This is a genomic window from Bradyrhizobium sp. AUGA SZCCT0105 (assembly GCF_018129565.1).
Classification (GTDB): Bacteria; Pseudomonadota; Alphaproteobacteria; order Rhizobiales; family Xanthobacteraceae; genus Bradyrhizobium.
The window spans coordinates 1,344,210-1,401,880 of the sequence record NZ_JAFCMK010000002.1 but is presented as its reverse complement, the minus strand read 5'-3'; the positions used below and the strand labels follow the sequence as shown (position 1 = coordinate 1,401,880).

General features: G+C 64.7%; 45 protein-coding genes (2 of these 45 cut by a window edge). 21 read left to right on the top strand and 24 right to left on the bottom strand.

Translation table 11 applies throughout. The features are described from left to right. The 5 genes in view from treZ to JQ573_RS15655 are tightly spaced (at most 10 nt apart) and all read right to left on the bottom strand, a layout consistent with a single transcriptional unit that may run on beyond the window. Positions 1-1,275: the 5' portion of a malto-oligosyltrehalose trehalohydrolase gene (treZ, locus tag JQ573_RS15675; RefSeq protein ID WP_212310693.1), read on the bottom strand. 480 nt of this gene lie to the left of the window's left edge; the window shows 1,275 of its 1,755 coding nt (coding positions 1-1,275); it begins with the start codon at positions 1,273-1,275; its stop codon lies beyond the left edge, outside the window. Next, complete coding sequence (glgX, locus tag JQ573_RS15670; protein ID WP_212310692.1) at positions 1,272-3,344, bottom strand: glycogen debranching protein GlgX; 2,073 nt, start codon at positions 3,342-3,344, stop codon at positions 1,272-1,274. Before glgX ends, treZ begins: the two co-directional genes overlap by 4 nt. Before the next feature lie 3 nt (positions 3,345-3,347). After that, entirely contained in the window at positions 3,348-5,495 is a 2,148-nt protein-coding gene (gene glgB, locus JQ573_RS15665) for a 1,4-alpha-glucan branching protein GlgB (protein ID WP_212310691.1), read from the bottom strand. Continuing rightward, positions 5,492-8,797: a maltose alpha-D-glucosyltransferase gene (gene treS / locus JQ573_RS15660; RefSeq protein ID WP_212310690.1), complete on the bottom strand. Its 3,306-nt coding sequence runs from the start codon at positions 8,795-8,797 to the stop codon at positions 5,492-5,494. The genes glgB and treS overlap by 4 nt, the downstream gene beginning before the upstream one ends. A 10-nt stretch (positions 8,798-8,807) precedes the next feature. Further along, a complete protein-coding gene (locus tag JQ573_RS15655; RefSeq protein WP_212310689.1) occupies positions 8,808-10,757 on the bottom strand; it encodes an alpha-1,4-glucan--maltose-1-phosphate maltosyltransferase in 1,950 nt (649 codons plus the stop codon). A gap of 203 nt (positions 10,758-10,960) precedes the next feature. On the opposite strand from JQ573_RS15655, the gene malQ reads away from it, so the two are divergent. Next, positions 10,961-12,907: a 4-alpha-glucanotransferase gene (gene malQ / locus JQ573_RS15650; protein WP_212310688.1), complete on the top strand. Its 1,947-nt coding sequence runs from the start codon at positions 10,961-10,963 to the stop codon at positions 12,905-12,907. A 17-nt stretch (positions 12,908-12,924) separates the two neighbouring features. Then, on the top strand, positions 12,925-14,733 hold the full coding sequence (locus JQ573_RS15645; protein WP_212310687.1) for a glycoside hydrolase family 15 protein: 1,809 nt from the start codon (positions 12,925-12,927) through the stop codon (positions 14,731-14,733). Between the two features lie 7 nt (positions 14,734-14,740). Here JQ573_RS15645 and JQ573_RS15640 read toward each other — a convergent pair whose 3' ends face one another. The 8 genes from JQ573_RS15640 to JQ573_RS15605 form a co-directional block, all read right to left on the bottom strand. Continuing rightward, positions 14,741-15,547 (bottom strand): Cof-type HAD-IIB family hydrolase, encoded by an 807-nt coding sequence (locus tag JQ573_RS15640; RefSeq protein WP_212310686.1) that lies wholly within the window; start codon positions 15,545-15,547, stop codon positions 14,741-14,743. After that, a complete protein-coding gene (locus tag JQ573_RS15635; protein ID WP_212310805.1) occupies positions 15,544-16,032 on the bottom strand; it encodes a gluconokinase in 489 nt (162 codons plus the stop codon). Before JQ573_RS15635 ends, JQ573_RS15640 begins: the two co-directional genes overlap by 4 nt. A gap of 54 nt (positions 16,033-16,086) precedes the next feature. Further along, entirely contained in the window at positions 16,087-16,839 is a 753-nt protein-coding gene (pgl, locus tag JQ573_RS15630) for a 6-phosphogluconolactonase (protein ID WP_212310685.1), read from the bottom strand. A 2-nt stretch (positions 16,840-16,841) separates the two neighbouring features. Then, on the bottom strand, positions 16,842-18,335 hold the full coding sequence (gene zwf / locus JQ573_RS15625) for a glucose-6-phosphate dehydrogenase (RefSeq protein ID WP_212310684.1): 1,494 nt from the start codon (positions 18,333-18,335) through the stop codon (positions 16,842-16,844). A 20-nt stretch (positions 18,336-18,355) separates the two neighbouring features. Further along, on the bottom strand, positions 18,356-19,339 hold the full coding sequence (gnd, locus tag JQ573_RS15620) for a phosphogluconate dehydrogenase (NAD(+)-dependent, decarboxylating) (protein ID WP_212310683.1): 984 nt from the start codon (positions 19,337-19,339) through the stop codon (positions 18,356-18,358). Between the two features lie 11 nt (positions 19,340-19,350). Next, positions 19,351-22,197, bottom strand: coding sequence for a bifunctional transaldolase/phosoglucose isomerase (locus tag JQ573_RS15615; protein ID WP_212310682.1), 2,847 nt, complete (start codon positions 22,195-22,197; stop codon positions 19,351-19,353). A gap of 218 nt (positions 22,198-22,415) precedes the next feature. Then, positions 22,416-22,865 carry a DsrE family protein gene (locus JQ573_RS15610; protein ID WP_212310681.1) on the bottom strand — a complete coding sequence of 150 codons (450 nt, stop codon included), beginning with the start codon at positions 22,863-22,865 and terminating at the stop codon, positions 22,416-22,418. Positions 22,866-22,906: 41 nt separating this feature from the next. Then, positions 22,907-23,515: a hypothetical protein gene (locus JQ573_RS15605; protein WP_212310680.1), complete on the bottom strand. Its 609-nt coding sequence runs from the start codon at positions 23,513-23,515 to the stop codon at positions 22,907-22,909. Positions 23,516-24,013: 498 nt separating this feature from the next. On the opposite strand from JQ573_RS15605, the gene JQ573_RS15600 reads away from it, so the two are divergent. The 4 genes from JQ573_RS15600 (at position 24,014) to JQ573_RS15585 (ending at position 30,335) form a co-directional block, all read left to right on the top strand. Beyond that, on the top strand, positions 24,014-25,957 hold the full coding sequence (locus JQ573_RS15600) for a PrkA family serine protein kinase (protein WP_212310679.1): 1,944 nt from the start codon (positions 24,014-24,016) through the stop codon (positions 25,955-25,957). 111 nt (positions 25,958-26,068) lie between these two features. After that, the gene (locus JQ573_RS15595) at positions 26,069-27,337 is read left to right on the top strand and encodes a YeaH/YhbH family protein (protein ID WP_212310804.1); all 1,269 of its coding nucleotides are present in this window, start codon (positions 26,069-26,071) and stop codon (positions 27,335-27,337) included. Between the two features lie 4 nt (positions 27,338-27,341). Continuing rightward, a complete protein-coding gene (locus JQ573_RS15590) occupies positions 27,342-28,886 on the top strand; it encodes a SpoVR family protein (protein WP_212310678.1) in 1,545 nt (514 codons plus the stop codon). Between the two features lie 258 nt (positions 28,887-29,144). Further along, positions 29,145-30,335 (top strand): ABC transporter substrate-binding protein, encoded by a 1,191-nt coding sequence (locus JQ573_RS15585; RefSeq protein WP_212310677.1) that lies wholly within the window; start codon positions 29,145-29,147, stop codon positions 30,333-30,335. 114 nt (positions 30,336-30,449) lie between these two features. Here JQ573_RS15585 and JQ573_RS15580 read toward each other — a convergent pair whose 3' ends face one another. The 4 genes from JQ573_RS15580 to JQ573_RS15565 all read right to left on the bottom strand — a co-directional run bounded on the left by JQ573_RS15580 (position 30,450) and on the right by JQ573_RS15565 (position 36,205). Then, complete coding sequence (locus JQ573_RS15580) at positions 30,450-31,505, bottom strand: 2-oxoacid:ferredoxin oxidoreductase subunit beta (protein ID WP_212310676.1); 1,056 nt, start codon at positions 31,503-31,505, stop codon at positions 30,450-30,452. Positions 31,506-31,635: 130 nt separating this feature from the next. Next, entirely contained in the window at positions 31,636-33,483 is a 1,848-nt protein-coding gene (locus JQ573_RS15575; protein ID WP_212310675.1) for a 2-oxoacid:acceptor oxidoreductase subunit alpha, read from the bottom strand. Beyond that, the gene (locus JQ573_RS15570; RefSeq protein ID WP_212310674.1) at positions 33,453-35,252 is read right to left on the bottom strand and encodes an FAD-dependent oxidoreductase; all 1,800 of its coding nucleotides are present in this window, start codon (positions 35,250-35,252) and stop codon (positions 33,453-33,455) included. The genes JQ573_RS15575 and JQ573_RS15570 overlap by 31 nt, the downstream gene beginning before the upstream one ends. A 281-nt stretch (positions 35,253-35,533) precedes the next feature. Further along, entirely contained in the window at positions 35,534-36,205 is a 672-nt protein-coding gene (locus JQ573_RS15565) for a DUF4286 family protein (protein ID WP_212310673.1), read from the bottom strand. A gap of 195 nt (positions 36,206-36,400) precedes the next feature. Here JQ573_RS15565 and JQ573_RS15560 point away from each other — a divergent pair, with 195 nt between their 5' ends. The 7 genes from JQ573_RS15560 to JQ573_RS15530 all read left to right on the top strand — a co-directional run bounded on the left by JQ573_RS15560 (position 36,401) and on the right by JQ573_RS15530 (position 44,438). Beyond that, positions 36,401-38,725 carry a caspase domain-containing protein gene (locus JQ573_RS15560; protein WP_212310672.1) on the top strand — a complete coding sequence of 775 codons (2,325 nt, stop codon included), beginning with the start codon at positions 36,401-36,403 and terminating at the stop codon, positions 38,723-38,725. A gap of 35 nt (positions 38,726-38,760) precedes the next feature. Further along, on the top strand, positions 38,761-40,305 hold the full coding sequence (locus JQ573_RS15555) for a DUF1800 domain-containing protein (protein ID WP_212310671.1): 1,545 nt from the start codon (positions 38,761-38,763) through the stop codon (positions 40,303-40,305). A 15-nt stretch (positions 40,306-40,320) separates the two neighbouring features. Beyond that, positions 40,321-41,514, top strand: coding sequence for a DUF1501 domain-containing protein (locus tag JQ573_RS15550; RefSeq protein ID WP_097675253.1), 1,194 nt, complete (start codon positions 40,321-40,323; stop codon positions 41,512-41,514). A gap of 335 nt (positions 41,515-41,849) precedes the next feature. Next, on the top strand, positions 41,850-42,731 hold the full coding sequence (locus JQ573_RS15545; protein ID WP_212310670.1) for an NmrA family NAD(P)-binding protein: 882 nt from the start codon (positions 41,850-41,852) through the stop codon (positions 42,729-42,731). 30 nt (positions 42,732-42,761) lie between these two features. After that, complete coding sequence (locus JQ573_RS15540; RefSeq protein WP_212310669.1) at positions 42,762-43,136, top strand: hypothetical protein; 375 nt, start codon at positions 42,762-42,764, stop codon at positions 43,134-43,136. 56 nt (positions 43,137-43,192) lie between these two features. Continuing rightward, positions 43,193-43,906 carry an SDR family oxidoreductase gene (locus JQ573_RS15535; protein WP_212310668.1) on the top strand — a complete coding sequence of 238 codons (714 nt, stop codon included), beginning with the start codon at positions 43,193-43,195 and terminating at the stop codon, positions 43,904-43,906. Positions 43,907-43,955: 49 nt separating this feature from the next. After that, positions 43,956-44,438, top strand: a complete 483-nt coding sequence (locus JQ573_RS15530; protein WP_212310667.1) for a MarR family transcriptional regulator — start codon at positions 43,956-43,958, stop codon at positions 44,436-44,438. 235 nt (positions 44,439-44,673) lie between these two features. Here the strand turns inward: JQ573_RS15530 and pip are convergent, their stop codons facing one another. The 6 genes from pip to pqqA all read right to left on the bottom strand — a co-directional run bounded on the left by pip (position 44,674) and on the right by pqqA (position 49,132). Next, a complete protein-coding gene (pip, locus tag JQ573_RS15525; RefSeq protein WP_212310666.1) occupies positions 44,674-45,648 on the bottom strand; it encodes a prolyl aminopeptidase in 975 nt (324 codons plus the stop codon). Further along, the gene (gene pqqE / locus JQ573_RS15520; RefSeq protein WP_212310665.1) at positions 45,638-46,858 is read right to left on the bottom strand and encodes a pyrroloquinoline quinone biosynthesis protein PqqE; all 1,221 of its coding nucleotides are present in this window, start codon (positions 46,856-46,858) and stop codon (positions 45,638-45,640) included. The genes pip and pqqE overlap by 11 nt, the downstream gene beginning before the upstream one ends. Then, on the bottom strand, positions 46,855-47,163 hold the full coding sequence (gene pqqD / locus JQ573_RS15515) for a pyrroloquinoline quinone biosynthesis peptide chaperone PqqD (protein ID WP_212310664.1): 309 nt from the start codon (positions 47,161-47,163) through the stop codon (positions 46,855-46,857). The genes pqqE and pqqD overlap by 4 nt, the downstream gene beginning before the upstream one ends. Positions 47,164-47,172: 9 nt before the next feature. Continuing rightward, complete coding sequence (gene pqqC, locus JQ573_RS15510; protein ID WP_212310803.1) at positions 47,173-47,928, bottom strand: pyrroloquinoline-quinone synthase PqqC; 756 nt, start codon at positions 47,926-47,928, stop codon at positions 47,173-47,175. 20 nt (positions 47,929-47,948) lie between these two features. Continuing rightward, complete coding sequence (pqqB, locus tag JQ573_RS15505) at positions 47,949-48,878, bottom strand: pyrroloquinoline quinone biosynthesis protein PqqB (RefSeq protein WP_212310663.1); 930 nt, start codon at positions 48,876-48,878, stop codon at positions 47,949-47,951. Positions 48,879-49,051: 173 nt separating this feature from the next. Further along, positions 49,052-49,132, bottom strand: a complete 81-nt coding sequence (gene pqqA / locus JQ573_RS15500; protein ID WP_035635412.1) for a pyrroloquinoline quinone precursor peptide PqqA — start codon at positions 49,130-49,132, stop codon at positions 49,052-49,054. Positions 49,133-49,457: 325 nt separating this feature from the next. Here pqqA and JQ573_RS15495 point away from each other — a divergent pair, with 325 nt between their 5' ends. From JQ573_RS15495 to JQ573_RS15460, 8 genes are all read left to right on the top strand, one after another. Then, complete coding sequence (locus JQ573_RS15495) at positions 49,458-49,715, top strand: DUF6894 family protein (RefSeq protein WP_021080047.1); 258 nt, start codon at positions 49,458-49,460, stop codon at positions 49,713-49,715. Positions 49,716-49,898: 183 nt separating this feature from the next. Further along, a complete protein-coding gene (locus JQ573_RS15490) occupies positions 49,899-51,173 on the top strand; it encodes a sorbosone dehydrogenase family protein (protein ID WP_212310662.1) in 1,275 nt (424 codons plus the stop codon). Between the two features lie 123 nt (positions 51,174-51,296). Then, positions 51,297-51,866 (top strand): c-type cytochrome, encoded by a 570-nt coding sequence (locus tag JQ573_RS15485; protein WP_212310661.1) that lies wholly within the window; start codon positions 51,297-51,299, stop codon positions 51,864-51,866. A 72-nt stretch (positions 51,867-51,938) separates the two neighbouring features. Further along, positions 51,939-53,330, top strand: coding sequence for an amidase family protein (locus tag JQ573_RS15480; protein ID WP_212310660.1), 1,392 nt, complete (start codon positions 51,939-51,941; stop codon positions 53,328-53,330). A gap of 1 nt (position 53,331) precedes the next feature. Then, entirely contained in the window at positions 53,332-53,808 is a 477-nt protein-coding gene (locus JQ573_RS15475) for a glutathione peroxidase (RefSeq protein ID WP_212310659.1), read from the top strand. After that, entirely contained in the window at positions 53,805-54,059 is a 255-nt protein-coding gene (locus JQ573_RS15470) for a DUF3297 family protein (RefSeq protein WP_212310658.1), read from the top strand. Before JQ573_RS15475 ends, JQ573_RS15470 begins: the two co-directional genes overlap by 4 nt. A gap of 134 nt (positions 54,060-54,193) precedes the next feature. After that, positions 54,194-55,363 (top strand): mandelate racemase/muconate lactonizing enzyme family protein, encoded by a 1,170-nt coding sequence (locus JQ573_RS15465; protein WP_212310657.1) that lies wholly within the window; start codon positions 54,194-54,196, stop codon positions 55,361-55,363. 169 nt (positions 55,364-55,532) lie between these two features. Further along, complete coding sequence (locus JQ573_RS15460) at positions 55,533-56,594, top strand: hypothetical protein (RefSeq protein WP_212310656.1); 1,062 nt, start codon at positions 55,533-55,535, stop codon at positions 56,592-56,594. Between the two features lie 167 nt (positions 56,595-56,761). Here JQ573_RS15460 and JQ573_RS15455 read toward each other — a convergent pair whose 3' ends face one another. After that, positions 56,762-57,671: the 3' portion of a malonyl-CoA decarboxylase gene (locus JQ573_RS15455; RefSeq protein WP_212310655.1), read on the bottom strand. The gene runs 455 nt beyond the window's last position; 910 of the gene's 1,365 nt are visible here — the last part of the coding sequence; its start codon lies off the right edge, out of view — the gene reads right to left on this strand; it ends in the stop codon at positions 56,762-56,764.

Below are 57,671 nucleotides of genomic sequence, written 5' to 3'. Positions count from 1 at the left end.
CAGCATCGGCGTGGTCGGCGCGATCAATGTGACTGCGAGCGCCGCCTCGATCGCCTCCGGCTTTGCGATGCTTTCGAGCCGATCGCCCAGCGGCCGGTTGCCGATCTGGTCGTGGTTCTGCAGGAAGTTGATGAAGCAGGTCGGTGACAGCGCGCCGCTCGGCTCGCCGCGGGCCTTGCCGCCCCAGAACGCCGAGACTTCGCCCTGGTAGATGTAGCCGGACGACAGCGCGCGCGCGAGGTCCTGCTTCGGCGCGCGGTAGTCGCCATAATAACCCTGCGTCTCTCCGGTCAGCAGCACGTGCCAGGCGTGATGATAATCGTCGTTCCACTGGCCGCGGAATTTGCCGTGCGGCGGGTCTTCGGCGGCATCGAGCAGGCTCGCAATGTTGTCGCCGTTTTCGAGCACGAGGTTGATGTGCCGGCCGGTCTCCGTGGCGAGCTTGCCGGCAGCCTTGCTGAAGTCATGGAGAATGGAGATTTCGCCGGCTTCGACGATGGTGTTGACCGCGTCGAAGCGCAGCCCGTCGAAGCGATAGTCGCGCAGCCAGCTGACGACGCTGCCGATCGTAAACGCGCGCACCTCGGGTACGCGATAGTCGATCGCGCTGCCCCACGGCGTATGCGCGTCGCTGAAGAAGGAGGGCGCATAGCGGCCGAGATAATTCCCCTCGGGCCCGAAATGGTTGTAGACCACGTCGAGCATCACCATCAGCCCGCGCAGATGCGCTTCGTCGATCAGGGTCTTGAGGTCCTCGGGACGGCCGTAGGCGCTGTCGGGCGCATACCAGAGCACGCCGTCATAGCCCCAGTTGCGCTTGCCTGCGAAATCCGCCAGCGGCATCAGTTCGAGCGCGGTGATGCCGGTTGCCACCAGATGATCGAGCTTGTCGATCATGGCGCGGTAGGTCCCCTCCGGCGTGAAGGTGCCGACATGAGCCTCGAGAATGACGGCCTCATGCCAGGGACGGCTGCGCCACCCGGTCGCGCGCCATTTGAAGGCCGAGTGATCGATCACCTCGCTCGGGCCGAACACGTCGTCCGGCTGGAACGCGGAGGCCGGGTCGGGCACGTCGACGTCGTCATCGATGCGGAATTTGTAACGCGTGCCGGCGCGCGCGCCTGCGATCTCGGCGACGTACCAGCCGGCGACATCGCGCGCGAGCGCGTGCGGCTTGTCGAGCAGGAGGTCGACGCGCTTGGCTGCCGGCGCCCAGAGCCGGAAGCGCGCGCCATCAGCGGTAAGTTCGGGTCCGAAGTGCCGCGCACTGCTCATGCGGAGCCTGCGAATGCCAGCACCGAACGAGGCGGTGCCGTGGTGTCGGCGCCGGCTGCAAATAGCTCGGCCGTTTGTTCTGCCTTGGTCGTGTTCAAGATCTGCTGCCAGCTCCTGTATTCCGCCATCCGCGGCATCCTGAACACGATCTCCTGCGGCGCGGCATTGAGCACGATAAAGATCGGCGCCTGGCCTTGTTCCATCGGTCCCAGCACGTAGGCGAGGAACCGGCTTTCCGGGAATTTCCAGTCGGACTCCTTCATTTCCTCCGCTGATGGCGTCAGCCAGATCACACCATAGCTGCCGTCGGCGCGGCGGCCGTCGAGCCAGCTCTGGCAGCGGATCTGGCCGAAGCGCTGGCGGAGCGCGGTGAGGTGACCGATGAAGGCGATGGCGTCGTCGTCCGTGCCGAGATTCTCCCAGCCGATCCAGCCGGTCTCATTGTCCTGGCAATAGGCGTTGTTGTTGCCGGCTTGGGTGTTGGCGACCTCGTCGCCGGCAAGGATCAGCGGCGTGCCCTGTGCGAGCAGCAGGCAGGCCAGCGCGTTCTTCCTGAGCTGGCGGCGCAGCGCGATGATGGCAGGATCATCGGTCGGGCCTTCATGGCCGCAATTGTTGCTGTGGTTGTCGTTGGAGCCGTCGCGATTGTCCTCGCCATTGGCCTCGTTGTGCTTCTCGTTGTAGCTGAAGAGATCGGCGAGCGTGAAGCCGTCATGCACCGTGATGTGGTTGACGCTGGCGCGGGTCGCGCGGTTGTCGTGGTGAAACAGGTCCGAGGACGCGGTCATACGGCCGGATATGTCGCCGATCAGGCTGCCTTCGCCGCTCCAGTAGCGCCGCATCGCGCTGCGATAGCGGTCGTTCCACTCCGACCATTGCGACGGAAACGCGCCGACCTGGTAGCCGCCGAGACCGAGATCCCAGGGCTCGGCGATCATCTTCACGGTCGCCAGCACCGGGTCCTGGCGGATCGCCGTGAGGAAGGGATGGTTGCGATCGAACCCGTTGGGTCCGCGCGCCAGGGTCGTGGCGAGGTCGAAGCGGAAGCCGTCGACATGGCAGACTTCGACCCAGTAGCGCAGCGAGTCCATCACCATCTGCAGCACGCGCGGATGGGTGAGGTTGACCGAGCTGCCGCAGCCGGTGAAGTCGTCATAGAAGCGCGGATTCTCGCGATTCAGCCAGTAGTAGGAGGCATTGTCGATGCCGCGGAAGCTCAGCGTCGGGCCCATATGGTTGCCCTCGGCGGTGTGGTTGTAGACGACGTCGAGCAGCACCTCGATGCCGGCATCGTGCAGCCGCGCCACCGTGGTGCGGAACGAGTCCAGCGCATTGTCCTGGGCGTAGCGCACCTCCGGCGCGAAGAAGGCGATGGTGTTGTAGCCCCAGTAATTCGACAGCTTCTTCTCGACCAGGACACGGTCGTCGATCAGGCCGTGGATCGGCAACAGCTCGATGGTGGTGACGCCGAGCCGCTTGAGGTGGTCGATCATCGCCGGCGACGACAGGCCGCCATAGGTGCCGCGCAGGTTCGGCGGCACGTCCTCGCGCTTCTGGGTCAGGCCCTTGACGTGGGCCTCGTAGATGATGGTGTCTTGCCAGGGAATGTGCGGCCGGATCTCGCGGCGGCCCCAGTTGAAGGTCTCGTCGACCACCACGGCCTTCGGCATGCCGCGGGCATTGTCGCGCCGGTCGAAGGAGAGATCCTCGCGCGCGCTGCCGGTGCGATAGGCGAAATGCGCATCGCTCCACACCAGCCGGCCGGCAAGTCGCTTGGCGTAGGGATCGAGCAGCAGCTTGTTGGCATTGAAGCGGTGGCCGCGCTCCGGTGCGTAGGGCCCGTAGACGCGATAGCCGTAAAGCTGGCCCGGCGAGACGTCGTTGAGGTAGCAGTGCCAGACATCCTCGGTGCGCTCCGGCATCTCGATCCGCTCGAGCTCGCGGCGGCCCTGGCCATCGAACAGGCACAACTCCACCTTCTCCGCATTCGCCGAGAACAGCGCAAAATTGGTGCCTCTGCCGTCCCAGCTTGCACCGAGCCGTGCGGACGTACCCCCGGTCAGTCGCATCAATCAGCTTTCCGGTACGAGGAAGATCGCTGCCAGCGGCGGAATGGTGAGGCTCAGCTCGGGCGTGGCGCCCTCCGAGGCGCGGACCTCGCCGATATTGCCGACATTGGTGCCGCCGTAATGGGAGGAGTCCGAGTTGAACACCTCGTGCCACTTGCCCGCGAACGGCACCCGGACGCGATAGTTGCGATAGACGTTGGGCGAGAAGTTGAGGACCACGAGGCAGCGGGCCCGCGCATCGTTGCCCTTGCGGATCCAGCCGAACACGTTGTTGCCGGCGTCGTCGGTGATGACCCATTCGAAGCCGGCCTGGTCGCAGTCGAGCTCGTGCAGCGCCGGCAGCGCGCGATAGAGCCGGTTGAGGTCGCGGACCAGGTTCTGGATGCCGCTATGCCTCGGCTGTTGCAGCAAATGCCAATCGATCGAGTGGTCGTGATTCCATTCGCGCTCCTGGCCGAACTCGCAGCCCATGAACATCAGCTTCTTGCCGGGATGCCCGAACATGAAGCTGTAATAGGCGCGCAGATTGGCGAAGCGCTGCCAGTCGTCGCCGGGCATGCGGCCGAGGATCGAGCGCTTGCCGTGCACGACCTCGTCGTGGGACAGCGGCAGGATGAAGTTCTCCGAGAAGGCGTAGTGCAGGCCGAACAGGATGTCGCCGTGATGGAATTTGCGGTGGATGGGATCCTTGCTGATATATTTCAGCGTGTCGTGCATCCAGCCCATGTTCCACTTGTAGCCGAAGCCGAGCCCGCCATATTCGACCGGCCGCGACACCTGCGGCCACGCGGTGGATTCCTCCGCCGCCGTCATCGCCTGCGGGAAGTGCGCGTAGAGTTCGGTGTTGAAGCGGCGCAGGAAATCGATCGCCTCGATGTTCTCCCGGCCGCCATATTTGTTCGGAATCCAGCCGCCGGCGGGACGGCTGTAGTCGAGATAAAGCATCGAGGCGACGGCATCGACGCGCAGCCCGTCGATGCCGTAGCGATCGAGCCAGAACAGCGCGTTCGACACCAGGAAGTTGGTGACCTCGGTGCGCCCGTAATTGTAGATCAGCGTGCCCCAGTCGAGGTGACGGCCCTGCAACGGATTGGCGTGCTCGTAGAGCGCGGTGCCGTCGAAATTGCCGAGACCGTGCGGATCGTCGGGGAAATGCCCGGGGACCCAGTCGAGCAGCACGGCAAGCCCGGCGCCGTGGCAGGCGTCGATCAGCGCGGCGAAATCGTCGGGCGAGCCGAAACGGCTGGTCGGGGCGAACATGCCGGTCGGCTGATAGCCCCAGGAGCCGTCGAACGGATGCTCGGTGATGGGCAGGAATTCGATATGGGTAAAGCCCATATCGCTGGCATAGGCGGGAAGCTGCTCCGCCATCTCGCGATAGGTCAGCCACTCATTGCGGCCCTTGCGGCGCCACGATCCGAGATGAACCTCGTAGATCGACATCGGCGAGCTCAGGGCGTTGACGCGATCGGGCGCCGGGCGCGGATGCGGGATCTTGCGCTCGTCGATCACGATCGAGGCGGTCTTCGGACGCACCTCGGCGGCGAATGCCAGCGGATCGGACTTCAGCGGCAAATGCTGGCCGTTGCGCCCGATGATCTCGAACTTGTAGTGATCGCCGACGCGTGCGCGCGGGATGAACAGCTCCCAATAGCCCGGGCCGCGCACCCGCATCGGATGCCGCCGTCCGTCCCAGAAATTGAAGTCGCCGACGACGCTGACCCGCCGCGCATTGGGCGCCAGCACCACGAAGCCGATGCCGTCGACGCCGTCGAGCGTCATCGGATGGGCGCCGAGCGTGTCGTAGACGCGCAGATGCGTCCCCTCGCCGAGCAGATAGAGGTCGAAATCGCTCAGGATCGGCGGAAAGCGGTAGGCATCCTCCAGTTCGACGACGTTGTCGCCGAAGCGGGCGCGGAGCTGGTAGCGCGTCGAGCCGTTCGGCAAGGGACCCGCGAACAGGCCGGCGTCATGGATTTTGGCCAGCGGCGCCGCCTCGCCATGCTCGCCGATCGCCTCGACATTGGAGGCATCAGGCAGGAAGGCGCGCACGACATTGCGATCCCCCTCGGCGTGAAGTCCGAGGTAGTGGAAGGGATCGGAATGGCGGCCCTCGATGATGGCATAGGCCTCGGCGGGCAATTTATTCATGCAACCTCATGCGGCTGTTGGGCCAGGAGTCTCAACAGGCCAGTCAGTGGGACGCGGAGCCAATCCGGCCGATTGGCCAGCTCATACTCGATCTCGTAGAAGGCTTTCTCAAGCAGGAAAAAGTTGAGCAGGCGATCGGCCGCCCTGGCGTCGGCGGGCCACAGCCGCTGGCCGGCCGTGGTCTCGCGATAGGCCGCGAGCAGGGCATCCGCGGCCTGGTCGCGCCATTCGGCCAAAGCGAGGCTCAGCCTGCCGCTCTCGTCGGGGGCGACCTTGAGGGCCCGTTCCAGCGCGACGGTCGCCGCATAATCGATCGAGCGGATCAGGCCGGCGACGTCGCGCGCCGGCGGCGCTCTGCGCCGCCGCTCTGCGATGGTGCGGCCCGGTCCGCCGTCGAAATCGATGATGAAGACGTCGTCCTTGACGACCAGCAACTGGCCGAGATGCAAATCGCCATGATGGCGGATGCTGAACCCGTCGGTCTCGCGCGGCAGCAGCGCCTTCAGCCGCTCCGGCAGCATGTCGTGCTGGGCTTGCAACTGATCGGCCAGCAGCCGGTCGGCCTCTTTCAGGGAGCCGCGCCGCTGCTTCAGCGTGTCGAACACGCGTTCGGCGCGGGCCATGATCTCGTCGCTCCAGCGCTGCAGGTCTTCGGGCCTGGTCGGTTCGGGCGCGAAATCCGGCAGGTCGCGGTTGCTGGCGAGCGCGATGTGCAGCTCGGCGAGGCGCTTTCCGCTGTGCGACAGGTGGCGCAGATAAGTCGCATGATCACCGTTCTCATCGGGATTTTCGCTCGCCGCCAACAGGCGCTGCCGCTCGACGAGGCGATCGAGGTGGGCAGCGGCCACGGTCCAGAGGTCGCCCTGGTTGACCACCATGGCGTGCAGCACCGCGATCGCGCTGCGATTGTCACCCTCCACCAGTTCCGATGTGCCGAGCAATGCGGGTGTGTTGGGGAAATTGACTACTTCGGTGAGGAAGCGGCCCATCTCGATCTCCGGATTGATGCCGACCTCGAGCTTCCGGTAGATCTTGGTGACATACTCATTGTCGACCAGCGCGGTCGAATGCGGCTGATCGTTCTCGAAGACACGGATCCGCTCCGGCTGCCGCACCGGGCGGTCGGAGAAGCGGCTGGTCGGCCGGAATTCGAGCTTCAGGCCCTGCTCGCCCTCGTCGACGGTGAGATTCTCCCTGAGATTGCGCAGGAACAGGCCGGTGAAGATCTGGTCGGTTGAGACATCGAGCAGCGTGCCCTCGCGCGCGCCCTGACGGATCGCGGCAAAGGCGCGCGGGTTGTAGCGCTCGCGGTCGAAGCGCACCCATTCGATCTGCATCGGCAGCACGTAGCGGCTGGTGGCGCCGCGCTCCGTGGTTTCGAAGAAGATCAGCCAGGGCCGGTTATCGCCGATGTCGCAGAACGGGACCGCGGACACCAGCGTCGGTTGGATCGCCTTCGGGGAATGCTCCGGGTACCAGCGCGAGCGGGCGAGATGGCCGGGCAGCACGTCATGCTCGAACACGCCGCGCTCCCGCGCCAGCGACGTCCAGGTCGAACCGAGCGGCACGACCAGCGTCTCGAACTCCGGCACCGCCCGCGGCTTCACCGGCTCGGACTTGTCGCGCTCCTGCAGCTGGAACCAGTAGAAGCCGTAAGGCGCCAGCGTGATCATGTAGGGCAGCTCGCCGATCGCCGGGAAGCGCGTGCGTCCGAGCATCTCGAGCGGAATGCGGTCCTTGAAGGCGGAAAGATCGAGCTCAGTCGCCTGCGCCGAGCGCGACAGATTCGCGACGCACAGGATCGCCTCGCCCTGATACTGCCGGACATAGGCGAGCACCGAGCGGTTCTCCGGGCGGATGAAGGTCATGGTGCCGCGCCCGAAGGCGAGCGTCGACTTGCGCACCGCGATCAGCCGTTTGGTCGCCGACAGCAGCGACGAGAGGCTGCGCGACTGCGCCTCGACATTGACGGCCTCATAGCCGTAGACCGGATCCATGATCATCGGCGCGTAGAGCCGCGCCGGGTCGGCGCGCGAGAAGCCGCCGTTGCGGTCCGGCGACCACTGCATCGGCGTCCGCACGCCGTTGCGGTCGCCGAGATAGATGTTGTCGCCCATGCCGATCTCGTCGCCGTAATAGATGATCGGCGTGCCCGGGAACGACAGCAAGAGCGAGTTCATCAGCTCGATCTTGCGCCGGTCATTGTCCATCAGCGGCGCAAGGCGGCGGCGGATGCCGACATTGATGCGGGCGCGCGGGTCGTTGGCGTAGGTCGACCACAGATAGTCGCGCTCGACGTCGGTGACCATCTCCAGGGTCAGCTCGTCGTGATTGCGCAGGAACAGCGCCCACTGGGCGGCTGCCGGAATGTCGGGCGTCTGCCTGAGGATGTCGGTGATCGGAAAGCGGTCTTCCTGGGCGATCGCCATGTAGATGCGCGGCATCAGCGGGAAGTGATAGGCCATGTGGCATTCGTCGCCATGGCCGAAATATTCCTGCACGTCCTCCGGCCATTGATTGGCCTCGGCCAGCAGGATCTTGCCCTTGGCATAGGCGTCGAGCTCCTGGCGCAGCCGCTTGATGATGGCATGCGTCTCCGGCAGGTTCTCGTTGTTGGTGCCGTCGCGCTCGCAAAGATAGGGAATGGCGTCGAGCCGGAAGCCGTCGACGCCGGTGTCGAGCCAGCGCTTCATCACCTGCACGATGGCACGCACCACGCGGGGATTGTCGAAGTTCAAGTCCGGCTGGTGCGAGAAGAAGCGGTGCCAGTAGAACTGGCCGGCTTCCGGATCCCAGGTCCAGTTCGACTTTTCCGTGTCGGTGAAGATGATCCTCGTATCGAGGTATTTCTGGTCGGTGTCGCTCCAGACGTACCAGCTGCGCGCGCTCGAATTTGGCGGGCTGCGGCGCGCGCGCTTGAACCAGGCGTGCTGGTCCGAGGTGTGGTTGATGACGAGCTCGGTGATGACGCGCAAGCCGCGCTTCTTGGCCTCCTGGATGAAGCGCTTGAAGTCCTTCATCGTCCCGAAATCGGGATTGATGTCGCCATAGTCGCCGATGTCGTAGCCGTCGTCGCGGCCGGGCGAGGGATAGAACGGCAACAGCCACAGCGCGGTGACGCCGAGCTCCTGCAGATAGCCGAGTTTATCCGTCAGGCCTGCGAAGTCGCCGATGCCGTCATTGTTGCTGTCGGCGAACGCCTTGACGTGCAGCTGGTAGATGATGGCGTCCTTGTACCACAGCTGGTCCGCGGTCTCGGTCGCGACCTTCTCCTGGCTATTGACGGAGGAGAATACGTTCATGACGGCTCCTTCAGGCGACACAGCGCAACAGCAACGCGGGATCGCGCGCAGGATCCAGACGCAGGCGGATGCCTCCCCATTCGAGCGCATGACGCTCGCCGGTGACGAGGTCTTCCACGGCCGTGACGGGGCGCCGGGCATCGCCAAGGCCGACCGTGACGTCGCCGAGCGGAAGCCAGACGTCGCGGGGCTCGGACGATAACGCAATCGCGGCCGCGATCACATTGCCCTGATCGGCCGCCGCCTTGACGAAGCCGATCACGCCGCCGTCATCGACATTGATAAAGCGCAGATTGGCGAATTGTTGCAGGGCTGGATTGCCGCGCCTGATTTGGTTGAGGGCCGCGACATAGGGCTTGATGTTCCCGGCCTGATCCCAGTCGCGAACCCTGATTTCGTATTTCTCGGAGTTGAGATACTCCTCGCGGCCGGGCACCGGCGTGTGCTCGAGCAATTCGAAGCCGCTGGTGATGCCGTAGTTGCTTGAAAGCGTCGCGGCCAGCGCGAGACGCGACTTGAACATCCAGGATTCGCCGCTTTGCAGGTGGAAGGGCAGGATGTCAGGTGTGTTGACGAATAAATTCGGCCGAAAGAAGTCGCGATCGGGATAGGATATCAACTCGCCGAGATACTGTTCGAGCTCGGAACGCTGCGTGCGCCAGGTGAAGTAAGTGTAGGACTGCGTGAAGCCGAGCTTGGCGAGACCCTTCATCAGTTTCGGCCGCGCGAACGCCTCCGAAAGGAACAGCACGTCCGGATCGCTGTCCTGCACCTCGCGGATCAGCCATTCCCAGAATGCCAGCGGCTTGGTGTGCGGATTGTCGACCCGGAAGATATTCACGCCCTGTTCGACCCAGAACAGCACGACATCGCGCAGCGCGCGCCATAGCGCGGCTGCGTCCTTGGATCCGAAATCCGGATTGACGACATCGTCCCAGCGCTGCGGCGGATGTTCGGCCGTGCGCATCGATCCGTCCGGACGCCGCTTGAACCACTCCGGATGCGCCGTCAGCCAGGGATGATCGGGCGAGCATTGCACGGCGAAATCGAGCGCCACCTCGAGGCCATGGGCCTGGCATGCCGCCACGAAAGCGCGGAAGTCGTCGAGCGTGCCGAGCTCCGGATGCACGGCATCGTGGCCACCCTCGGCCGCACCGATCGCATAGGGGCTGCCGGGATCGCCTGGCTGCGCGATGGCGGCATTGTTGCGGCCCTTGCGATGGGTCCGCCCGATCGGGTGGATGGGCGCCAGCAGCACGACGTCGAAGCCCATCGCCGCGATATCGGGCAGCCGCGCGATGCATTCGTTGAAGGTCGCGTGCACGCCGGGTGTCTTGCCCTGGCTGCGCGGAAACATCTGGTACCAGGCGCCGCTGCGCGCCCGCGGCCGGTCCGCGGTGAGGGGATAGAGCTGCGATCGCACCAGGTCGCGGCGAAACTGGCTGGCGGCCATCGCCTCACGCAATTCGGGTGCGAGCAGCGCGCCGGGCTCGCCGGTTTGCAGAAAGATTTCGCACTGCCTGATGATGATTGCGGCTGCGGCCGGGCCACCGGCCTGCGCCCGGGTCAGCATGCCCGCGCCTTCGACGGCATCCAGCGTGTGGTCGCCGCCGTCCCGCTGCTTCTGCTCAAAGCGATGCCGCCAGCTGGCGAATTCGTCGGTCCAGGCCTCGATCGCGAAGCTGTAGCGGCCGGGCCGGTCGGGCACGAAGGCGCCGCCCCAGCGGTCGTCGCTGTGCGGCGTCATCGGCGCGTGTTGCCATTCGCCGTCGCCCTCATGCCGCCACACCAATGCCGCTGCGATCACATCATGTCCGTCACGATAGATGTCGGCCCACACCTCGACAGCTTCGCCCGCGATGCGCTTGACCGCAAAGCGGCCGCCATCAACCGACGGATAGACATCGGTAATATGAAAAGTGCTGTGGGCACTCTCGACAGGCCGGGCGGTTTTGTTCACGGTGATGCCGCCATTGAATAGGCAAATGAAGTCCCGGCGCCGGGAAGGAGGCACGCCAGACCCATATAGAAAGCCGCTCGCCGGGCAATGGTTCCCGGTGGGAACGCCGGATAGGGTAGAGCGTTGAACATCAACTATCCCTTTCCCGTATCTGTACAATTTAGCAACGATCCCAATACCGTTGCGAGCAAGCAGCGTGCCGAATGGACCTTTACGCCAAAGCCCAGACCCTGGGAATCCAGACCGAGTATATCGATGGTAGCGGTCACCGCCGTGTGACAACCCCCGAGGCGCTGACGGCGATCCTCGCGGCGCTGCCGCCCCAGACGCCGCGTCGGATGATCGCCGATCCCGTGGTCGTCAGAGGCGGCCATGGCGGACAGACGCAGCTCTCCGAGACGGCCCGGCTTCCGGTGCAATGGAAGCTCACCAACGGCACTGCGGTGCTCGCGCAAGGCGAGGCGCATGAGCGGAGTGTGATGTTGCCGTCGGGCCTGCCCGAGGGCGTGCACCGGTTGCAGCTCAAGGACGCATCGGGCAGCGAGGAGCTGCCGCTTCTGGTGGCGGCGGACGGCGCATTCGGCGGCGCGTTCGACCGCTGCTGGGTGATCGCGGTCCAGCTCTATGGCGTGCGGTCGGCGCGCAACTGGGGCATCGGCGACTTCACCGATCTGCAGGGCCTGCTCGAATTCGCCCATCGGCTCGGCGCCGACGGCATCGGGCTCAATCCGCTGCATGCGCTGTTCGACGATCGGCCTGGCGATTGCAGCCCATACTCGCCGAACAGCCGGCTGTTCCTCAACGCGCTCTATGTGGACGTCGCGAAGATTCCCGAATTCTGCGCCGATGCCGAAACGCAAGCCGCGCTGGCGCAGCTCCGCAGCCGTGACATGGTCGATTATGTCGGTGTCGCGGCGCTGAAATGGCCCGCGCTGCGCGCGGCCTTCGCGGCATTCAAGGCCAATCCCGGCCTCGGCCGCTGGCAGGATTTCGAGGCCTATCGCAAGGAGCAGGGCGTGCTGCTGTCGCGCTTCGCCTGCTTCGAGGTGATGCGGCACAAATTCAACACGCCGTGGTGGGAATGGCCGGACGAATGGCGGCAGCCCAACGATACGGCGTGCGCGAAATTGCGCCGGGCGCGCGACACCGCCACTGAGGTCGAATTCGTGGAATTCGTGCAATGGACCGCGGACCGGCAGCTCGGCGCCTGCCAGGCGCTCGCACACAAGCTCGGCATGCGGGTCGGGCTCTATCTCGACGTCGCCGTCGGCGTGCAGTCGGATGGCTTCGACGCGTGGAATGAGCAGACCGCGATCTCGCGTCATCTCGGCGTCGGCGCGCCGCCGGACCCGCTCAACACCGCGGGTCAGGACTGGGGGCTTGCCGGCTTCAACGCCGCGGGCCTCGAGCAGCGTTCGTTCGAGCCGTTCAGGCAGATGCTGCGCGCCTCGATGCACCATGCCGGCGCGATCAGGCTCGACCACGCCTTCGGGCTGAAGCGGCTCTATCTGGTCCCGCGCGGCTTCGGCCCGGCCAATGGCGCCTATGTGCTGATGCCGTTCGAGGCGCTGCTGGCGGCGACCGCGCAGGAGAGCGTTGCGAGCCGCTGCGTCGTGATCGGCGAGGACCTCGGCACCGTGCCTCCGGGCTTTCGCGAGCAGATGAACGGCTGGGGCATCTGGTCGTATCTTGTGATGATGTTCGAGACCGACGACCAGGGCGTGTTCCGCAACGCCGACTACTATCTGCCGAATGCGCTGGTGACGTTCAACACCCACGATCTCTCGACCTATGCCGGCTGGCGCTCGTTCAGCGACCTCAAGACCAAGCGCGCGCTCGGGATCGATCCCGGTGAGACCGACCAGGGGCGCTGGGATGCGCTCGGCCATCTCGACGACGTGCTGCGCCGGCACGATATCCACCACAATGATTTCTATTCGGTGGTGAACTTCATGGCACGGACGCGGTCGCGGATGATGGCGGTCTCGATGGAGGATTTGCTTGGCATTGTCGAGCAGCCGAACATCCCCGGCACCGTCTACGAGCATCCGAACTGGAAACGGCGGCTGCCGGTCTCGATCGAGCATCTCGCGTCGGCGATCGACATCGACGCGCTCAAGCGTGCAACCCGCGAGCGGTCGCACGCCTGACAACGCGGAGCACGGCGGTGGCCTCTCGAATCGAAGACTATGGGCTGATCGGCGATTGCGAAACCGCAGCGCTGGTCGGTCGCGACGGCTCGATCGACTGGCTGTGCTGGCCGGCGTTCGATTCCGACGCCTGCTTCGCGGCGCTGCTCGGCACGTCGCGCAATGGCCGCTGGCTGCTGGCGCCCGCTGGCGAGATCAAGCGGATCTCCCGCCGCTATTGGGACGATACGCTGATCCTGGAGACTCGGTTCGAGACCGAGGACGGCGTGGTCGCGCTGATCGACTTCATGCCGCCGCGCGGCAATGCCTCCGACGTGGTCCGCCTGGTTCGCGGCATCAGCGGCCGCGTCAAGATGCACATGGAGCTGGTGATCCGCTTCGGCTTCGGCGTCGATGTTCCCTGGGTGAAGAAGAACCCGGACGGCGAGGGGCTGCTGGCGATCAGCGGACAGGACATGACCCTGCTGCGCACGCCAGTGAAGACATCGGGCAAGGACCTGACCACGATCGCCGATTTCGAGATCGGCGAGGGCGACACCGTGCCCTTTGTCCTGACCTACGGAGCGTCGTATCAGCCGGTGCCGGAGCCGATCGATCCCGAGGCCGCGCTGAAGGATACCGAGGACTATTGGAAGGAATGGTGCAGCCGTTCGACCTATGACGGCAGCTATCAGCGCAGCCTCGTGATGCGCTCGCTGATCACGCTGAAGGCACTGACCTTCAGGCCGACCGGCGGCATCGTCGCGGCCCCGACCACGTCGTTGCCGGAAAAGCTCGGCGGCGCGCGCAACTGGGATTACCGGTTCTGCTGGCTGCGCGACGCCACCTTCACGCTGCTGGCACTGATGAATTCGGGCTACACCGAGGAAGCGGCCGCCTGGCACAACTGGCTGCTGCGGGCCGCGGCCGGTGCTCCTGCCGACATGCAGATCATGTACGGCATCCTGGGGCAGCGGCGCCTCCTGGAATGGGAAGCCGGCTGGCTGCCCGGCTATGAGGGGGCGCAACCGGTCCGCGTCGGCAATGCCGCACATGCGCAGCTGCAACTCGACGTCTACGGCGAGTTGATCGACGCCTTCCACCAGTCCCGCATGGCCAAGCTGAAGCTCGATGATGAGAGCTGGTCGCTCGAATGCACCGTCGTCAGTCATCTCGCCGATGTCTGGGACCAGCCGGATCACGGCATCTGGGAGCGCCGCGGCACGCCCAGACACTACGTGTTCTCCAAGGTGATGTGCTGGGTCGCCTTCGACCGCGCCATCAAGAGCGCGGAGCGGTTCGGCTTCAAGGGGCCACTGGTCAAATGGCGGGTGCTGCGCGAGGCCATCCATCGCGATGTCTGCCGGCAGGGCTTCGATCCCGATCTCAACAGCTTCGTCGAGAGCTACGGGTCAAAGCTGCTCGACGCCAGCCTGCTGCTGCTGCCGTCGGTAGGCTTCCTGCCGCCGTCCGATCCGCGCATTCGCGGCACGATCGCTGCGGTCGAGCGGCACATGATCCGCGACGGATTCGTGCTGCGGCACGATCCGCGCGAGGTGTCTGACGAAATCCAGCCGATCGAGGGCGCGTTCCTGGCCTGCAGCCTCTGGCTCGCCGACGCCCATGTGCTGGCGGGAGATCTCGACAAGGCGCAAACCATGTTCGACCGCGTCGTCGCGGTCGCCAACGATCTCGGGCTGCTGGCGGAGGAGTTCGACTCCGGCGCCGGCCGGCAGACCGGCAACTTTCCGCAGGCACTGACCCATATCGCGCTGATCAACACGGCGCACAATCTCAGCGCCGCCAAGGCCGACGCCGAGAAGCCGGCGGTGCAGCGGTCGACCTGATCGCGGTCTAGCGGCCCATCGTCAGCACCGTCTCCATCGCGCGCGCGAAACCGTCGTGCTCGTTGGTTTCGGTGACATGCGTGGCGCGCGCCTTTACGTCATCGCTGGCATTGCCCATCGCGAACGAGACGCCGCTTTTCGCGAACATCGGCAGATCGTTCTGCATGTCGCCGATCGTAGCGACATTTTCGAGCGATATGCCGAGGCGTCTCGCGATGTCCTCGACGAAGGTGCCCTTGTCGTGGCCGGGCGGGGTGACGTCGAGATAGTAGGTCTGCGAGCGGACCGCGGTCGCATCATTGCCGACCATCTGCTGCATCTCCGCCTCGCAGCGCTGCAGCAGGGGCGCATCCGAGCTCGCGCCGACGATCTTGCAGGCCTGGTCGAGATAGGGCGTGAAATCGCCGACGATGGTCGGATCATGCTTGATCGCGCGCTTTTCGTGCGCGTTGTACTCGCCGTCGGGATTGCGGGTCAGCCAGCGGTCGTTGGTGAACAGCCAGATATCGATGCCGCGCTCGCGGAGCAGGTCGATGCTGCGTTTGGCGACGGCGGCCGGGATCAAATGCTGCTCGATCGGCTTCAGTTGCGGATCGACGATCGAAGAGCCGTTGAAGGCGCCGATCGGCAGCGTGATCGCGAGCGGCGCGACCAGGAAACCCATCCCGATCGTCGGCCGGCTGGAGACGATGGTGAAGCCGATACCGGCCTCGTGCAGCCTGCGCACCGCGGTCATGGCGTCGTCGGTCAAGGTCTTGTCCTTGGTGAGCAGCGTGCCGTCGACATCAGATACGACAAGGGCGATGCGGGTCATGGGCGGTCCAGCTTCAGTTGACTGACAATGTCTTCGATGATGGTGTCGACCGAACGGTCGATCGCAACCGTGATCGGGCGTTCGTCCGGCGTCGGCGGCTCCAGCGTCTTGAACTGGCTGGCGAGCAGGCCCGGCGGCATGAAATGGTCCTTGCGCGCGGCCAGCCGTGTCGCGATCAGCTCCTCTGTGCCGTCGAGGAAGACGATGCGGATGTCGTCGCGGCCATGCACCAGGACGTCGCGATAGGCGCGCTTCAGCGCGGAGCAGGCGATGACGGCCCGTTCGCGGACGCCGCAGGTGCGGTCGATCTCATTGGCGATGGCGCGCAGCCAGGGCCAGCGATCCTCGTCGGTGAGCGGCTGGCCGGAATGCATCTTCGCGACATTGCTCGGCGGATGAAAGCTGTCGCCGTCCTCGAAGCGCCAGCCGATCCTGATCGCCAAGCGGTCGGCGATGGTGCTCTTGCCCGAGCCGGAGACGCCCATCACGACCAGTGCGCAGGGGTTTTGCCCGTCACCCAAGAAGGTCACCCAAGAAAATCATTTACGCAAGTCCCCCGGCAGCGCGGCCTGATCGATCAGCCAGACGGTTTCGCCCAGCGATCGCGCGCGGTTTGCCGGCAGGTTCTCGCCTGCGAACAGGCGCGTCAAGATCGCGCGCTTGTTTTCGCCCGCGACCTCGAACAGCATCTCGCGGCAGGAGGCGAGGGCAGGCAGGGTCAAGGAGACCCGCGGCACGAACGGCTCGACATTGGCCTTGGGCACCCCGACCACCCAGCGCTGGGTTTCCTCGACCGCGGGGAAGCCGGGAAACAGCGAGGCGGTGTGGCCATCGGGCCCGATGCCCATCAGCACGAGGTCGAACAGCGGCCGCTTCGGATCGAGCTGTTCGGCGCCGTAGAAGGCCATCAGCTCGTTCTCGTACAGCGCCGCACTGACGTCGGGATCCCTGAGATCGGCGGTGTCGGTTGCGATCGGATGGACATTCGCGGCCGGGGCGCAGCGGTCGAGGAAGGCCTGGCGCGCCATGCTCATATTGTGCAGTGGGTCCTTGCGCGGCACCAGGCGCTCATCGCCGATGAACCAGTCGATGCGATCCCACGGAATCCTCCGACGATAGTCTGGCGTCGCCAGCAGCTGGTAGAGCGCCTTGGGGCTGGAGCCGCCGGTGAGGCACACCGCGACCCGGCCGCTGTTCTGGTCGATCCTGGCGATCAACCGTTCGGCGGCGGTCTGCGCCAGTGCGGCCGGATCGGCGACCGTGATGATCGTGCGCTCGCCGCTCGTGGTCATGGTCAGCTGAGCTTCCGCCAGCTGCGGCCGTCGCGCGTCAATAGCGCGTTGGCCGCCTCCGGGCCTTCGCTGCCGGCCTTGTACGGCTGCAAACCACGCCCGCCGGCAGTCTTCCAGGCATCGAGGAAGGGCTGCACCGCCTGCCATCCGGCCTCGACGCTGTCGGCGCGCTGGAACAGCAGATTGTCGCCGATCATGCAGTCGTAGATCAGAGTCTCGTAGCCGGTCGACGGCTCGGCCTTGAAGTAGTCCTTGTAGCGGAACTTCATCTCGACGCCGTCGATGTTGATGGCCGGGCCAGGCACCTTGGTGTTGAACTGCAGCTCGATGCCTTCGGTCGGCTCGGTCGAGATGACCAGGTAGTTCTGCGACAGGCGGTCGACCGCGGTATCGCGGAACATTGCGAACGGCGCCTGTTTGAACTTGATCGCGATCTCGGTGCGCTTGGTGGTGAGTGCCTTGCCGGTGCGCAGGTAGAACGGCACGCCGGCCCAGCGCCAATTGTCGATGGTCAGCTTCAGCGCGGCATAGGTCTCGGTCGAGCTGTCGGGCTTGACGTCCGGTGTCTTGAGATAGTCCTCGATCTCGGTGTCACCGATCCGGCCGCCGCGATATTGGCCGCGCACCGAGTTGGACAGCGCCTCCTGCGCACTCTGGATCTGGATCGCGCTCAGCACCTCGGCCTTTTCCGAGCGCACCGCATGGGCGTCGAAGCGCGCCGGCGGCTCCATCGTCACCAGCGACAGCAGCTGGAACAGATGGTTCGGCACCATGTCGCGCAGCGCGCCGGTGGCGTCATAGAAGCTGCCGCGATGGCCGACGCCGAGCTTCTCGTCGACGGTGATCTGGATGTGGTCGATATGGTTGCGATTCCAGATCGGCTCGAACATGCCGTTGGCAAAGCGCAGCACCAGGATGTTCTGGACGGTTTCCTTGCCGAGGTAATGGTCGATCCGGTAGATCTGATGCTCATCCATCAGCTTCAGCAGCGCGGCATTCAGCGCCCTGGCCGACGCCAGATCGGTGCCGAACGGCTTTTCGATGATCAGCCGCCGCCAGGCGCCGTTCTCCTCCAGCATGCCGGTGCGTCCGAGTTGCTCGCTGATCGGCAGGAAGGCGTTCGGGGGGGTCGCGAGATAGAACAGCCGGTTGCCGCCGGTGCCGCGCGCCGTCTCGAGCTTGTCGAGCCGTTCGTTCATGGCATCGAACGAAGCGGGATCTCTCGGATCGGCTTCGATCGAGGTGACGCATTCGAACAGCCGCTTCGCGATCGCCTCGTCCACTGGACGGGTCGCGAACTTGCGCAGCCCCTGCAGCAGGCTGTCGGTCAGCTGCTCGCTCGACATGCCCTTGCGGACGATGCCGACGACGCAGAACTTTTCCGGCAGGAGATTGCCGGCGGCGAGATTGTAGAGCGCCGGGACGACCAGCCGGTGTGTCAGATCACCGGTGGCGCCGAAGATGATGAAGGAGCAAGGATCGGGTTTCTTCTGCACGTGACCTTCCGCGGTTCGTTTTAAGCCTTCTTCGGCGGCTCCTTGTGGCCGCCAAACCCTGCGCGCATCGCCGACAGGATCTTCTCGGCGAAGGTGTGATCCTTGCGCGAACGGAAGCGGGTGTAGAGCGCCGCCGTCAGCACCTCGGCCGGCACCGCCTCATCGACCGCGGCATTGACGGTCCAGCGGCCTTCGCCGGAATCCTCGACAAAGCCGGAGTAATTGTCGAGCGTGTGGTTCTGCGCCAGCGCCGACGCCGTGAGGTCGAGCAGCCAGGACGGGATCACGCTGCCGCGCCGCCAGACTTCGGCGATGTCGGCGATGTCGAGATCGAAGCGATGGTCGGGCGGCAGCGCCTCGATGTTGGCGTTCTTCAGGATGTCGAAGCCTTCGGCATAGGCCTGCATCAGGCCGTATTCGATGCCGTTGTGGATCATCTTGACGAAATGCCCCGCGCCGATCGGACCGGCGTGGATGTAGCCCTGTTCGATGCGCGGATCGCGACCGTCGCGGCCGGAGGTGCGCGGGATGTCGCCGATGCCGGGCGCCAGCGTCTTGAAGATCGGGTCGAGCCGGTCGACGACGGGTTTGTCGCCGCCGATCATCATGCAGTAGCCGCGCTCGATGCCCCAGATGCCGCCGCTGGTGCCGACATCGACATAATGCAGCCCACGCTCCCTGAGCGCCTTGCCGCGGCGGACGTCGTCCTGCCAGAAGGTGTTGCCGCCGTCGATGATGACGTCGCCGGGTTGCATCAGCTTCGACAGCGCCTCGATGGTGGCTTCGGTGATCTTGCCGGCCGGCAGCATCACCCAGGCGGTGCGTGGCGCCTCCAGCTTGAGGACGAAATCCTCCAGCGACGAGGAGCCGGTGGCATTGTCGGCGACGAGTGCCGCGACCGCCTTCGGATCCTTGTCGTAGACCACGGTGGTGTGACCCTGGGTCATCAGGCGGCGGACGATGTTGCCGCCCATCCGCCCGAGGCCGATCATGCCGAGTTGCATCCTGGCCTCCGTCAGTTCAGTGCGGCCGAGATCGCGGCATCGAGTGCCGCAAGCCCGGAGGTGAGGTCGCCCTTGAGATGCACGCGCAGCGCCCGCCTGCCGCGCTCGGTGAGCACGTCGAAATCGCCGCGCGCCTGCGCCGCCTTGATCACGCCGAAGGTCGCTTTCTGGCCGGGCACGGTCAGGTCCTTGCTGTCGTCGGTCGTCACCTGCAGGAACACGCCGCTGTCGGGCCCGCCCTTGTAGGCCTGTCCGGTCGAATGCAGGAAGCGCGGGCCGAATTCGGCGCAGGTCGCAAGGTGTTTCGCATCGCGCACCTTCAGCCGCATCGCCTGCATGGCATCGATGGTGTCGCCGTCGCGCTCGATATAGGCGAGCAGGGCGACATAGTCGCCGCGGTCGGAGCGCGAGAGGTGGGCCTTGATCCAGGAATCGAGGTCGCCATTGGCGCCGGCCTTGCGCAGCTCCTCGGCGTTCTGCGCGTCGGTGTAGAGCTCGACGCCATCCGCCGACACCACCGGCCGCTCGGCCGGCAGCGATCCGGTCTTCTCGAACGCCGCCGTCAGCTCGCGCGTCTTGATCTTGGCAGCCTCGACGTCGGGCTGGTTGAACGGGTTGATGCCGAGGATGGAGCCTGCCACCGCGGTCGCGATCTCGAAGCGGAAGAACTCCTGGCCGATATGGTCGATCGACTTCATCACGATCCGGACCACGGGATGGCCGGCGGCCTCGAGCGCGGCGAGCTTGGCCTCATGCGCGGCGTCGTGCTCGCCCTCGGTGCGCAGGTCGATGAAGAAGCGGTCGTTGCCGTAGACCGCGGCGTCGCCGATGGTCTCGCCCTCGATCGGGATCAGGCCCTTGCCGTCCTTGCCGGTCGATTCCGCGATCAGCTGCTCGGCCCAGGCGCCGAAATCGGCGACCTCGGGCGAGGCGAAGATCGTCACCTTGTCGCGGCCTTCGAGCCCGGCGATGCCCATCGCCAGCCCGAGCTGGACGCCCGGGTTTTCCTGCGGCGGCACGTCGGCGCCGCACGAGCGCACCATGGCTAGCGTATGGCCGAGCAGGCTGCGGACGTCGATGCCCGCGGCCGCCGCCGGCACCAGGCCGAACGGCGACAGCACGGAATAGCGGCCGCCGATTGCAGGGTCGCCGTAGAAGATGCGGGCAAAGCCTTGCTTGATCGCGACCTTCTGCAGCGACGAACCGGGATCGGTCACCGCGATGAAACGATGGCCGGCCTTGTCCTTGCCGATCGCCTTGGCCACCCGGTCGAAGAAATAGTCCTTCATCACGTTCGGCTCGGTGGTGCCGCCGGATTTGGAGGAGACGATGAACAGCGTCTTTGCGATGTCGACATACTCCTCCATCGCGCGCACCTGGGCCGGATCAGTGGAATCGAGCACGTGCAGCCGCGGGAAGCCGGACTTGTGCGGGAAGGTCTGGGCCAGCACCTCCGGCCCGAGGCTCGATCCGCCCATGCCGAGCACGACGGCGTCGGTGAAGTTCTGGCCCTTCACGCGCTTGGCGAAATCCTCATAGTCGGCGACGTCGGCGGTTGCAGCGCTGGTCAGCCAGCCCAGCCATTTGTCCTCGTCATCGCCGGTCCAGACCGACTTGTCCTTGTGCCAGAGCCTTCGGATCTTGGCCGATACGCGCCATTCCTCGGTGCTTTTCTCGACCGCCTTCTCGATACCGGCGCCGAGCGCCAGCTTCTGATGGTCGATGCCGCCGCCGAGCGAGGTCGCGCGCTTGTGGGCGACCGCGCCGTACAGCTTGTCGGCCGCGTCGGCGAACAGCTTGACGCCGTCCTTGACCAACTCCTCGGTGATCGCATCGAGCGAGATGCCGGACTTCTCCAGCTCGTCCAGCACGTGGCGGGCGTCCTCGACATTCTCCTCGAGGCTGTCGCGGACCTTGCCGTGGTCGCGGAAGGCATCGAGGGTTGCCGGCGGCACGGTGTTGACGGTGTCGGGGCCGATCAGCTCCTCGACATAGAGCACGTCGCTGTAGTCCTTGTTCTTGGTGCCGGTCGAAGCCCACAGCAGCCGCTGCGGCTTGGCGCCCTTGGCCGTGAGCTTGTCCCAGCGCGGGCCGGAGAACAGGCGCTTGTAGTCCTGGTAGGCGAGCTTTGCATTGGCGATCGCGACCTTGCCCTTCAAGGCCGCGAGCCGCTCCTTCTCGGACGGGTCGTTGGCGCGTGCGATCTTCTCGTCGAGCTGCTTGTCGACGGCAGAGTCGATGCGGCTGACGAAGAAGCTGGCGACGCTTGCCACATAGGAGGGATCGCCGCCCTTGGCGACGTACTTCTCCAGGCCCTTGAGATAGGCTTCCGCGACCTGGCGATAGACCTTCTGCGAGAACAGCAGCGTGATGTTGATGCTGATGCCTTCGCCGATCAGGTACTCGACCGCCGGCAGGCCCTCCGGCGTCGCCGGCACCTTGACCATCAGGTTCTTGCGGTGGACGTCCTTCCAGAGCCGCTCGGCCTCCGCGATCGTGCCCTTGGTGTCCATCGCCAGATAGGGCGACACTTCGAGGCTGACGAAGCCGTCGCCGCCATGGCTCTGGTCGTAGACCGGGCGCAGCACGTCGGCGGCGTGCTGGATGTCCTCGACCGCGAGGTGTTCGAACAGGTCGGCGACCGAGCGGTCGCCCTTCTTGAGGGCCTTGCCGATCGCCCCGTCATACTCGTCCGAGCTGCCGATCGCCTTCTCGAAGATCGAGGGGTTGGACGTCACGCCTTTGACGCCGTCGGTCTCGATCAGCCGCTTCAGGTCGCCCTTGGCGACGAAGCCGCGGGCAAGGAAGTCGAGCCAGACGGCCTGGCGGTGATTTTCGAGTGCTTTGACGGGGTTCATGGGTGCCTGTTCTCGTTCGATCGAGGGTCGATTTTTGGGTTCCCGGGCAGCTTTCGGGGGCGGAGGCGGATTGTCAACATGACTGGGGGCCCGGGCGGAATATCAGCATTCCCAAGGGATAACGCCATTCACAACAGTTCGATCCCCTCGGACGCCGGTGCGAGCAGACCCTGATCTCGGCACATTTTTATGACGCGTTGCGGGCGCGCGGCCGCGCGTCAGGGCCGCAGGTAGAGGTAGCCCTGGGATTGCAGCTCGGCGAGGCGGACCACACCGCCGCGCTCGGCGGCGACGAAGCCCGGGAGCAGGTCGGCGAGGGTGATGTTCTGCGATTTCATGGTGTTGCCGCAGGCGACGAGTTCAATTCCGTCCGTCGTGAGCTGCCGGACATGCCTCGTCAGGTCGGGATTGGCCGCCGCCGAACGAAACGCCTTCAGCGCCTGGCCGTGCACCACGAGTGCGATCGTCACATTGCCGGGGCCGCCGACGCCGTCGAGATGGTTCTGGATGTTGCCGATCACGAAATTGACCTTGCCGAGGTCGTCGAGGTGATAGACCACCTTCAGCTTTCCCGGTGGTGGGGTCTCAGTGGCGGCGTTCGCCCGTGGCGCTGTAAAGGCAGCGCCGATCGCCGAGAGGGTGCCCCACAGGATGCTGCGTCGGTGCATGGCGTCCCTCGCGCAATGATTGTCGACCGGCGCAAAGCCTATCACTTGTGCCGGAGCGCAGCGAGTTCCTTGCGGTCGGTCACAAGTTCGGCGCATTCGCCCAAGTCTGCGCGATCGACGCGGAAGATCTTGTCGTCGGCGCCGGCGAGCAGCGCTTCGCCGGCGTCGTCGTCGCGATTCCACACCACGATGCGGCCAAGGCGGGCGATCGCGGATTTGTCGTCTTTCGACAACGCCACGGTGATACCGCCGCCCTCACAATCCACGCTGCATTCGAAGCGTATCTCCTGTCCGGATTCGGTCGCGATCGCGTGGTTGCAGTAGCCGCTGGAGTCGAAATTGCCGGGGCGGTGGCGGTAAGCGACGCCGAGCCGGAACGAGTAGTTGGTGGTCTTGTTCTCCGGCGCATCCTCGGCGGCGACGAGCAGCTTCATCGCGCTGACCTTCTGCTTCGGATGCTGTGCCAGATGATTTGCATCGTACCCCCGTACGAAGCAGGCATAGGCTTTCGCGCCGGGCGGGCCTGCGAACATCCTGTTGTCGAAGGCGGCCGCCCTGGCTTTGTCGACGCCTTCCTGCGCCTCGACGGTTAACGCCGCGCCGGCGCAGGCTGCGGCGGCAAGTGCGACAACAAGGAGTGCCTGCTTCATGACCGCCTCGGGAATAGCCCGCGCCTCCAAGGTGTCATCTTTACAGCGCGGCAATGGTGCCGCGTGGAACTGCGCGGGCTCGTTGCCTTAGTCGCGGCGACAAGGAGGCACGTTCAACCTCGTCTGACAGTTTGTTCATGCGAGTCTGTGACGTACACATCTTGACGCCAAGGCAGGACAGCCACACCTTTTCAGGGAGCCCAACGTTCATCGCCGGACGGGGAAGTTGCCCCGCTCGGATGTCCGCTTCGAAGGCCTGGGCCCCGGTAAACCACGGATGTGGCGAGGGGGTTACAGACACCAAAAACAAGGGGATATTGATGAACCATTAAGCTTCCTGCCTGTTGATAAGGCAGAGGCTGCACGCGCCGTGCATTGCCGAAATGAGTCGGTCGAGTGTCCAATGGACCCAGCGTGCCGACGCTGATTCGATCCTAGGACGCTCTGGTTGCGACTCGTGTCAGTCGTGCGGCGATACATATCGTGGAGAGAGGGATCATGTACAACGATTCTTTGTTCAACGCCTTCGCAAGGTCGTTTGAAGCGCGAAGCCAGACCGACATGTCGATGGCCGAGTATTTGGAGTCGTGTCGAAGTGATCCGATGCGATACGCCAATGCGGCCGAGCGGTTATTAGCGGCAATCGGTGAGCCCCAGATGATCGACACGGCCAAGGACCCACGCCTTGGCCGTATCTTTTTGAACCGTACGATCAGATCGTATCCGGCCTTCGCCGGCTTCTTCGGCATGGAGGACACGATCGAACGCCTGGTCGGCTTCTTCCGCCACGCCGCACAGGGCCTCGAAGAGCGCAAGCAAATCCTCTATCTGCTCGGACCGGTCGGTGGCGGCAAGTCGTCGCTCGCTGAGCGCATCAAGGCGCTGATGGAAATTCATCCGATTTACGTGCTGAAGGCGGGTGACGAGCTGTCGCCGGTGTTCGAGAGCCCGCTCGGGTTGTTCGACCCCGAGCAGCTCGGGCCGATGATCGAGGAGAAGTACGGCATTCCGCGCCGCCGGCTGAGCGGGTTGATGTCGCCCTGGGCCTACAAGCGGCTCGAGGCCTTCGGCGGCGACATCTCGCAATTCCGCGTCGCGCGCATCCAGCCCTCCCGGCTGCGCCAGATCGCGGTCGCCAAGACCGAGCCCGGTGACGAGAACAACCAGGACATCTCCTCGCTGGTCGGCAAGGTCGACATCCGCAAGCTCGAGACCTACGCCCAGAACGACCCGGACGCCTACAGCTATTCCGGCGGCCTCAACCGCGCCAACCAGGGCGTGCTCGAGTTCGTCGAGATGTTCAAGGCGCCGATCAAGATGCTGCACCCGCTGCTGACGGCGACCCAGGAGGGCAACTACATCGGCACCGAGAACATCGGTGCGATCCCGTTCACCGGCATCATCCTCGCCCACTCGAACGAAGCCGAGTGGCAGAGCTTCAAGACCAACAAGAACAACGAGGCCTTCATCGACCGCATCTGCGTCATCAAGGTCCCGTACTGCCTGCGGGTCACCGAGGAGCAGAAGATCTACGAGAAGCTGATCCAGACCTCCGAGCTTGCCGCCGCGCCGTGCGCGCCGGCCACGCTGGAAACGCTGGCCCGCTTCTCGGTGATGTCGCGGCTGCGCAAGCACGAGAACTCGACGCTGTTCGGCAAGATGCGGGTCTATGACGGCGAGAGCCTGAAGGAATCCGATCCGAAGGCGCGCAGCGTGCAGGAATACAAGGACGCTGCCGGCGTCGACGAGGGCATGGACGGCGTCTCCACCCGCTTTGCCTTCAAGGTGCTGGCCTCGACCTTCAATCACGACACCACCGAGGTCGGCGCCGATGCTGTGCATCTGATGTATGTGCTGGAGATGGCGATCCGCCGCGAGCAGCTGCCTGACGAGGTCGAGAAGCGCTATCTCGAATTCATCAAGGCCGACCTCGCACCGCGCTATGCCGAGTTCATCGGCAACGAGATCCAGAAGGCCTATCTGGAATCCTACTCCGACTACGGCCAGAACCTGTTCGACCGCTATGTCGACTATGCCGACGCCTGGATCGAGGATCAGGACTTCAAGGATCCCGACACCGGCCAGCTGATGAACCGTGAGCTTTTGAATCAAGAGCTGACCAAGATCGAGAAGCCGGCCGGCATCGCCAACCCGAAGGATTTCCGCAACGAGGTCGTCAAGTTCTCGCTGCGCTCGCGGGCGCACAACAACGGCAAGAACCCGAGCTGGACCTCCTACGAAAAGGTTCGCGACGTGATCGAAAAGCGGATATTCTCGCAGGTCGAGGATCTGCTTCCGGTCATCTCGTTCGGCTCCAAGAAGGACGGCGAGACCGAGAAGAAGCACGGCGAGTTCGTCGAGCGGATGGTGGAGCGCGGTTACACCGAGCGCCAGGTCCGCCGGCTCGTCGAGTGGTACATGCGGGTGAAGCAGGCCGGCTAGTGCACGATCCGGAGAGCCGGCAGCGGCTTTCCGTCTCGTTCCGTCCCGTCCAATAAAAATGCGATGCGACTGTCATGATCGCATCCGGCGTGAGGCAGATGCAACGTGGTCATGCATATCGTCGATCGGCGGCTGAACCCGGGTAGCAAGAGCCTGGAGAACCGTCAGCGCTTCCTGCGGCGCGCCAAGGCGCTGGTGCAGGGGGCCGTCAAGAAGTCGTCGCAGGACCGGGACATCAAGGACGTCCTGGAGGGCGGCGAGGTGACCATCCCGCTGGACGGCATGGATGAGCCGCGGTTCCGGCGCGAGGGCGGCACGCGTGACATGGTGCTGCCCGGCAACAAGAAGTTCGTCGAGGGCGACTGGCTGCAGCGCCCGAACCAGAGCGGCGCCAAGGGCTCGGGCGCGGGTGAGGGCGACAGCGAGGACGCCTTCCGCTTCGTGCTCAGCCGCGAGGAGTTCGTCGACCTCTTCCTCGACGACCTCGAATTGCCTGATCTCGCCAAGCGCAAGCTCGCGGAAACCGAGAGCGAGGGCATCCGGCGCGCAGGCTATGCGACCTCCGGCTCGCCCGCCAACATCTCGATCAGCCGCACGGTGAGCCGGGCGCTGGCGCGACGCGTGGCGCTGCGCCGGCCGCGCAAGGACGAGGTCGAGGCGCTCGAGGCCGAGCTTGCAGAATGCGACGACGAGACGCGGCGTCGCGAACTGCTGGCGCTGCTCGAAGCGCTGAAGGCCAAGGTCAAGCGGATCCCGTTCATCGATCCGATCGACATCCGCTATCGCCGCTTCGAGACGGTGCCGAAGCCGGTGGCGCAGGCCGTGATGTTCTGCCTGATGGACGTCTCGGGCTCGATGTCCGAGCACATGAAGGATCTGGCGAAGCGGTTCTACATGCTGCTCTACGTCTTCCTGAAGCGGCGCTACAAGCATGTCGAGATCGTGTTCATCCGGCACACCGACCGCGCCGAGGAGGTGGACGAGGATACGTTCTTCCATGGACCGGCGTCCGGCGGCACGCTGGTGTCGAGCGCGCTGGTTGCGATGCACGACATCGTTCGAACCCGCTTCCGTCCCGCCGACTGGAACATCTACGCCGCGCAGGCCTCGGACGGCGACAACATGACCTCCGACAGCGGGGTGACCGGGCATCTCCTGACCGACAAGATCCTGCCGGTCTGCCAGTTCTTCGCCTATCTCGAGGTCGGTGAGGCCGCCAACTACACCTTCGACATGCCGGACTCCTCGCTCTGGACGCTCTATGAGCGGCTGCGCAACGAGGGCCAGCCACTGTCGATGCGCAAGGTGAGCGAGCGCGGCGAGATCTTCCCGGTGTTCCAGGACCTGTTCAAGCGCCGCACCAGTCAGGAAAGGGTATAGTTTAATGGGGTCTTCCGGCGAACTGCTGTTCGATGGTGCCGACTGGGATTTCCCGACGCTGCAGCGAATTCACGACGCCTGCGAGGAGGTCGCGCGCAAGGAACTCGGGCTCGACGTGTATCCCAACCAGATCGAGGTGATCACCGCCGAGCAGATGCTCGACGCCTATTCGTCGGTCGGGATGCCGCTGTTCTACAAGCACTGGTCGTTCGGCAAGCAGTTCGCCTTCCAGGAAGCGTCCTATCGCAAGGGTCTGATGGGCCTCGCCTATGAGATCGTGATCAATTCCTCGCCGTGCATCTCCTACTTGATGGAGGAGAATACGGCGACGATGCAGACGCTGGTGATCGCGCACGCGGCGTTCGGGCACAATCACTTCTTCAAGAACAACTATCTGTTCAAGCAGTGGACTGACGCCGAAGGCATCCTCGATTATCTCGAATTCGCCAAGGGCTACATCGCGGTCTGCGAGGATCGTCATGGCCGCGAGACGGTGGAGCGGACGCTCGATGCCGCCCATGCGCTGATGTCGCATGGCGTCGACCGCTATCCCGGAAAGAAGACGCTCGACCTGCGTGCCGAGGAGAAGCGCGCCGGTGAGCGCCGGCAGCACGAGGAAGCCGTGTTCAACGATCTGTGGCGGACGGTGCCGAACACCAAGGCCAAGAGCAAGGCTACACTCAGCGCCGAGCGACGCCACGCCCTGCTCGGTCTGCCGCAGGAGAACATCCTCTACTTCCTCGAGAAGACCGCGCCGCGCCTGCAAGGCTGGCAGCGCGAGCTCATTCGCATCGTGCGTCACATCGCGCAGTACTTCTACCCGCAGGGCCAGACCAAGGTGATGAACGAGGGCACCGCGACCTACGTCCATTACCGCATCATGAACCGGCTGCATCAGCAGGGCCGGATCACCGACGGCAATTTCCTCGAATTCCTGCAGTCGCACACCAATGTGGTGTTTCAGCCCGAGTTCGACGATCGCCGCTATTCCGGCTTCAATCCATACGCGCTCGGCTTTGCCATGATGCAGGACATCGAGCGGATCGTGAAGAATCCGGAGGACGAGGACCGCGCCTGGTTCCCCGACATCGCCGGCAAGGGCGACGTCGAGGGCGTGCTGCGCGAGATCTGGAGCAACTACCGCGACGAGAGCTTCATCAACCAGTTCCTCAGCCCGGCGCTGATCCGGCGCTTCCGCATGTTCCATCTGCACGACGACCCCGCCGAAAGCCAGGGCATCAAGGTCGATGCGATCCATGACGAGCGCGGCTACCGGCGGGTGCGCCGCGAGCTGGCGCGGCAATACGATGTCGGCTTCGTCGACGCCAATATCGAGGTCGTGGATGTCGATCTCGACGGCGATCGTCGCCTGATGCTGCGTCACACCACCGTGAAGGGCGCGCAGCTCAACGAGACCGACACGCGGCGCGTGCTGCAGCATCTCGCCGACCTGTGGACCTACGACGTGGCACTCACCGAACTCGACGGCGCCGACAAGGTGCTGAAGGAGTACGTCGTCAGCCCGCGCGCGGCTGCGGTCGCTGCCTGAGGCGTGCGCTCACGCAGCGATCAGCGCGCGGTGACCGCCGCGCGGAACGCGAGTCTTGCTTGGTGAACCCTCGTGTCCACCGAAGGCTCGCATCATGAACATCCCGGCAACATTCCGATATTGAACGCGCACCATGTTCCACGCGCGAACGTGATTGCCGGCATGCGGAAACCTCATTGCAGTCTTCTTGGCGATTGCCTGCGCGGGCGCGATTGATAATGTGCGCCGCGTCAAGAAAACCAAGAAAAGGATACGCTCTTGTCAACTCGCTCCCGCCTGGCGGGCTTTCTCGCCTTCACCGCGCTCACAGCCTCGTCGATCTCGCCGTCCGTTGCAGCCGATTCCGCGATCAGAATAGGAAACACCGCGCCCTATAGCGGCCCGGCGTCTGCCTACGGCACGATCGCACGCGCCGAAGCTGCGTATTTCCAGATGCTCAACGATCAGGGCGGCATCAACGGCCGCAAGATCGATTTCGAGAGTCTCGACGACGCTTATTCGCCGTCGAAGACGGTCGAGCAGACCCGCAAGCTGGTCGAGCAGGACGAGGTGCTCGCGATCTTCAGCGCGGTCGGCACCGCGCCCAACATCTCGGTGCAGAAATATCTGAACATCAAGCACGTGCCTCAGCTGTTCGTGTCCTCAGGCGCGACACGCTGGAACGATCCGAAGCAGTTCCCGTGGACGGTCGGTTTCAATCCAACCTACGAGCTCGAAGGCCGGCTCTATGCAAAGTACATCCTGAAGACCAAGCCGGACGCGAAGATCGCGGTTATCACGCCGAACGAAGACGCCGGCAAGGACTATCTCAGGGGCTTCAAGGACGGGCTTGGCGAGCAAGTCGGCCAGATCGTTGCGGAGACCACCTACCTCACGACCGATCCGACCATCGATTCCCAGATGGTGACGATGCGCGAGTCCGGTGCCGACGTGTTCTTCGCCGAAGCGACGCCGAAATTCGCCGCGCAAGCGCTGCGCAAGGCGGCGAGCATGGGCTGGAAGCCGCTCACCATCCTGCCGACCGTCTCCAACTCGGTCTCCGCAGTGCTCGAGCCGGCCGGGCTCGAGAACGTCATCGGTGTCGTGACCGGGCTCTATCTGAAGGACCCGACCGATCCGCGCTGGGCCGACGATCCGGCGCAGCAGGAGTTCTCGGCCTGGATGAAGAAATATCAGCCGAATGCGAGCCCGGGCGACCTCTTCAACGTGCAGGGCTACACCGTCGCGCAGGTCATGACGGCGGTGCTGAAGAACTGCAACGGCGACTATAGCCGCGACAACATCATCAAGCAGGCGACCAATCTGAATCCGCTCGAACTGCCGATGCTGCTGCCGGGCATCAAGGTGCAGACCGAGCCCGACAATGTGACGCCGGTCCGCCAGATCCAGATGGCGCGGTTCGACGGCAAGTCGTGGGCGCTGTTCGGCGACGTCTTGAACGACAAGTAGCCGTCACCAACTCCGTTGTCGTCCCTGCCTAGTGCGCAATTGCGCACTAGGCAGGGACGATACCGAGTTTGTCGCACATCCTTGCCACGTCATCGTGACGGTGAGAATGTGTGCTCAGCGCAGGCTGGCGTTGATCTTGTCCAGCACGGCTGAGCCGGGGCACAGCGCCTGTTCGTCAAGCGTGTTGAGCGGCGTCTCGACGGTGTCGAGATGGGTGTGCAGATCATCGGCATCCGGATCGACGTAAAGGAGCCCGGTGACGATCTGGCCCTTGGCCGCATGCTTCTGCAGGAAGGTCTGTGCTCCGAGCCGATCGTGCGGATCGTAGTCGGCGTCGAGCTTGCGCAGCGCGAGCCGCGAGCCGTCATGCTGCTCGACCACCTGCACGGTGCCGGGCGCGTAGTCGACGCTGATCGGTTCGCGGCCGACCAGCACGTCGAGGCGGTTCACCGCGTCGTTGTGCTCACGGACATAGTCGAAGCTCTTGGTCGAGCCGGCGTGGTTGTTGAAGGCGATGCAGGGGCTGATCACGTCGATGAAGGACGCGCCCTTGTGGCGGATCGCAGCGGCAATCAAGGGAACCAATTGCGTCTTGTCGCCGGAGAAGCTGCGCGCCACGAAGGTGGCCCCTAACTGCAGCGCGATCGCGACCAGGTCGATCGCATTGTCGGTGTTGGTGACGCCCTTCTTGGACTTCGAGCCGCGGTCGGCGGTGGCCGAGAACTGGCCCTTGGTCAGGCCGTACACGCCGTTGTTCTCGACGATATAGGTCATGTTGACGGCGCGCCGGATCGAATGCGCGAACTGGCCGAAGCCGATCGAGGCCGAATCGCCGTCGCCGGAGACGCCGAGATAGATCAGGTCGCGGTTGGCGAGGTTGGCGCCGGTCAGCACCGACGGCATGCGGCCGTGCACCGAGTTGAAGCCGTGCGAATTGCCGAGGAAATAGTCCGGCGTCTTCGACGAGCAGCCGATGCCGGAAATCTTCGCCACCCGGTGCGGCTCGATCGAGAGCTCGTAGCAGGCTTCGATGATCGAGGCGGTGATCGAATCGTGGCCGCAGCCGGCGCACAGGGTCGAGATCTTCCCCTCGTAGTCGCGATGGGTATAGCCCAGCTCGTTCTTCTTCAGGCCGGGATGATGAAACTTCGGCTTTGCAATGTAGGTCATGACGACACCTGCGCTCCCCGCCACGTCATGGCCGGGCTTGTCCCGGCCATCCACGTCTTGGCCAGGAGAAAGAAAGTCGTGGATGCCCGGGACAAGCCCGGGCATGACGCCGGAGAGATCAGATGATCGATCATGTCACGGCCTTGCGGAGAGGGGTCACCTTGAGATGATCCTGGTGGTCGCCGATCGAGTTGGCGATGAAGCGAGCGGTGATCGGCGTGCCGTCATAGTGCAGGATCGGCACCAGCCGCACCGGGTCGATGCCGTTCTCGTTGACGATCAGCTGACGGAGCTGCGCGTCGCGGTTCTGCTCGACCACGTAGACGAAGTCGTGATCGGCGATGAAACTCGCGACGCTGGAGTGGAACGGGAAGGCGCGGATGCGCATGCGGTCGAGCTGATGGCCGCGCGCCTCCAGGATTCCGATCGCCTCGTCCATCGCGGGCGAGGTCGAGCCGAAATAGAGCACGCCATACTTGGTCGGCTTCGCCGCATTGGCCTGCAGCGGCCGCGGCACCATGTCCTGCGCGGTCTCGAACTTGCGCACCAGGCGCTGCATGTTATCGGCGTAGACGGCGCCTTCCTCGGAATAGCGCGCGTAGCGGTCACGCGATGTGCCGCGGGTGAAGTAGGAGCCCTTGGTCGGATGCGTACCGGGATAGGTGCGATACGGGATTCCGTCGCCGTCGACGTCGAGATAGCGGCCGAAGTCGCGGCCTTCCTCGAGCATCTCCGCCGTCATCACCTTGCCGCGGTCGTATTGCTTGGCATCGTCCCACTTCAGCGGGCGGCACAGCCGGTGATTCATCCCGATGTCGAGATCGAGCATCAGGAAGATCGTGGTCTGCAGCCGCTCGGCGAGATCGAAGGCGGCGGCGGCGAACTCGAACGCCTCCGCCGGATCTTCCGGGAACAGCAGCACATGCTTGGTGTCGCCATGCGAGGCATAGGCGCAGGCGATCACGTCGCATTGCTGGGTGCGGGTCGGCATGCCGGTCGAGGGACCGGCGCGCTGGATGTTCATGATCACGGCCGGGATCTCGGCGAAGTAGGACAGGCCGATGAACTCGGTCATCAGCGAGATGCCCGGACCCGAGGTCGCGGTGAAGGCCCGCGCGCCGTTCCAGGACGCGCCGATCACGATGCCGATCGAGGCCAATTCGTCCTCGCCCTGCACGATGGCGTATTTCGCCTTGCCGGTCTCCGGATCGTGACGATACTTCTTGCAGTGGCTGGTGAAGGCTTCCGCCACCGACGATGACGGCGTGATCGGATACCAGGCGCACACGGTGGCGCCGCCATAGACGGCGCCGAGCGCGGCGGCGCTGTTGCCTTCCACGAAGATGCGGTCGCCGACCTTGTCGGACTTCTTCACCCGGAGCCCGATCGGGCATTTCAGGTTCTGCAGCGCCCAGTCGCGGCCGAGATGCAGCGCGTGGACGTTGGAGGAGAGCAGCTTCTCCTTGCCCTTGTACTGCTCGCCGATCAGCTGCTCGACCAGCTTGGGGTCGAGATCGAGCAGCGCGCAGAGTGCGCCAAGATAGATGATGTTCTTGAACAGCTGGCGCTGCCGCGGGTCGGTATAAGTCGAATTGGTGATCGCGGTCAGCGGCACGCCGATAACCGTGATGTCCTCGCGGAATTTCGACGTCGGCATCGGCTTGGTCGAATCGTAGAACAGGTAGCCGCCGGGCTCGATCGAGGCGACGTCCTTGTCCCAGGTCTGCGGGTTCATCGCCACCATCATGTCGACGCCGCCGCGGGCGCCGAGATGGCCGTCCTCGGTGACGCGCACTTCATACCAGGTGGGCAGCCCCTGGATGTTGGACGGGAAGATGTTGCGCGGCGACACCGGCACGCCGTGGCGCAGAATCGAGCGCGCGAACAGTTCGTTGGCGGAGGCCGAGCCCGAACCGTTGACGTTGGCGAAGCGGACGACGAAGTCGTTTACGCTGCTGATCGGGCTTTGGACTGACATGTTGATCCCGCTTGAACCATATCGATGAGGTACTTCTGCATGTCCCAGGCGCCGGTCGGGCAGCGCTCGGCACACAGCCCGCAATGCAGGCAGACATCTTCGTCTTTCACCATGACGCGGCCGGTCTTCAGGTCGCCGGAGACGTAGAGCGCCTGGTCGTGATGCGGCGAGGGGGCCTTCAGGCGCTGCCGCACGTCATCTTCCTCACCGTTCTCGGTGAAGGTGATGCAGTCCATCGGGCAGATGTCGACGCAGGCGTCGCATTCGATGCAGAGCGGCGTGGAGAATACCGTCTGCACGTCGCAATTCAGGCAGCGCTGCGCTTCGCCGAGCGCGAGCTTGAGGTCGTAACCGAGCTCGACTTCGGCGCGGATGTCCTTCAGCGCGATCACCTTGTCGCGATGCGGCACCTTGAAGCGCTTGTCGGCGGAGATGTCGTTGTCGTAGCTCCACTCGTGGATGCCCATCTTCTGCGAGGAGATCTGCACCTCGGGCAGCGGGCGCTCGGTGATGTCCTCGCCGGACAGCATCCGGTGGATCGACAGCGCGGCATCATGGCCGTGCGCCACCGCCCAGATGATGTTCTTCGGCCCGAACGCCGCGTCGCCGCCGAAGAACACCTTCGGATTGGTCGAGACGAACGTCTTTGGGTCGACCTTCGGCATGTGCCACTTGTCGAATTCGATGCCGCAATCGGCTTCGATCCAGGGGAACGCATTCTCCTGGCCGACCGCAACCAGCACATCGTCGCAGGACACGGTCTCGTCCGGCTCGCCCGAGGGCACCAGATTACGCCGGCCCTTGGCGTCGTATTCGGCCTTCACCTTCTGGAAGGTGACGCCAATCAGCTTGCCGGCCACATGCTTGAATGCCACCGGCACCATGTAGTTGAGGATCGGGATGTCCTCGTGCAGCGCGTCTTCCTTCTCCCACGGCGAGGCCTTCATTTCCTCGAAGCCGGAGCGGACGATCACCTTGACGCTCTCGCCGCCGAGGCGGCGCGCGGTGCGGCAGCAATCCATCGCGGTGTTGCCGCCGCCGAGCACGATGACGCGACGGCCGATCTTGTCGACATGGCCGAACGACACGTTGGACAGCCACTCGATGCCGATATGGATGTTGGCGGCGGCCTCCTTGCGGCCGGGAATATCGAGCTCGCGGCCGCGCGGCGCGCCGCTTCCGACGAAGATCGCGTCGTAATTCTCGGAGAGCAGCTGCTTCAGGCTGTCGACGCGCTGGCCGCCCTTGAACTCGACGCCGAGGTTGAGGATGTAATCGGTCTCCTCGTCGATCACGTTGTCGGGCAGGCGGAATTTTGGAATCTGGCTGCGCATCATGCCGCCGGCCTTGGGATCGCCGTCGAACACGGTGCAGTGATAACCGAGCGGGACGAGATCGCGCGCCACGGTCAGTGAGGCGGGGCCGCCGCCGACCAGCGCGATGCGCTTGCCGTTCTTTGGCCCCGGCTTCGGCAGCCGGTGCTTGATGTCGTCCTTGAAGTCGGCGGCGACGCGCTTCAGGCGGCAGATCGCGACCGGAGTGTCCTCGACCCGCCCGCGGCGGCACGCCGGCTCGCATGGACGGTCACAGGTACGTCCGAGAATCCCGGGGAACACATTGGACTGCCAATTGATCATGTAGGCGTCGCTGTAACGCCCCTCAGCAATCAACCGGATGTACTCGGGAACGGGGGTGTGTGCGGGACAAGCCCATTGGCAATCGACTACTTTATGAAAGTAATCCGGCGCCGAGATATCAGTCGGTTTCATTCCTACCTTTGACCCGCGCGAAAAATGCCTGCCCGCGCGGCCTTATCGTTGACGACGAACGCTCACGTGGCGTTGTTCTGGTTTTTGAATTGGATCATAGGCTTATCTTATTAGAGCCGTTCCAGAGAACGCAAAGGCTAAATTGTCCGATCATCAGCTTTCGCGCGGCTGATGCGCGTGTAGCGTTAATCTCGTTTGCGTTATGTGGCGGTGCAGCATGGTCTGCACCGCATACCGTTCGTGTTTGAGCATGATCTCCACGCAAGCGGTGCGCGTTTGCGTCAACCGCGCGGAAGATCGCTCTTCTCGACATCCCACAACAGCCGGTAGACGCCGCTGGTGACCACCAGCGGCTTCAAGGCTGCGTTGCCGGTGATGCCTGCCGCGGCTGCGGGGACCGCGCCGGCATAGGTGGCGTCGATCAGCACGAACCAGTCGCCGGCACCGGGATCGGCTTTCCCGGCGTCCGGCGTGAGCGGTTTCGACAGCACGGGGTCGTTCTCGAGCAGATGCATCGAAATGATGCCGTCGCGCGCGGCTGGATCGAATTGCTCCCGCAATGCAGCGCGGAGTTTGTCCGCCCCCTCGGCCGGCGGGCGCAGGCGGATGATGCCGAGGGCTGCGCCTCGGCCGACGCCGCGGCTGATCGTGATGCGCGCGACGCCGCGGATCATGTTCTGGAAGCGCGCGATGTTGGCCTTCGACCAGTCGGTCTGGTTGGCGAGCGCCGTGCGGTAGGCGGGGCTTTCGAGCACCTCGAAGGTCGCGGTCGAGTAGAGGCTGAGATATTTCGGCTTGCCGTCATGGGCGACGTAGCGGCGGGCCTCCAGGAATCCGTCGATCGCGACCCGTTCTTCGAGATGCTCGCGATCGTACCAGCGGTTGAATTCAGCTTCGTGTAAGCTGTCGATATCCATCGAGGTCAGCAGCATGCCTTGTCCGGCGATTGGCATCGAGTGCTCCTTTTTTGCCTGTTTTATCTGCGTAATATCGCCTGATAGCGTGCGCCCGGGAAGCCGATTCCGGGGTGCCCGCGACCGTGCAGACCAAGGATTGCCACAATTGCCGCAATCCTGTTCAGCGCGCATTCACGGAAGTAGCCTTTCCATCCGTAACGCCAACTCTCGAGAAGAAAAGGGACGACCACTATGACGCGCATTCTGTGGGCATTGATCGTCGGTCTGGTGTCGCTCTCGTCACTTCCCGTCCATGCGCAGGATCAGGAGAAACGTCTCGCGCTCGTGGTCGGCAATGGCGCCTATCAGGCCGGCGCGTTGCAGACCGCCGCAAACGACGCCGGATTGATCGCGCAGACATTGCAGGCCGCAGGCTTCGACGTGGTCGGAGCGCGCGATCTCGATAGCGAGACGCTGCGCAAGTCGTTCCGCGATTTCATCCAGAAGGTACAGGACGCGGGGCCAAATGCCGTGGCCTTCGTCTACCTTGCCGGCTACGGCGTGCAGCTGACCGGCGAGAACTACTTCGTGCCGGTCGACGCCAAGATTGCCCGCGACACCGACATCCCGGTCGAGGCGATCCGCATCTCCGATTACAGCCATCAACTCTCGGCATTGCCGATCAAGGCCGGCGTGATCGTGCTCGATGCGGCGCGCAGCAATCCCTTCGCCAAGGACGGCCAGCCGCTGGCCGGCGGCCTTGCGCTGGTCGATCCGGATCCGAAGCTCTTGATCGCCTTCAATTCGGCGCCCGGCACCATCGCTCCTGACGGTGCGCCGCCTTACGGGCCCTACGCGCAAGCGCTGGCGGAAATGATTCGCGCCGGCGGCCTGACCTTGCCCGAGGTGTTCGATCGCGTTCGCCTGCGCGTCAACGAGATGACCAAGGGTGCCGAGATCCCGTGGAATGCCCAGAAGGTCGACGCGCCGTTCATGTTCTTCGAGCGCAAGCCGGACGCACCGCCGCAGCAGGTCGATGCCGGACTGCGCACCAGGCCGATCCGCGATTTCCCGGCGCACGACGCCTATGCCGCCGCGCTGGAGCGCGACACGCTGCAAGGCTACGAGGATTATCTGCAGGCCTATCCGACCGATCCGCTGGCCAGGCGCGTGCGCGCGATCGTGGCGGCGCGGCGCGAGGCCATCACCTGGCGGCGCACCTACAACGCCGACACGCCCGATGCGTATTGGTCGTATCTGCGGCGTTATCCGCGCGGGCCGCATGCCTATGACGCCCGGCGCCGGCTCGCTTATCTGTCGGCCGCGCTGGAGCCGCCGCCGCAGTTCACGGCGCTCGACTATGACGTGCCGCCGCCGCCGCCCGACGAGGTCGTCTATGTCGACCGCCCGGTGCTCTACTATAGCGATCCGGTGTTCGACTTCGCGCCGCCCCCGCCGCCGCCGGTATTCTTCCTGCCGCCGCCGCCGCCCGACTTCGTCGTGCTGCCGCCCCCGCCGCCGCCGATCGGCCTGTTCGTGCTGCCGACGCCGTTCTTCGTGGCGATGCCGGCCTATGTCGCCGCACCGGCCTACGTCGTGCCGCCGCAGAACAACATCGTGTTCAACAACATTCACAACACGACGGTCATCAACACGGTGATCAACAATCCCAACCCGACGCCGGCGCAGCTCCATGCGGCCGGGGTGACGGCGGCAATGGGCGGCGCACCGGTCACGGCGGCCCCGCAACTGCCGGCCGCGGCGGTGCAGCGCGCCAATCTGGCACAGCCGGGCGGTCCGCAAGGCGTGACCCCGGCACACGGTGCGGCCATGGGAGCGCCGGGCGCTGCGCCGAACGCAGCCGCCGCGCCGAACGCGATGGGTGCGCCGGGCGCACCGGGTGCGCCGGGTGCGCATACTTTGCCGGGCGCGAAGAATGGACCGCCGCTGCCGCAGTCGGCGACCGCGCCGGCCAATCCCGCGCAGCAGCATGGCGCCGTGCAGCCGGGCACCGCGCAGCCTGGTGCCGCGCAGACTGGTGCCGCGCAGACCGGTGCAAAGCCGAACGCGGTGACACCAGGCAAGCCGGCGACAGCCATGGCGCCTGCCAATGCGCAGCCGGCTCCCCCGGCCAAGCCTGGCGCTGCCCCGGTGGCCAACGCGCCGGCCTCGCCCACGACCGCCGGCAAGCCCGGAAGGCAGCAACCGCTTTCGCATGCCGCGACCGCGCCGACCGCGAACGTGAAGCCCGCGACGGCGCCGTCGCCAGTGAACCGCACGCCGCCGGTACGGCAGACGCCGGCGGCGCGTTCGGCACCTGCGCATGCCGCGGTGTCGCCGGCACCGGTCTCCCGGCCTGCGCCGGCGCGTGTCGCTGCTCCGCCCCGCGCGGCTCCCCCGCCACCCCGCGCCGCAGCCGTTGCGCCGCATCCGGCGCCGGCTCCGCGCGCCGCGCCGCCGCCACCACCACGGCCGGCTGTGCAGGCGCAACGCGCAGCGCCGCCGCCGCCGCGGCCGGCACCGCCGCCAAGGCCCGCCGCAGCGCCGGCATGCCCTCCCGGCAAATGCAAACACTGAGGGCATGACACCATGAGCCGGGCAGGTCAGCCTTCATGAGCATCACGGCCACACTCGGATCGCGGACAGCCGCGAAACTGATGATCGGTACGATCGCGGGGCTGGTGGCGTTCCACCAGCCGGCGTGGGCGGCCGAACTCGCAGCGCAGGACATCGCGCTGCTCGACCGCCTGACCTGGGGCGTCAGCGCCTCGAGCGCGGCGCATCTGCGCGAGATCGGCACCGAACGCTGGCTGCAGGAGCAGCTGCATCCGGCCAACACCGCATTGCCGGCCGCCGTCCAGAAGCAGATCGCGGCGATGCCGGACGTGCATCGCTTCCCGTTCGACATTGCCGCCTCGTTCGACCAGCAGGGAAAATCCGCCAACCAGGTCGCCGATCCGGAGCAGCGCAAGGCGGCGCAACAGGTCTATCAGCAAGCCATGAACGACCGCGCCAGGCAGGCCGCGGCCCGCACCATCCTGCACGCGCTCTACGCGCCGGATCAATTGCGCGAACGCCTGACCTGGTTCTGGTTCAACCACTTCAACGTCCACCAGTACAAGTCCAACATCCGGGTGCTGGTCGGCGACTATGAGGATCGCGCGATCCGCGCCAATGCGCTCGGCAAGTTCCGCAACCTGCTGTCGGCGACGCTGCATCATCCCGTGATGCTGCGCTATCTCGACAATGCCGATAACGCGGCCGGCCACCTCAACGAGAACTACGCACGCGAGATCATGGAGCTGCACACCATGGGCGTCGGCACCGGCTACACCCAGGCCGATGTCGAGGCGCTGGCGCGGATCCTCACCGGCGTCGGCATCGACTTCAAGTCGGAGGACCCAAAGCTGAAGCCCGAGCAGCAATCCCAGCTGGTCCGCGAGGGCGCCTTCGAGTTCAATCCGGCGCGCCACGATTTCGGCGACAAGACCTTCCTCGGCCATCAGATCAAGGGCCGCGGTCTTGCCGAGGTCGATGAGGCCCTCGACATCCTGTGCCGTCATCCCGCGACCGCCACGCACGTCGCAAGGCAGCTCGCGACCTATTTTGTGTCGGACAATCCGCCGGCCGCACTGGTGCAGCAGATGGCGCAGACCTTCCAGAAGACCGACGGCGATATCGCGGCCGTGATGTCGACGCTGGTTCATGCGCCGGAGTTTGCCGCGAGCCTGAAGGGCGGCGCCAAGTTCAAGGACCCGATGCTCTACGTGATGTCGTCGGTGCGGCTCGCCTACGACAGCAAGGTCGTCCTCAACACGCTGCCGATCCAGGGCTGGCTCAACCGCCTGTCCGAGGGCCTGTTCAATCACGAGACGCCCGACGGCTATTCGATGCTGTCGGCGGCCTGGAACGGTCCCGGGCAGATGATGCTGCGTTTCGAGATCGCGCGCGCGATCGGCTCGGGATCGGCCGGCCTGTTCAAGCCAAACGAGCCCAACGCCGTCGACCAGCCGGCGTTTCCGCTGGTGATGAACGGGCTCTACTTCAGCAACATCAAGCAGACGCTGAGCCCGACCACGCTCGCCGCGCTCGACCAGGCCGTCTCGCCGCAGGACTGGAATACGCTGTTTCTGTCGTCACCCGAGTTCATGCACTGAAAGGGAGGTTCGCCAATGGACCGCCGTGAACTGATCAAGGCCTTCGCCGCTTCTGCTTCGCTCACCCTTGCCGGCCGGGTCTGGGCCGCGCCCGCGACCGACGCGCGCCTGCTCGTGGTGTTCCTGCGCGGCGCCTACGACGCCGCCAATGTGGTGGTGCCCGTCGGCAGCGAGTTCTACTACGCTTCGCGCCCGACGCTTGCGGTCGCCCGGCCCGACGCCGGCAATCCCAATGCGGCGCTGGCGCTCGACGCCGGATGGGGGCTGCATCCGGCGCTGCGCGACTCGATCTATCCGCTGTGGGCCAAGCGCGAGATCGCGTTCGTCCCGTTTGCCGGCACCAGCGACGATCTCTCGCGCAGCCATTTCGAGACCCAGGACACGATCGAGCTCGGGCAGGCGGTCGGCGGCAGCCGCGACTACCGATCCGGCTTCATGAGTCGGCTCGCGACCGAGCTGACGCGGGTGAAGCCGATCTCCTTCACCGACCAATTGCCGCTGATCTTCCGTGGCCAGAACCAGATCCCGAACATCGGCATCGCCAGCGTCAGCAAGCCGGGTGTCGACGACCGCCAGGCGCGGCTGATCAGGGAGATGTATGCGAAGGGCGATCTTGCCAATTCGGTTTCGGAAGGCTTTCGGGTCCGCGACGACGTCTACAAATCGGTCTCCGAGGAGATGATGGCGGCCAACCGCGGCGCCGTGTCGCCGCGCGGCTTCGAGCTGTCGGCGCGGCGGATCGGCCGCCTGATGCGCGAGCAGTTCAACCTCGGCTTCGTCGACGTCGGCGGCTGGGACACCCACGTCAACCAGGGCGCGGCGACCGGCTATCTCGCCGACCGTCTCGGCGAACTGGGCAGGGGCCTCGCCGGCTTCTCGGAAGAGATCGGCCCGGCGATGTGGCGCGACACCGTCGTGGTCGTGATCTCCGAGTTCGGCCGCACCTTCCGCGAGAACGGCGACCGCGGCACCGATCACGGCCATGGCAGCGTCTACTGGGTGATGGGCGGCGGCATCAATGGCGGCCGCATGGCCGGCGAGCAGGTCCAGGTCGCACAGGCGACGCTGTTCCAGAACCGCGATTTTCCGGTTCTGACCGACTACAAGGCGTTCTTCGCCGGCCTGATCCAGCATGTCTACGGCCTGCAGCAGGCCAGCCTCGAGCGCATCTTCACCGGCATCAAGCCGAAGGACCTGAATTTGGTTTGAAGAGCACTGCCAAAATATCGAAAACAACCCCATGCAAAGTAGCGGTCGGTTGCCGGTGTGTTCAGCATGGCAACTTGACGGGTTGCGGCAGTACTCGGTCGAGATAGCGCAAAGTCGCCTGTCGCGCGCATAGAGGCCGCCCGGCGCGTCATGCCCGGACGAATTCCGACATCTGACGGCTCTCCCGGCAGGGCCGTCATTGAGCCTGTGAACGACACGGCGATGTGAACGGCCCCACGCCCGCTGCCGAAACAAGCGACTTGACTTAGGAGCATATGCACCTATCTTAGCCTATGTAAGAGCATATGCTCTCAAATGGACAAAGGAGCGTCGTCATGAGCGAAGCAACTATTCTGGTCAGCGGTGCGACTGGGCGGACCGGGGGTGCGGCCGTCGACGAATTGCTCAAAATGGGCAAGAAGGTGCGCGCCTACGTGCGCTCGGATGGCGAGCGTGCGGCAGCGCTGAGGCAGCGCGGCGTTGATATCTCCGTCGGCGATTTCACGGACATCGACGCTATTCGCGCGGCCATGGAGGGCATCCAGTCCGCCTATTTCCTCCATCCGATCGCACCGGGAATCATCAGCGCGGCCGCCTATTTTGCCCAGGCAGCGAGAGAGGCCGGCGTCAGCGCGATCGTCAACATGTCGCAGATTTCGGCGCGCCGGGAATCGGCGAGCCACGCGGCGCAGGATCATTGGGTTTCAGAACGAGTGTTCGACCGGTCAGGCGTTGCGACAACGCATCTTCGCCCGACGTTTTTTGCCGATTGGCTGGTTTACCCGCATTTCGGAAAAGAAATCTGGGCGAAAAAGAAGATCGAATTTCCGTTTGAGAACGGCCGCCACGCGCCGATCGCCAGCGACGATCAGGGGCGTGTCATTGCCCACCTCCTAGCCAAGCCGCAAGGCCATGAGGGCAAGATCTATCCGCTGCACGGACCTGTGGAGATGAACCACACCGAAATCGCCGCCGAGATGAGCGAAGTGCTCGCCGCCAGGATCGACTACGCGCCGACCTCGATCGAGGTGTTCAAGGACAAGATGGAGAAGCTCTACAAGTTCCCTCCGTTCCTGGTACAGCACTTGGTCGAAGTCGCCAAGAATTATCGCGACGGCATTTTCTCGGGCACCAACGATGCCGTCGAGAAGATCACGGGAACACCACCGCTCTCGATCCAGCAGTTTATCGCGCAGAACCGCGCCGTGTTCGCCTGAACATGACCAAAGCCAGCATGAGTTTGAGAAATGTCCCATCCCCAAACCGAGCGCCATCCGTTTCTGGACGATCTGACTGCTGACGCGCAGCTGCTCAGCTCCGTCCTGCGCGGTCCCGTCACGGGACGCGACGCCATCCGACGCGTCGTCGATGCCGTCGGCACCTTCTACGTGTCGCAAACACCGACCTTCGTGCAGGATGTCGGCTCGCGGCTTGTTCTCGAATACGAAGCCACGCTTACCAGCGGAGAGAAGCTGAGCGCAGCCGTGATCGTCGAGCACAATCCCGACGGATCGGTACCGCGCGTCAGTGTGCGGATGAGTCCGCTTGGCGCAGTGCTGTCCCTTGCCGCCGGCCTGCGCGAGCGGCTGTCGAAGCAACTGCCGGAAACTCTCGTTATCTAAACCAAAGAGGCTAGCAGCGCGAACAGCCTTTGACGAAATTGGAAAGGTAGACCGTCATGGATATCAAGAACGCAACCGTCTTCATCACTGGAGCCAATCGCGGCCTAGGCCTAGCCTTTGCACGTGAGGCACGTCGCCGCGGTGCCGCGAAAGTCTATGCGGGCATGCGCAAGACAGACGGCTTCAACGAGCCCGGCATCATCCCGGTCAAGATCGACGTCACCGATCCGACCTCAATCTCGGCTGCCGCCAAGTTGGCGGCCGATACGACGGTACTGATCAACAACGCCGGAGTTGCTGCTCTGATCGACGGGCCGCTGTCGACCGACGTCGTGGCGCAATCCGCCCGCATGTTCGATACCAACTATTATGGCGTCGTGCGCGTCACGCAGGCCTTCGAACCGATCCTGTCGACGAAGCCGAACGCCGCCATCGTCAACGTGCTCTCAGACATCGTGTGGCTGCCGCGGCCGATCTTGACGCCCTATGCCGCGTCAAAGGCGGCGGCCTGGAGCTACACCAACCAGCTTCGCTTTCATCTGCGCGAACGCGGCGTTCAGGTTCTCGGCCTGCATGTCGGGTTCGTGGACACCGACCTGACCAACGGCATTGACGTGCCGAAGGCGAGCCCCGAGGACGTGGTGCGCCAGACCTACGACGCCCTCGCCGCCGGCAAGAGCGAGGTGATGGCCGACAAAGGAACGGCGGTGCTGAAGAGCACGCTTGCGGCCGAGGAGCCCGGCTACATCACCCCGCCGCAAGGGTTTTGAGAGCATCGGCTGCGCCCGCGCCGCGCCTGTATTCGCGGCGCGGGCCGCGATGGAAACGAGAACAACAAGGAGTGTTGCCGTGAACAAGCCTCTGGGAGTCGATCAATGCAACTGCGCCGCCATGAGGAAGGCCAACCGGCAGATCTCGCGCTTCTATGACGCTCACCTCGAACCGTTTGGCCTGCGCATCACGCAGTTCCTCACCCTGGCGGCGCTGAACGAACTCGGCAGCGCCGCCGTCAACGCGCTCGCCGAGCAGCTCGACATCGAACGGACCGCCATGGGCAAGATGGTCGGCTTCCTGGAACGTGACGGCCTCGTTCGGATCCGGTCCTCGCCCACCGATGGACGAAGCCGCCTCATCGAGCTGACTGATGCCGGCCGCCGTCTTCACGACAAGGCCGCTCCGCTTTGGCAGCGTGCCCAGCGGGAGTTCGAGCAGCTGAACGGGGCGAAAAATGTCGCCGTGCTGCGAAAGGCCCTGCGCGACATGGTCGTCGGTAGCATCAAGCCGAGCTCATCGGAGGATTGAGCGCCGCCATTCGATCGAGAGCGCGCGGCTGCGATGCGTCGCCGGCACGAGGAAGGCCATACCGATTATTCGGCGGGCATCTTCACATCTTTAATCCTGATTGGACAGACGAAGCGGCAAACGACCTTGTACGACAAATCCAAAAGACCCCGGACGGACAGGTTGAACTCCTGTCGTCTTCACAGTCCGATTAGCCCGCCTTGCGGGCGCTCCAGTTTATGAGTACGCGCCCTGATCATTGTTTTGCCGCGAGATCCGCGATCGCCTTCATCACCGCGTTGCGGATGCCGGGATCGTAGAGGATGTGGCCGGCGCCATCGATGATGCGGACCTCGCTGCCCGGCCAGCGCGCGGCGAGCGCGTGCGAGGTCGCGGGCGGGCACAGCAGATCGTAGCGGCCCTGCACCAGGATGCCGGGAATGCCGGCGAGCTTGCCGGCCTCATCAATCAGCTGGTTGGGCCGCATGAAGCAATTGTTGGCGAAGTAATGGGCCTCCATGAACGGCGTCGAGGGCAGGGCGCCTGCTGTCTTCGTCAGGTCGAGCCGCGTCTGCTTCGGCGTGTGCTCCGACAGCGTGCGTTCGGTGTCGTGCCAGGCGCGTGCGGCCGGCGCATGCACGGCCATATCAGGATCGAGGATGCGGCGGTAATAGGCCGCAAGCGGCGCCGCACGCTCGTTCTCGGGCAGGAAGTTGAGGAAGTCCTCGGAGAGGCCGGGATAGAAGCGCGGCAAAGCGCGCTGGAAAACGTCTTCCAGCTCTTCGCTGGTGCCGAGAAACGTCGCGCGCAGTGCGAGCCCGCTGACCCGCTCGGGATGCGCCTGCGCATAGGCCAGCGCCAGCGTCGCTCCCCAGGAGCCGCCGACCACCATCCAGCGCGCGAAGCCGAAGCGTTCGCGGATCTTCTCCATGTCGGCGATCAAATGCTGCGTCGTGTTGTGGTCGCGGCTGCCCTTCGGCCGGCTGCGGCCGCAGCCGCGCTGGTCGAACAGCACGGCGTGAAAGCGCTCGGGATCGAACAGCCGGCGATGATCCGGCTGGCAGCCGCTGCCCGGGCCACCATGCAGATAGACCGCGGGGATGCCGCCTTCGCGTCCGACGCTCTCGACATGGAGGTCGTGGCCGTCGCCCACATCGAGCCATTCCGACGTCAGCGGAGCAAACGGATCGGCGCGCCTGGCAGCCTTGCCGGCATCGGCATCAGGCGCCATGAGGTTTGTCCTGGGGTTCGTCCGTCTCCAGCGTGCCGCCGGCGAAGTTGCGGTAGAGGAAGCGGTTCTGCGTGCCGGCGGATTCCCGCTCGGCCTGCTTGAAAATCTCCTCATGCCGCGGCGACAGCGCGCAGGCCGGGTCGGTGTTGCCGGCATCGCCGGTCAGCGCAAACGCCTGGCAGCGACAGCCGCCGTAGTCGATCTCGCGGAACTCGCAGCTCTTGCAGGGCTCCGGCATCCAGCCCGTGCCGCGATAGCGGTTGAAGGCCTCCGAGTTCTGCCAGATCCAGGCGATCGAATGGTTCGAGCGCACCGACTCGAATTCGAGCCCCGTGATGCTCTCGGCGGCATGGCACGGCAGCACCTTGCCGGCCGGCGAGATGTTGAAGAACTGGCGGCCCCAGCCGCCCATGCATTTCTTCGGCCGCAGCGCGTAGTAGTCCGGCACCACGTAGTCGATCGCGAGCGTGCCCTTCAGGCGCACTTGCGCTTCCTCGACGATCCGGCTGGTCTCCTCGATCTGCGCGATCGTCGGCATCAGCGCGGCGCGGTTCTTCAGCGCCCAGCCGTAATACTGCACGTTGGCGACTTCGAGCCGGTCGGCGTCGAGGTCGACCGCCATCTGGATGATGTCGGAGAGCTGATGCAGGTTCTGCCGGTGCATCACCGCATTCACCGTGAGCGGCATGTCAAGCTCGCGCGTCCATTTCGCGACTTCGAGCTTCTTGCGGTGCGCGTCCTTGAGGCCCGCAACGCGATCGGCAACCATGGGTTCATTGCCCTGGAAGCTGATCTGCACATGGCTGAGGCCGGCATCGGCCAGCGCCGACAGCTTGTCCCTGGTCAGCAGCACCGCCGAGGTGATCAGGTTGGAATACAGCCCGACATCGGTCGCGTGCCGCACCAGCTCGACGATGTCCTTGCGCGCGGTCGGCTCGCCGCCGGAGAAATGGATCTGCAGCACACCGAGCTCGGCAAGCTCGCTCAGCACCTTCTTCCATTCCTCGGTGGTGAGCTCGGTCGAGCCACGGTCGAGCTCGACCGGATTCGAGCAATACGGGCATTGCAACGGACAGCGGTGGGTGATCTCGAGCAGCACCGCGAGCGGGATGCCGTAGGTCTCGGCCGCCGAGCGCGTTTGCTCGAGCACCGCGAGCCCGTCGGTCGGGCCTGCTGTCGTTGTCTTGTTACCGGCGAGCGTATCACTCATGCTGTGCTCTCGCGCGCTTCGGTGAGAAAGCCCTTGTCGGCCAGATCCTGCAACATCGCGATCACGTCGGTCGCGATCGCCTCGCGCGGCGCGGCGTATTTTTCCGCGAGCTGGTCCACCATCTGGGCGACACTGCGCACGCCGTCGCAGAGCTGCAGCACCTCGACCGCGATTTCATCGGGCGCCAGCACGCGCTCCGGCGCCAGGATCACCCAGACCTGCCGCGTCTCGTCGAATTTCAGCTTGGTATGGCGCGGCAGTTTCGGCCGGCTGGTCTCGCTGACGCTGATGTTGCGGCTGGCCATGAGTTGTCTCTAACCTGTCTTCGGCACGAAGGCGCCGGGCGGAATATGGCCTTCGACATAGGCGTGATAGAGCGCGTCGAGCTGCACCCACAGCACGTTGGTCTTGAAGATCAGCGCGTTGCAGACCGCCTCGCGCTCGGCGGTCGTCTTCGCATGCTGCTTGACGTAGTCGAGCGCGAATCCTGCGTCGCGCGGCGCCTGGGTCAGGCGGCGGCTGAAATAGCTCATGATGTCGGGATTGACGAAGTCGTAGTGCTTCAGCATCCCCGAGATGCGCTCCTCGTGCAGGTTCGGCGCGAACAATTCGGTGAGCGAGGAGGCGATCGCCTCCAGCGGCGTGCGGTCGCGGCAGAAATGCACATAGGCTTCCACGGCAAAGCGCGTCGCCGGCAAGATGCCTTCGGTGGACTCGACATAGGCGGAGTCGAGGCCGAGGCCTTCGGTCAGCTTCAGCCAGCGCTCGATGCCGCCCTCATTGCCGATATCGCCGTCATGATCCTCGATGCGATGGCGCCACTCGACCCGCGTCATGCGGTCGCGGAAGCGTGTCATCACCATCGCGTCCTTCAGCGGGATCGTGCTCTGGTAGTAGTAACGGTTCAGTGCCCAGGCCTGGACCTGACCCTTGTTGAGCTTGCCGCCGTGCAGCAGACGGTGGAACGGGTGCAGGCTGTGATAGCGCGTTGCGCCGATCGTGCGCAGCACAGATTCCATCGCCTCGGCGCTATCGAGCGTGATGCCCTTGCCGATCGAGAGCGCGGTCATTCCAGAGCTAGGCACGACATTCACAGCACAATCTCCGTTCCGTCGGCGGGAATCTGCCAACCCGCCTGTTCGGCCGCCTTGCGTTCGGCCGAAGTCCCAAGCAGCGCCGGGTTGGAGTTGTTGATATGCAAAAACACTTTTCGTCCGATGTCGAGCCCGGCGAGGCTCGCGATCGCACCCTGATCGCCCGACATCGCGATATGTCCCATGCCCTGGCCGGTCTTGTTGCCGAGGCCCGCCGCGATCAGCTCGTCGTCGCGCCACACCGTGCCGTCGAAGAACACCAGAGGCGCGCCCTTGAGCCGTGACTTCAGGTCGTCGGTCACCCGGGCGCAGGCGGCCAGGAAGTAGAAGTATTTGCCGCTGCGCTTGTCCGCAATACGCAGGCCGAGTGTATCGCCGACGCCGTCGGCACCCGCCGGATGCGCCTTGCCCTCGAGATACCAGGCGCCCTTGCCGGGAACCTCGAACGGCAGCACCTCGAGCCCGGACGGCGATCCGTCGGGCAGGGCCGGCTCGAAGGCCTGGTCGACCGCGATCGGCCGGCGGGCGACGTTCTTTTCGCTCAGCACGTTGAAGATGCTGTTCGCGCGCAGGATCGCCAGCACCCGCTCATGGGCGTAGATCGCGAACGGCGAGCCTTCGCGCATCGACAACAGCCCGGCGACGGCATCGATCTCGCTATTGGTGAGGATGACGCCCGCGATCGGGCTGTGGCGCAGGGCGCCGTGCTTCGGATGTAGCTGCGGCGTCGCGATCAGCTGCTGACGAAGATCCGGGGAAGCGTTGACCAGGAACCAGTGCGCGCCATCGCCGCTGACGGCAATCGAGGCCTGCGTGCTCTGCAATTCGGGACGGTCGCTTCGCGCCGTCCTGCAGACGGCACAGCCGCAGTTCCACTGCGGAACGCCGCCACCCGCCGCGGCACCCAGGACGACGACACGAAGCATGATCCGTCCCCTGGAGACGTTAACTCGGACCCATCAACTCGGCCCAACAACCTGGACCCAGAAACGTTACGAGGTGGACCCCGGCTTTGGAACACACCCCCAACGTTCGGGAGCGCGTTACGCCCGGATGTCCACCTGCGCTAAAACGCTAAACGTGTATAGGGCGCTGCCGCTTACTTGCGGGTGGCGCACATATACATGTTGATTTCCATGCCGACCGACACTTCGACGATCTTCGGTGCTTTCCAGGCCATTAGGCTCTCCTTGTTGCAACCGGACGAACTTTCCGCCCTGGAGGTTAAACTACTGCGGTTCGAAAAGTTCGCCACTTAAATTTTTCGCAAGCGGCCGTGCGGAAGCGCATGCTGCACTGCGGGAAGCAAATCCGACCCACTCACAAATTTGTGCGCGCATTTCCCGTCAAAACCCGGTGGGATCAGACCTTTTTCCTGTTGTTCGCCACACGGTGAATGGTGATCTTGGACTATGAGACAGGAGCCATTCGATCCTCCGAAGGTCCTGATGACGATTCTGTGCTTCCCCGTGACGGGAAGCGACTAACCGAGCCGAGTTCTGCCGATGCCACGCTATTTCTTCAACACCCGTATCGGCGACGAGCTGATCTCCGATCCCGATGGTGAAATCCTGCGGGATCCGGATCGTGCATGGGAGATGGCGCGGGCGATGATTCGCGAACTGCTCAAGACCGAGGGTGCCGACGGCGCGCTGCTCAGCGCGGTGATCGAGGTGACCGACGACGAGGGCGAGATCGTGCTGGAGTTTCCGTTCACGGAGGCCATTCTCGATCGCCCTGATCATTCGATGACAAGGCACTGAGAGACACCGACACCGAGGCACACCGACACGATCGCGTGGCCACAACCATGCGTTGGCCGATGTCAGCATGTTTCCGATTGCAATTGTCCGGACAAATTCGCAAGACTATGAACGGAAAGCCGAATAGCGCCGGTCGACGTTAATGGCGCAGTCAACAACGGCTTCCACCCAGGGGAGACCATCATGAAAAAACACTCGTTCGCTCCGCGCAGCCTGCTGCTCGCGGGGGCCATGCTGGGAGCGTTCACGCTCTCCGCTGCGGCGCAACAGCCGGCGGCCGCGCCCGCCGCAGGTGCCGCGCCGGCCGCCCAGCCGCTGCCGCCGGGCTCGCCCATGATCGGGCGTCCGGACAATGAAGCCGCCGCCAAGCTCGCGCCGGTGGCGCCGCCGCCGCTGCCGTCCGCGCCCGACAAGCTGCCGCTCGCCAAGCTCAAGGTGCCGGCCGGCTTCAATGTCGAGGTCTATGCCGCCGGCATGGCCAATGCGCGTTCGTTGGCGCTCGGCGACAAGGGCACCGTGTTCGTCGGCAGCCGGCTTGTCGACAAGGTCTATGCGATCGTCAACAAGGACGGCAAACGCTCGGTCAAGGTGATCGCCTCCGGCCTCTACCGTCCGAACGGCGTCGCCTTCAAGGATGGCACGCTCTACATCGCCGAGCTCTCGAAGGTCTCCAAGATCGACAAGATCGAGGACAATCTGGACAACCCGCCGAAGCCGACCGTCATCTACGACAAGCTGCCGAAGGACGAGGCGCATGGCTGGAAGTTCATCGCCATCGGTCCCGACAACAAGCTCTATGTCCCGGTCGGCCAGCCCGGCAACAACGTGCTGCATGACGCCGACCATGGCCAGATCCGCCGCATGAATCTCGACGGCTCCGGCGCCGAGGTCTACGCGCTCGGCGTGCGCAACTCGGTCGGCTTCGACTGGAATCCCGAGACCAAGCAGATGTACTTCACCGACAACGGCCGCGACTGGCTGTCGGAGACCGTGCCGGAAGACGAGCTCAACCGCGTCACCAAGGCGGGCGAGGATTTCGGCGCGCCTTACTGCTACCAGGGCAACATCATCGACCAGGAGCTCGGCTGGGGCAAGAACTGCAAGGACTACACCGCGCCGGTCGGCCTGATGGGTCCGCATACCGCCTCGCTCGGCATGCGCTTCTACACCGGAAGCCAGTTCCCGAAGGCCTACAAGAACGCGATCTTCGTCGCGCGTCACGGCTCCTGGAACAAGTCGCAGAAGCAGGGCGGTGACGTCGTCGTCGTCAAGCTGAACAAGGACGGCACCGTGAAGTCGGTCGAGCCGTTCATGACCGGCTTCCTCGAGGACAACAAGTATGTCGGCCGTCCGGTCGACGTGATGCTGCTGAAGGACGGCTCGCTGCTCGTCTCCGACGACTGGAACGGCGCGGTCTATCGCATCAGCTACGGCAAGCCGAAGGTCGCCAACCAGTAAGCTGATGTAGCTCAGTCACCGTCATTGCGAGCGAAGCGAAGCAATCCAGTCTGCCCCTTGCGGCGATATGGATTGCTTCGTCCCTTCGCTCCTCGCAATGACGCTACATGCCAGGAGAGGCCAATGCACAAAACAATCATCGCAGTCCTGGCGCTGGCCGCTCTCAGCTTCTCCGCAAACGCCGAGACCATCCAGGAGCGCACCGTCGCGTGCTTTGCCTGCCATGGCGAGCATGGCACGTCGGAAACCGAGAACACGCCTTCGCTCGGCGGCCAGCAGGCGCCCTATGCGCTGATCCAGCTGTTCATGTTTCGCGAGAAGCTCAGGATATTCGACCCGATGAACGAGATGGCGAAGTCGATGACCGACGACGATCTGCGCATCTTCTCGGATTTCATCGCCACCTTGCCGAAGCCTGTGCCGCCCGCTGATGCCGGCGATTCGGCGCGGATGGCGCGCGGGCAGGCGCTGGCGCAGCAGAACCGCTGCAACAGCTGCCACAACACCGATTTTTCCGGCAAGGACAATGTCCCCCGGATCGCCAACCAGCGCGAGGACTACCTCGCCAAGACGCTGGCCGAATACAAGGACAACAGCCGCCACGGCTACGACGCCACCATGGCGGACGTGATGCAGACGGTCACCAAGGAGCAGATCGGCGACCTTGCCTATTACATCGCGCATGTCCGCTGAAACATCAGGCGGCGGGCCGCTGGCCTTGGCTTGCGTGCGGCGCTAAAACGCCTGCGTCATACGGAGTGTCTCATGCAGGATATTTGGCGTCTGTCGGCGGCTGAACTCGCCTCCCTCATCAAATCCAAGAAGGTGTCAGCGAAAGAAGCGGCCGAGGCCGGGCTCGCCCGGCTCGACGCGGTCAACCCCAAGATCAACGCGGTGGTCGATCACCGGCCGGACGACGTGCTGGCGCAGGCCGCCAAGATCGATGCGGCAATTGCGCGCGGTGAGGCGGTCGGGCCGCTTGCCGGCGTGCCTGTTACCATCAAGGTCAATGTCGACCAGGAGGGCTACGCCACCACCAACGGGCTGAAGGCGCAGCGCGACCTGATCGCCAAGGTCGATAATCCGGTGGTCGCCAATCTGCGCAAGGCCGGCGCGGTGCTGCTCGGCCGCACCAATTGTCCAGCGGTTTCGTACCGCTGGTTCACCACCAATCTCATTCACGGCGACACCAAGAACCCGCGCGATCCCGGCATCACGCCGGGCGGCTCGTCGGGCGGCGCGGGCTCGGCGGTCGCCGCCGGCATCGGCCACATTGCGCATGGCACCGATATCGCGGGCTCGGTCCGCTATCCGGCCTATGCCTGCGGCGTGCACGGCCTGCGGCCGAGCATGGGCCGCATCCCCGCCTTCAACGCGGCCTTGCCGGAGCGCCCGATCGGCCCGCAGATCAGCGCGGTGTCGGGCCCGCTGGCGCGCACCGTCAACGATCTGCGCATCTCGCTCGCCGCGATGTCGGCGCCGGACTATCGCGATCCCTGGTACGCGCCGGTGCCGCTCGAGGGGCCGCCGCGCGAGAAGCGCGTTGCGATGTGCCTCAATCCCGATGGCCTCAACCCGGTGCCGGAGGTGGTCGCCGCGGTGGCCGACGCCGGCAAGCGCTTGCGCGACGCCGGCTGGATTGTCGAGGAGATCGCCGACACGCCCTCCCTGCGCGAGGCGGCCGAGATCCAGACCCGGCTCTGGCTCGGCGACGGCTACGAGGCCCAGCTCGCGTTCGCGGAACGCGAGGGCGATCCCGGCGCGCTGGCCTGCCTGCGCGGCGTCCGCTCAAAAGTGCATCCGTTCGACCTGTCGCAGGCGCTGACCCGCCGCGCGACCTTGACCCGCGAATGGTTTGCCTTCCTCGACAAATATCCGGTGCTGCTGATGCCGGTCTCCGGCGAGCTGCCGTTCCCCGATCATCTCGACCGCAAGGACGAGGCGTCGTTCGCGCGGGTGTGGCACGCGCAGCTGCCGCAGATTGCGATCCCCTTCATGGGGCTTCCCGGGCTCGTCGTCTCCACCGGCCTCGTCGGGCGGATTCCGGTTGGTGTGCAACTGGTCGCTGGCCGCTACCGCGAGGATCTCTGTCTTGCCGCGGGTGAAGCGGTGGAAGCCGGCGGCGCGCCGTCGTCGCCAATCGATCCGGTGATTTAAAATGGCAACCGTCTACGATTTCACCGCCACGTCGCTCACAGGCGACGAGGTGCCGTTGCAGCGGTTCGAGGGGCAGGTGCTGCTGATCGTGAACACGGCGAGCGCCTGCGGGTTCACGCCGCAATACAAGGGCCTGCAGGAGCTGCACGCCGGCCTCTCGCCGCGCGGCTTTGCCGTGCTCGGCTTTCCCTGCAACCAGTTCGGCGCGCAGGAGCCGGGCGATGCCAAACAGATCGCCGCGTTCTGCGAGACCAACTACGCCGTGACGTTTCCGATGTTCGCCAAGATCGACGTCAATGGCTCAGCTGCGCATCCATTGTACGAGCATCTGAAACGTGAGAAGTCGGGCCTGCTCGGGCCGGCGATCAAATGGAACTTCACCAAGTTCCTGGTGGATCGCTCCGGCAAGGTCGTGGCGCGCCATGCGCCGACCGCCCGGCCCGAAGGATTGAAGAAGGAAATCGAGGCGCTGCTATGAGCGACGACACCAACGACCAATTTCCCGACCGCCTCTCGGTCGATCCGAACAGCCCTTACTACAACGCGGAGATTCTTTCGCGTGATGTCGGCATCCGGTTCAAGGGTACCGAGAAGACCAATGTCGAGGAGTACTGCATCAGCGAAGGCTGGGTGCGGGTCACCGCCGGCAATGCCAAAGACCGCTACGGCAATCCGCTGACCATCAAGGTGCACGGACCGGTCGAGCCGTATTTCCGGGACAAGAAGTAGAGCTTGTCATTCCGGGGCACGCGAAGCGTGAACCCGGAATCTCGAGATTCCCCGATGCGCAATTGCGCATCTGAGGTTCGATGCTTTGCATCGCCCCGGAATGACGTGCCTAACAAACTGCGAAAGCGATTCCCATGTCCGTCCGCATCGTCGACGTCCGCGAGGTGACAAAGCCGATCTCCTCGCCGATCCGCAACGCCTATATCGACTTCACCAAGATGACGACGAGCCTGGTCGCCGTGGTCACCGATGTGGTGCGCGACGGCAGGCAGGTGGTCGGCTACGGCTTCAATTCCAACGGCCGTTACGGGCAGGGCGGTCTGATCCGCGAGCGCTTTGCGCCGCGGCTGCTCGAGGCCGATCCGAAATCGCTGCTCGATAGCTCCGGCGACAACCTTGATCCGGACAAGGTTTGGTCGACGCTGATGTCGAACGAGAAGCCGGGCGGCCATGGCGAGCGTTCGGTCGCGGTCGGCACCATCGACATGGCGGTGTGGGACGCGGTGGCGAAGATCGCCGGCAAGCCGCTGTTCCGGCTGCTTGCCGAACGTCACGGGCTATCAGCCAATCCGCGCGTCTTCGTCTATGCCGCCGGCGGCTATTACTATCCGGGCAAGGACCTCGGCGCGTTGCGCAAGGAGATGCGCGGCTATCTCGACCGCGGCTACAACGTCGTGAAGATGAAGATCGGCGGCGCGCCGCTCGCTGAGGATCGCGAGCGCATCGAGGCGGTGCTGAAGGAAATCGGCCGCGACGCGCAGCTCGCGGTCGACGCCAACGGCCGCTTCAATCTGGAGACCGCGATCGCCTATGCCAAGATGCTGCGGGAGTATCCGCTGTTCTGGTACGAGGAGGCCGGCGATCCACTCGATTATGCTTTGCAGGCCGCGCTCGCCGAGTTCTATCCGGGCCCGATGGCGACCGGCGAGAACCTGTTCAGCCACCAGGACGCACGCAACCTGATCCGCTACGGCGGCATGCGGCCGGACCGCGACTGGCTGCAATTCGACTGCGCGCTGTCCTACGGGCTCTGCGAATATCAGCGGACGCTCGCGGTGCTGAAGACCCATGGCTGGTCGCCGAGCCGCTGCATCCCGCATGGCGGCCACCAGATGTCGCTCAACATCGCGGCTGGCCTCGGCCTTGGCGGCAATGAGAGCTATCCCGACCTGTTTCAGCCCTACGGCGGGTTCCCGGACCGCGTGCGCGTCGAGAATGGCCACATCGTCATGCCCGATCTCCCCGGCATCGGCTTCGAGGGCAAATCCGACCTCTATACGGAAATGAAGGCGCTGGCGGCGTAGCCAGTAGCCATCCGGCCAGCCCGGCAGGCTTGAGTCCGCTTACAAACCAAATTGAGCGTCGCTCAATAAAGAGTTGAACGTTGCTCACGTTCCAATATACTCATCCAGGAGAGACGCCTCTTTCCGGGTCACCGGGGGAGGCGCCGGAACCGGCCATGAGGATAGCCGCATGCCATATTCAGCGAAAAATCTCCGGGACGCCGCCGATGCCGGGGTGATCAGCGCCGCTGATCTGGACCGGTTACTCGCCTTCCTGGCGAGCCATGACGGGCAGGGCGCGGCTGATGACGCAAGCCCGGCGGCCAGGTTCGATGCCGCCCATGTGCTCTGGTACGCCGGCGCGCTGATCGTCATCGGCGCCATGGGCCTGTTCTCGACCCTGGCGTTCACCCAAATGGGCGGCCGGGCGCTGACGGCCTGCGCGATCGCCTACGCCACCGCTTTCGCGGTGGCTGGTCACCACCTCTGGTACGGCAGGGATCTGCGGGTTCCCGGCGGCCTGCTGATTGCGATCGCGGTCTCGATGGCGCCGCTTGCGGTCTACGGCATCCAGGACGAGCTCGGCTGGTGGGGCAAGTTCGGCAAGCCCGGAACCGTGCAGGATTTCTACATCTGGGTGAAGGGCAGCTGGATCTTCATGGAGGTCGCAACCGTTGCCGCCGGAATCGTCGCGCTGCGCTACTTCCGCTTCGCCTTCATCGTCGCGATCATCGCGTTCGCGCTGTGGTTCATGTCGATGGATCTGGCGCCATGGTTCAGCGGCACGAATCATGCCGACTTCGAGACGCGGCGCCGCGTGTCGGTGTGGTTCGGATTGGCCGTCCTCGCGGTGGCCTGGATCGTCGACTATCGCAGCCGCAATGGTGACTTTGCGTTCTGGCTGCATCTGTTCGGCCTGATGGCGTTCTGGGGCGGCATTACCGCGTCCGAAGGGTCAACCGAACTCTCGAAGGCGGTTTATTGCCTGCTCAACGTCGGTCTCGTCGCGGTTGCCGTGATCCTGATGCGGCGCGCCTATGCGGTGTTCGGCGCGTTCGGCATCTGCATTTATCTCGGACATCTCGCCGACGTCGTCTTCAAGGACTCGCTGTGGTTTCCGTTCTCGCTGTCGCTGATCGGAATTGCCGTGATCGCCGCAGGCCTGCTCTACCATCGCAACGAGCGTGCGATCGCCGCCTGGCTCGAGGCGCATCTGCCGGCGGGGCTGCGTCCGCGGTCTGCCACCGCGTGACGGCGTCCTCACCGCTTCGCCGATGGCGAAGTTCCGAGACGCCGTCATTGCGAGGAGCCAACGGGTCGCGCGAACGCGCGCCCGATGACAGGCTCCGCGACGAAGCAATCCATCCATCGCGTACGTCGATGGGTGGATTGCTTCGCTTCGCTCGCAATGACGGATAACTACGACAGCCGCATGTCGAGCAGCCGCCGGCCTTCGCCCTTCAAGAGCTTCTTCACCGCGCTCGAGGCGATCACCTCGCCATTGTTGGCGTAGGCCTCGTGGTTCTTCTCGATGTCGTCGAGGCGGTAGAGGTAGTTGACCATGACGCCGGCGGATTCGCGCAGGCCCTTGGGCGAGAGGTCGCCGAGCCAGTTGATCCGCTCCAGCCGTGCGCCATTGCCGAGATGGAAGCGCGCGACCGAATCGATCTGCCGTCCCTTCGGCGTTCGTGCCTTCAGGAAGTAATAGGCGGCGAGCGGCTCCAGCACGGCGCGCAACTGCGTGGCGAGCTCGGCATTCTCGAACCAGTCGGGCTTGCCGAGGCTTTCCAGGAGCTGACGGTCCTCATCGGTGAGCGGCACGTCATCGGCTTGCTTCACCCACTGCATGAAGCCCGGCACCGGCGACAGCGTCACGAAATTGTCGAGCCTGGGCAATTCGCGGCGCAATTCCTCGACCACCTGCTTGATCAGGAAGCTGCCGAACGAGATGCCGCCGAGCCCGCGCTGGGTGTTGGAGATCGAATAGAACACCGCAGTGCGGGCGCGCTCGACCGGCACCGGCTCGCGCTCTTCCGCAAGCAGCGGCGCGATCGCACCCGGGATGGCTTCGGTCAGCGCGACCTCGACGAAGATCAGCGGCTCGTCGGCCAGCGCCGGGTGGAAGAAGGCGTAGCAGCGGCGATCAATGGGATCGATGCGGCGGCGCAGATCGTCCCAGTCGCGGATCTCGTGCACGGCCTCATAGCGGATGATCTTCTCCAGAATATTGGCCGGCGACGACCAGTCTATCCTGCGCAGCACGAGGAATCCCCTGTTGAACCAGGACGAGAGCAGATGCACCACGTCGCGGTCGAGCGCGGCGAGGTCC

Coding starts and splice junctions, on each gene's coding strand:
- JQ573_RS15470 (WP_212310658.1), top strand. CDS start 53,805: ATGAGCGACGACACCAACGACCAATTTCCCGACCGCCTCTCGGTCGAT.
- JQ573_RS15590 (WP_212310678.1), top strand. CDS start 27,342: ATGGGGTCTTCCGGCGAACTGCTGTTCGATGGTGCCGACTGGGATTTC.
- JQ573_RS15535 (WP_212310668.1), top strand. CDS start 43,193: ATGGATATCAAGAACGCAACCGTCTTCATCACTGGAGCCAATCGCGGC.
- JQ573_RS15570 (WP_212310674.1), bottom strand. CDS start 35,252: ATGAAACCGACTGATATCTCGGCGCCGGATTACTTTCATAAAGTAGTC.
- pqqB (WP_212310663.1), bottom strand. CDS start 48,878: ATGCTTCGTGTCGTCGTCCTGGGTGCCGCGGCGGGTGGCGGCGTTCCG.
- JQ573_RS15635 (WP_212310805.1), bottom strand. CDS start 16,032: ATGGGCGTCTCCGGCTCGGGCAAGAGCACCATCGCCGACCGCTTGGCG.
- JQ573_RS15480 (WP_212310660.1), top strand. CDS start 51,939: ATGCAGGATATTTGGCGTCTGTCGGCGGCTGAACTCGCCTCCCTCATC.
- treS (WP_212310690.1), bottom strand. CDS start 8,797: ATGAACGTATTCTCCTCCGTCAATAGCCAGGAGAAGGTCGCGACCGAG.
- JQ573_RS15460 (WP_212310656.1), top strand. CDS start 55,533: ATGCCATATTCAGCGAAAAATCTCCGGGACGCCGCCGATGCCGGGGTG.
- JQ573_RS15580 (WP_212310676.1), bottom strand. CDS start 31,505: ATGACCTACATTGCAAAGCCGAAGTTTCATCATCCCGGCCTGAAGAAG.
- JQ573_RS15555 (WP_212310671.1), top strand. CDS start 38,761: ATGAGCATCACGGCCACACTCGGATCGCGGACAGCCGCGAAACTGATG.
- JQ573_RS15495 (WP_021080047.1), top strand. CDS start 49,458: ATGCCACGCTATTTCTTCAACACCCGTATCGGCGACGAGCTGATCTCC.
- JQ573_RS15465 (WP_212310657.1), top strand. CDS start 54,194: ATGTCCGTCCGCATCGTCGACGTCCGCGAGGTGACAAAGCCGATCTCC.
- JQ573_RS15595 (WP_212310804.1), top strand. CDS start 26,069: ATGCATATCGTCGATCGGCGGCTGAACCCGGGTAGCAAGAGCCTGGAG.
- glgX (WP_212310692.1), bottom strand. CDS start 3,344: ATGCGACTGACCGGGGGTACGTCCGCACGGCTCGGTGCAAGCTGGGAC.
- JQ573_RS15615 (WP_212310682.1), bottom strand. CDS start 22,197: ATGAACCCCGTCAAAGCACTCGAAAATCACCGCCAGGCCGTCTGGCTC.
- JQ573_RS15490 (WP_212310662.1), top strand. CDS start 49,899: ATGAAAAAACACTCGTTCGCTCCGCGCAGCCTGCTGCTCGCGGGGGCC.
- pip (WP_212310666.1), bottom strand. CDS start 45,648: ATGGCGCCTGATGCCGATGCCGGCAAGGCTGCCAGGCGCGCCGATCCG.
- pqqA (WP_035635412.1), bottom strand. CDS start 49,132: ATGGCCTGGAAAGCACCGAAGATCGTCGAAGTGTCGGTCGGCATGGAA.
- glgB (WP_212310691.1), bottom strand. CDS start 5,495: ATGAATAAATTGCCCGCCGAGGCCTATGCCATCATCGAGGGCCGCCAT.
- JQ573_RS15550 (WP_097675253.1), top strand. CDS start 40,321: ATGGACCGCCGTGAACTGATCAAGGCCTTCGCCGCTTCTGCTTCGCTC.
- pqqE (WP_212310665.1), bottom strand. CDS start 46,858: ATGAGTGATACGCTCGCCGGTAACAAGACAACGACAGCAGGCCCGACC.
- JQ573_RS15530 (WP_212310667.1), top strand. CDS start 43,956: ATGGAAACGAGAACAACAAGGAGTGTTGCCGTGAACAAGCCTCTGGGA.
- pqqC (WP_212310803.1), bottom strand. CDS start 47,928: ATGACCGCGCTCTCGATCGGCAAGGGCATCACGCTCGATAGCGCCGAG.
- JQ573_RS15475 (WP_212310659.1), top strand. CDS start 53,332: ATGGCAACCGTCTACGATTTCACCGCCACGTCGCTCACAGGCGACGAG.
- pqqD (WP_212310664.1), bottom strand. CDS start 47,163: ATGGCCAGCCGCAACATCAGCGTCAGCGAGACCAGCCGGCCGAAACTG.
- JQ573_RS15600 (WP_212310679.1), top strand. CDS start 24,014: ATGTACAACGATTCTTTGTTCAACGCCTTCGCAAGGTCGTTTGAAGCG.
- JQ573_RS15605 (WP_212310680.1), bottom strand. CDS start 23,515: ATGAAGCAGGCACTCCTTGTTGTCGCACTTGCCGCCGCAGCCTGCGCC.
- gnd (WP_212310683.1), bottom strand. CDS start 19,339: ATGCAACTCGGCATGATCGGCCTCGGGCGGATGGGCGGCAACATCGTC.
- JQ573_RS15565 (WP_212310673.1), bottom strand. CDS start 36,205: ATGCCAATCGCCGGACAAGGCATGCTGCTGACCTCGATGGATATCGAC.
- JQ573_RS15640 (WP_212310686.1), bottom strand. CDS start 15,547: ATGACCCGCATCGCCCTTGTCGTATCTGATGTCGACGGCACGCTGCTC.
- JQ573_RS15560 (WP_212310672.1), top strand. CDS start 36,401: ATGACGCGCATTCTGTGGGCATTGATCGTCGGTCTGGTGTCGCTCTCG.
- JQ573_RS15575 (WP_212310675.1), bottom strand. CDS start 33,483: ATGTCAGTCCAAAGCCCGATCAGCAGCGTAAACGACTTCGTCGTCCGC.
- JQ573_RS15545 (WP_212310670.1), top strand. CDS start 41,850: ATGAGCGAAGCAACTATTCTGGTCAGCGGTGCGACTGGGCGGACCGGG.
- JQ573_RS15610 (WP_212310681.1), bottom strand. CDS start 22,865: ATGCACCGACGCAGCATCCTGTGGGGCACCCTCTCGGCGATCGGCGCT.
- pgl (WP_212310685.1), bottom strand. CDS start 16,839: ATGACCACGAGCGGCGAGCGCACGATCATCACGGTCGCCGATCCGGCC.
- JQ573_RS15485 (WP_212310661.1), top strand. CDS start 51,297: ATGCACAAAACAATCATCGCAGTCCTGGCGCTGGCCGCTCTCAGCTTC.
- JQ573_RS15540 (WP_212310669.1), top strand. CDS start 42,762: ATGTCCCATCCCCAAACCGAGCGCCATCCGTTTCTGGACGATCTGACT.
- malQ (WP_212310688.1), top strand. CDS start 10,961: ATGGACCTTTACGCCAAAGCCCAGACCCTGGGAATCCAGACCGAGTAT.